Annotated in this window: 57 protein-coding genes and 8 pseudogenes (1 of these 65 only partly in view); 35 read left to right on the plus strand and 30 right to left on the minus strand. The window is 57.3% G+C overall.

The window, feature by feature from the left end:
- Positions 1–176: 176 nt before the first annotated feature.
- Positions 177–2639: a hypothetical protein gene (locus C489_RS12735; protein WP_006431694.1), complete on the minus strand. Its 2463-nt coding sequence runs from the start codon at positions 2637–2639 to the stop codon at positions 177–179.
- Positions 2640–2907: 268 nt separating this feature from the next.
- Positions 2908–3147 (minus strand): hypothetical protein, encoded by a 240-nt coding sequence (locus C489_RS22620; RefSeq protein ID WP_006431695.1) that lies wholly within the window; start codon positions 3145–3147, stop codon positions 2908–2910.
- A gap of 623 nt (positions 3148–3770) precedes the next feature.
- Between C489_RS22620 and C489_RS23055 the strand changes: the two are divergent.
- Positions 3771–3932, plus strand: a pseudogene (locus tag C489_RS23055) (TFIIB-type zinc ribbon-containing protein); the annotation flags it as partial.
- A gap of 147 nt (positions 3933–4079) precedes the next feature.
- Positions 4080–4694, plus strand: a complete 615-nt coding sequence (locus C489_RS12745) for a transcription initiation factor IIB (protein WP_006431696.1) — start codon at positions 4080–4082, stop codon at positions 4692–4694.
- 117 nt (positions 4695–4811) lie between these two features.
- Here C489_RS12745 and C489_RS12750 read toward each other — a convergent pair whose 3' ends face one another.
- The gene (locus tag C489_RS12750; RefSeq protein ID WP_006431697.1) at positions 4812–5099 is read right to left on the minus strand and encodes an amphi-Trp domain-containing protein; all 288 of its coding nucleotides are present in this window, start codon (positions 5097–5099) and stop codon (positions 4812–4814) included.
- A 251-nt stretch (positions 5100–5350) separates the two neighbouring features.
- Here C489_RS12750 and C489_RS12755 point away from each other — a divergent pair, with 251 nt between their 5' ends.
- Positions 5351–6289, plus strand: a complete 939-nt coding sequence (locus C489_RS12755) for a SprT family zinc-dependent metalloprotease (RefSeq protein WP_049890831.1) — start codon at positions 5351–5353, stop codon at positions 6287–6289.
- Positions 6282–6500 (plus strand): hypothetical protein, encoded by a 219-nt coding sequence (locus C489_RS12760; RefSeq protein ID WP_006431699.1) that lies wholly within the window; start codon positions 6282–6284, stop codon positions 6498–6500. The genes C489_RS12755 and C489_RS12760 overlap by 8 nt, the downstream gene beginning before the upstream one ends.
- 528 nt (positions 6501–7028) lie before the next feature.
- Here C489_RS12760 and C489_RS20880 read toward each other — a convergent pair.
- Positions 7029–7298: a hypothetical protein gene (locus C489_RS20880; protein ID WP_083902813.1), complete on the minus strand. Its 270-nt coding sequence runs from the start codon at positions 7296–7298 to the stop codon at positions 7029–7031.
- A gap of 787 nt (positions 7299–8085) precedes the next feature.
- On the minus strand, positions 8086–8499 hold the full coding sequence (locus tag C489_RS12770) for a response regulator (RefSeq protein WP_006431701.1): 414 nt from the start codon (positions 8497–8499) through the stop codon (positions 8086–8088).
- Between the two features lie 209 nt (positions 8500–8708).
- Here C489_RS12770 and C489_RS12775 point away from each other — a divergent pair, with 209 nt between their 5' ends.
- Positions 8709–9023 carry an ArsR family transcriptional regulator gene (locus C489_RS12775; RefSeq protein WP_239642056.1) on the plus strand — a complete coding sequence of 105 codons (315 nt, stop codon included), beginning with the start codon at positions 8709–8711 and terminating at the stop codon, positions 9021–9023.
- A gap of 119 nt (positions 9024–9142) precedes the next feature.
- Here C489_RS12775 and C489_RS23235 read toward each other — a convergent pair whose 3' ends face one another.
- The gene (locus C489_RS23235) at positions 9143–9340 is read right to left on the minus strand and encodes a DUF7511 domain-containing protein (RefSeq protein ID WP_449289384.1); all 198 of its coding nucleotides are present in this window, start codon (positions 9338–9340) and stop codon (positions 9143–9145) included.
- Positions 9341–9353: 13 nt separating this feature from the next.
- A complete protein-coding gene (locus C489_RS20885) occupies positions 9354–9590 on the minus strand; it encodes a UPF0058 family protein (RefSeq protein WP_083902814.1) in 237 nt (78 codons plus the stop codon).
- 68 nt (positions 9591–9658) lie between these two features.
- Here C489_RS20885 and C489_RS22625 point away from each other — a divergent pair.
- Positions 9659–10207 (plus strand): annotated as a pseudogene (locus C489_RS22625) (hypothetical protein).
- Positions 10208–10546: 339 nt separating this feature from the next.
- Here the strand turns inward: C489_RS22625 and C489_RS23060 are convergent.
- A complete protein-coding gene (locus C489_RS23060) occupies positions 10547–10699 on the minus strand; it encodes a hypothetical protein (RefSeq protein ID WP_006431703.1) in 153 nt (50 codons plus the stop codon).
- A gap of 162 nt (positions 10700–10861) precedes the next feature.
- Here C489_RS23060 and lrp point away from each other — a divergent pair, with 162 nt between their 5' ends.
- A complete protein-coding gene (lrp, locus tag C489_RS12785) occupies positions 10862–11326 on the plus strand; it encodes an HTH-type transcriptional regulator Lrp (RefSeq protein ID WP_006431704.1) in 465 nt (154 codons plus the stop codon).
- Between the two features lie 21 nt (positions 11327–11347).
- On the opposite strand, the gene C489_RS12790 is transcribed toward lrp, so the two are convergent.
- Entirely contained in the window at positions 11348–12196 is an 849-nt protein-coding gene (locus C489_RS12790; protein ID WP_006431705.1) for a MarR family transcriptional regulator, read from the minus strand.
- Positions 12197–12437: 241 nt separating this feature from the next.
- Between C489_RS12790 and C489_RS12795 the strand changes: the two genes are divergently transcribed.
- Entirely contained in the window at positions 12438–12761 is a 324-nt protein-coding gene (locus tag C489_RS12795; protein WP_006431706.1) for a hypothetical protein, read from the plus strand.
- 362 nt (positions 12762–13123) lie between these two features.
- Here the strand turns inward: C489_RS12795 and C489_RS12800 are convergent, their stop codons facing one another.
- Positions 13124–14524 carry a Cdc6/Cdc18 family protein gene (locus tag C489_RS12800; protein WP_049890834.1) on the minus strand — a complete coding sequence of 467 codons (1401 nt, stop codon included), beginning with the start codon at positions 14522–14524 and terminating at the stop codon, positions 13124–13126.
- A gap of 1251 nt (positions 14525–15775) precedes the next feature.
- Positions 15776–16099, minus strand: a pseudogene (locus C489_RS23065) (type B DNA-directed DNA polymerase); the annotation flags it as partial.
- Positions 16100–16405: 306 nt separating this feature from the next.
- Between C489_RS23065 and C489_RS12810 the strand changes: the two are divergent.
- The 9 genes and pseudogenes from C489_RS12810 to C489_RS12845 all read left to right on the plus strand — a co-directional run.
- Positions 16406–16967 (plus strand): annotated as a pseudogene (locus tag C489_RS12810) (SOS response-associated peptidase); the annotation flags it as partial.
- A gap of 397 nt (positions 16968–17364) precedes the next feature.
- Positions 17365–17652 carry a hypothetical protein gene (locus C489_RS12815; protein ID WP_152423162.1) on the plus strand — a complete coding sequence of 96 codons (288 nt, stop codon included), beginning with the start codon at positions 17365–17367 and terminating at the stop codon, positions 17650–17652.
- Between the two features lie 55 nt (positions 17653–17707).
- A complete protein-coding gene (locus C489_RS21605) occupies positions 17708–17908 on the plus strand; it encodes a hypothetical protein (protein WP_006431713.1) in 201 nt (66 codons plus the stop codon).
- Positions 17909–18451: 543 nt separating this feature from the next.
- Positions 18452–19444 (plus strand): ParA family protein, encoded by a 993-nt coding sequence (locus tag C489_RS12820; protein ID WP_006431715.1) that lies wholly within the window; start codon positions 18452–18454, stop codon positions 19442–19444.
- Positions 19444–19869 carry a hypothetical protein gene (locus C489_RS12825; protein ID WP_006431716.1) on the plus strand — a complete coding sequence of 142 codons (426 nt, stop codon included), beginning with the start codon at positions 19444–19446 and terminating at the stop codon, positions 19867–19869. The genes C489_RS12820 and C489_RS12825 overlap by 1 nt, the downstream gene beginning before the upstream one ends.
- A 985-nt stretch (positions 19870–20854) precedes the next feature.
- Positions 20855–21157, plus strand: a complete 303-nt coding sequence (locus C489_RS12830) for a DUF7508 domain-containing protein (protein WP_006431717.1) — start codon at positions 20855–20857, stop codon at positions 21155–21157.
- A complete protein-coding gene (locus tag C489_RS12835) occupies positions 21124–21441 on the plus strand; it encodes a hypothetical protein (RefSeq protein WP_006431718.1) in 318 nt (105 codons plus the stop codon). The genes C489_RS12830 and C489_RS12835 overlap by 34 nt, the downstream gene beginning before the upstream one ends.
- Positions 21442–21497: 56 nt before the next feature.
- The gene (locus tag C489_RS12840) at positions 21498–22133 is read left to right on the plus strand and encodes a hypothetical protein (protein WP_006431719.1); all 636 of its coding nucleotides are present in this window, start codon (positions 21498–21500) and stop codon (positions 22131–22133) included.
- A 454-nt stretch (positions 22134–22587) separates the two neighbouring features.
- The gene (locus tag C489_RS12845; protein WP_006431720.1) at positions 22588–22971 is read left to right on the plus strand and encodes a hypothetical protein; all 384 of its coding nucleotides are present in this window, start codon (positions 22588–22590) and stop codon (positions 22969–22971) included.
- A gap of 37 nt (positions 22972–23008) precedes the next feature.
- On the opposite strand, the gene C489_RS21610 is transcribed toward C489_RS12845, so the two are convergent.
- Positions 23009–23446, minus strand: coding sequence for a hypothetical protein (locus C489_RS21610; protein WP_006431721.1), 438 nt, complete (start codon positions 23444–23446; stop codon positions 23009–23011).
- A gap of 288 nt (positions 23447–23734) precedes the next feature.
- On the opposite strand from C489_RS21610, the gene C489_RS12850 reads away from it, so the two are divergent.
- A complete protein-coding gene (locus C489_RS12850; protein ID WP_006431722.1) occupies positions 23735–24844 on the plus strand; it encodes a tyrosine-type recombinase/integrase in 1110 nt (369 codons plus the stop codon).
- A 258-nt stretch (positions 24845–25102) separates the two neighbouring features.
- Positions 25103–25399 (plus strand): annotated as a pseudogene (locus tag C489_RS22635) (site-specific integrase); the annotation flags it as partial.
- Between the two features lie 192 nt (positions 25400–25591).
- On the opposite strand, the pseudogene C489_RS12855 reads toward C489_RS22635, so the two are convergent.
- From C489_RS12855 to C489_RS12880, 6 genes and pseudogenes are all read right to left on the minus strand, one after another.
- Positions 25592–27152 (minus strand): annotated as a pseudogene (locus C489_RS12855) (transposase).
- 182 nt (positions 27153–27334) lie between these two features.
- Positions 27335–27854 (minus strand): annotated as a pseudogene (locus tag C489_RS20905) (transposase); the annotation flags it as partial.
- A 38-nt stretch (positions 27855–27892) separates the two neighbouring features.
- The gene (locus tag C489_RS12865) at positions 27893–28912 is read right to left on the minus strand and encodes an NAD(P)/FAD-dependent oxidoreductase (protein WP_193364781.1); all 1020 of its coding nucleotides are present in this window, start codon (positions 28910–28912) and stop codon (positions 27893–27895) included.
- Positions 28913–29073: 161 nt separating this feature from the next.
- On the minus strand, positions 29074–30117 hold the full coding sequence (locus C489_RS12870; protein WP_006431725.1) for an NAD(P)/FAD-dependent oxidoreductase: 1044 nt from the start codon (positions 30115–30117) through the stop codon (positions 29074–29076).
- On the minus strand, positions 30114–30470 hold the full coding sequence (trxA, locus tag C489_RS12875) for a thioredoxin (protein ID WP_006431726.1): 357 nt from the start codon (positions 30468–30470) through the stop codon (positions 30114–30116). The genes C489_RS12870 and trxA overlap by 4 nt, the downstream gene beginning before the upstream one ends.
- A gap of 220 nt (positions 30471–30690) precedes the next feature.
- The gene (locus C489_RS12880; protein ID WP_049890838.1) at positions 30691–31353 is read right to left on the minus strand and encodes a class I SAM-dependent methyltransferase; all 663 of its coding nucleotides are present in this window, start codon (positions 31351–31353) and stop codon (positions 30691–30693) included.
- A 109-nt stretch (positions 31354–31462) separates the two neighbouring features.
- On the opposite strand from C489_RS12880, the gene C489_RS12885 reads away from it, so the two are divergent.
- Positions 31463–31846, plus strand: coding sequence for a DUF302 domain-containing protein (locus tag C489_RS12885; RefSeq protein ID WP_006431728.1), 384 nt, complete (start codon positions 31463–31465; stop codon positions 31844–31846).
- 93 nt (positions 31847–31939) lie between these two features.
- Positions 31940–32682, plus strand: a pseudogene (locus C489_RS12890) (DUF2270 domain-containing protein).
- 139 nt (positions 32683–32821) lie between these two features.
- On the opposite strand, the gene C489_RS12895 reads toward C489_RS12890, so the two are convergent.
- The 4 genes from C489_RS12895 to C489_RS12910 all read right to left on the minus strand — a co-directional run bounded on the left by C489_RS12895 (position 32822) and on the right by C489_RS12910 (position 38108).
- Complete coding sequence (locus tag C489_RS12895) at positions 32822–33718, minus strand: sulfurtransferase (RefSeq protein WP_006431729.1); 897 nt, start codon at positions 33716–33718, stop codon at positions 32822–32824.
- A gap of 178 nt (positions 33719–33896) precedes the next feature.
- Positions 33897–35045 carry an MBL fold metallo-hydrolase gene (locus C489_RS12900; protein ID WP_006431730.1) on the minus strand — a complete coding sequence of 383 codons (1149 nt, stop codon included), beginning with the start codon at positions 35043–35045 and terminating at the stop codon, positions 33897–33899.
- Between the two features lie 70 nt (positions 35046–35115).
- Positions 35116–36909 carry a bifunctional metallophosphatase/5'-nucleotidase gene (locus tag C489_RS12905; RefSeq protein ID WP_006431731.1) on the minus strand — a complete coding sequence of 598 codons (1794 nt, stop codon included), beginning with the start codon at positions 36907–36909 and terminating at the stop codon, positions 35116–35118.
- 41 nt (positions 36910–36950) lie between these two features.
- Positions 36951–38108 (minus strand): aminotransferase class V-fold PLP-dependent enzyme, encoded by a 1158-nt coding sequence (locus C489_RS12910; RefSeq protein ID WP_083902815.1) that lies wholly within the window; start codon positions 38106–38108, stop codon positions 36951–36953.
- A gap of 254 nt (positions 38109–38362) precedes the next feature.
- Here C489_RS12910 and C489_RS12915 point away from each other — a divergent pair, with 254 nt between their 5' ends.
- Positions 38363–38716 (plus strand): DsrE family protein, encoded by a 354-nt coding sequence (locus C489_RS12915; protein WP_193364782.1) that lies wholly within the window; start codon positions 38363–38365, stop codon positions 38714–38716.
- A gap of 49 nt (positions 38717–38765) precedes the next feature.
- Here C489_RS12915 and C489_RS12920 read toward each other — a convergent pair whose 3' ends face one another.
- The 3 genes from C489_RS12920 to C489_RS12930 all read right to left on the minus strand — a co-directional run bounded on the left by C489_RS12920 (position 38766) and on the right by C489_RS12930 (position 41836).
- A complete protein-coding gene (locus C489_RS12920) occupies positions 38766–40040 on the minus strand; it encodes a M20 family metallopeptidase (protein WP_006431733.1) in 1275 nt (424 codons plus the stop codon).
- 7 nt (positions 40041–40047) lie between these two features.
- Positions 40048–41394, minus strand: a complete 1347-nt coding sequence (locus C489_RS12925) for an FAD-dependent oxidoreductase (RefSeq protein ID WP_006431734.1) — start codon at positions 41392–41394, stop codon at positions 40048–40050.
- Between the two features lie 175 nt (positions 41395–41569).
- Positions 41570–41836 carry a hypothetical protein gene (locus tag C489_RS12930; RefSeq protein WP_006431735.1) on the minus strand — a complete coding sequence of 89 codons (267 nt, stop codon included), beginning with the start codon at positions 41834–41836 and terminating at the stop codon, positions 41570–41572.
- A 270-nt stretch (positions 41837–42106) separates the two neighbouring features.
- On the opposite strand from C489_RS12930, the gene C489_RS12935 reads away from it, so the two are divergent.
- Together C489_RS12935 and C489_RS12940 are read left to right on the plus strand one after the other, a co-directional pair.
- Positions 42107–42547, plus strand: coding sequence for a DUF302 domain-containing protein (locus tag C489_RS12935; protein ID WP_006431736.1), 441 nt, complete (start codon positions 42107–42109; stop codon positions 42545–42547).
- Between the two features lie 2 nt (positions 42548–42549).
- Complete coding sequence (locus tag C489_RS12940; RefSeq protein ID WP_006431737.1) at positions 42550–43110, plus strand: class I SAM-dependent methyltransferase; 561 nt, start codon at positions 42550–42552, stop codon at positions 43108–43110.
- A gap of 57 nt (positions 43111–43167) precedes the next feature.
- On the opposite strand, the gene C489_RS12945 is transcribed toward C489_RS12940, so the two are convergent.
- Both C489_RS12945 and C489_RS12950 read right to left on the minus strand, forming a co-directional pair.
- Positions 43168–43893, minus strand: coding sequence for a DsbA family protein (locus tag C489_RS12945; protein ID WP_006431738.1), 726 nt, complete (start codon positions 43891–43893; stop codon positions 43168–43170).
- A 200-nt stretch (positions 43894–44093) separates the two neighbouring features.
- Entirely contained in the window at positions 44094–45665 is a 1572-nt protein-coding gene (locus tag C489_RS12950) for a polysaccharide deacetylase family protein (RefSeq protein WP_006431739.1), read from the minus strand.
- Positions 45666–46091: 426 nt separating this feature from the next.
- Here C489_RS12950 and C489_RS12955 point away from each other — a divergent pair, with 426 nt between their 5' ends.
- From C489_RS12955 to C489_RS12985, 7 genes are all read left to right on the plus strand, one after another.
- A complete protein-coding gene (locus C489_RS12955) occupies positions 46092–46640 on the plus strand; it encodes a hypothetical protein (protein ID WP_006431741.1) in 549 nt (182 codons plus the stop codon).
- Positions 46637–47131 carry a hypothetical protein gene (locus tag C489_RS12960; RefSeq protein ID WP_006431742.1) on the plus strand — a complete coding sequence of 165 codons (495 nt, stop codon included), beginning with the start codon at positions 46637–46639 and terminating at the stop codon, positions 47129–47131. The genes C489_RS12955 and C489_RS12960 overlap by 4 nt, the downstream gene beginning before the upstream one ends.
- A gap of 192 nt (positions 47132–47323) precedes the next feature.
- Positions 47324–47683 carry an ArsR/SmtB family transcription factor gene (locus tag C489_RS12965; protein ID WP_049890840.1) on the plus strand — a complete coding sequence of 120 codons (360 nt, stop codon included), beginning with the start codon at positions 47324–47326 and terminating at the stop codon, positions 47681–47683.
- Positions 47683–47946 carry a DUF7521 family protein gene (locus C489_RS12970; RefSeq protein ID WP_006111121.1) on the plus strand — a complete coding sequence of 88 codons (264 nt, stop codon included), beginning with the start codon at positions 47683–47685 and terminating at the stop codon, positions 47944–47946. Before C489_RS12965 ends, C489_RS12970 begins: the two co-directional genes overlap by 1 nt.
- A 114-nt stretch (positions 47947–48060) precedes the next feature.
- Positions 48061–48783, plus strand: a complete 723-nt coding sequence (locus tag C489_RS12975; RefSeq protein WP_006431744.1) for an SCO family protein — start codon at positions 48061–48063, stop codon at positions 48781–48783.
- A gap of 1 nt (position 48784) precedes the next feature.
- Positions 48785–49372 (plus strand): TlpA family protein disulfide reductase, encoded by a 588-nt coding sequence (locus C489_RS12980; protein ID WP_006431745.1) that lies wholly within the window; start codon positions 48785–48787, stop codon positions 49370–49372.
- Positions 49369–50034, plus strand: a complete 666-nt coding sequence (locus tag C489_RS12985) for a cytochrome c biogenesis CcdA family protein (RefSeq protein WP_006431746.1) — start codon at positions 49369–49371, stop codon at positions 50032–50034. Before C489_RS12980 ends, C489_RS12985 begins: the two co-directional genes overlap by 4 nt.
- Here C489_RS12985 and C489_RS12990 read toward each other — a convergent pair.
- Positions 50031–50954 carry a sulfite exporter TauE/SafE family protein gene (locus C489_RS12990; protein WP_006431747.1) on the minus strand — a complete coding sequence of 308 codons (924 nt, stop codon included), beginning with the start codon at positions 50952–50954 and terminating at the stop codon, positions 50031–50033. The two genes, C489_RS12985 and C489_RS12990, sit on opposite strands and share 4 nt — an antisense overlap.
- Before the next feature lie 327 nt (positions 50955–51281).
- On the opposite strand from C489_RS12990, the gene C489_RS12995 reads away from it, so the two are divergent.
- The 4 genes from C489_RS12995 to C489_RS13010 all read left to right on the plus strand — a co-directional run bounded on the left by C489_RS12995 (position 51282) and on the right by C489_RS13010 (position 54936).
- Entirely contained in the window at positions 51282–51653 is a 372-nt protein-coding gene (locus C489_RS12995) for a thioredoxin family protein (RefSeq protein WP_006431748.1), read from the plus strand.
- A gap of 111 nt (positions 51654–51764) precedes the next feature.
- Entirely contained in the window at positions 51765–52304 is a 540-nt protein-coding gene (locus C489_RS13000) for a DUF2243 domain-containing protein (protein ID WP_049890841.1), read from the plus strand.
- Positions 52305–52707: 403 nt separating this feature from the next.
- Entirely contained in the window at positions 52708–52899 is a 192-nt protein-coding gene (locus C489_RS23070; RefSeq protein ID WP_152423163.1) for a hypothetical protein, read from the plus strand.
- A gap of 189 nt (positions 52900–53088) precedes the next feature.
- Positions 53089–54936, plus strand: coding sequence for a multicopper oxidase family protein (locus C489_RS13010; RefSeq protein WP_083902816.1), 1848 nt, complete (start codon positions 53089–53091; stop codon positions 54934–54936).
- Between the two features lie 105 nt (positions 54937–55041).
- Here C489_RS13010 and C489_RS13015 read toward each other — a convergent pair whose 3' ends face one another.
- Together C489_RS13015 and C489_RS13020 are read right to left on the minus strand one after the other, a co-directional pair.
- Positions 55042–55449 carry a helix-turn-helix domain-containing protein gene (locus tag C489_RS13015; protein WP_049890843.1) on the minus strand — a complete coding sequence of 136 codons (408 nt, stop codon included), beginning with the start codon at positions 55447–55449 and terminating at the stop codon, positions 55042–55044.
- Positions 55450–55551: 102 nt separating this feature from the next.
- Positions 55552–56520: the 3' portion of a sulfite exporter TauE/SafE family protein gene (locus tag C489_RS13020; protein ID WP_006431755.1), read on the minus strand. It continues 69 nt past the right edge of the window; the window shows 969 of its 1038 coding nt (coding positions 70–1038); its start codon lies off the right edge, out of view; it ends in the stop codon at positions 55552–55554.

The raw sequence follows: 56520 nt of genomic DNA on the forward strand, positions 1-56520 counted from the left end.
GATGGAACAGCAGCAAAAATTCTTCCGGGATACGATCAATTCCGATCTGCTGTTTTTCACCGATCACGACCGATAGCTGGTATCAATCATCGGCATAGGTTCTTGAGGAAACCGCCGCTTTTCATGTAAAATACTCCCGGTAGCTATTTTCAATGAGGCGCACTTGTGGATACCACTTAGGTCTCACGACCCGCAGGTGAGTAGGGCCGTAATCGATCATCACCCAGTTCGCTCGCTATGCGTGTGACTTTCCGGTCGATCTCGTCAATCTGCTCTGTTGTGATCAGCGCGTAATTTTCCCGGTCCTCTGTTATCGTCGCGGCTTCGTAGAAGAACCGGTTAAAGTCAGTTACCAAGTCCCCTTTTCCTTGGTACTCGTACAGTTCTCTCTTCAGCTTAAATAGCTCAACCAGCGCTTCCAGAGTCATAAACCCGATTGTCGTCGTCACCTTGTCATCGGTGAAGACATCAAAGTGTGATCGGATACTGTCCGCCATGGAGCGGAACTTATCCTCGTCAAAATTCTGAGAGAGAAGGATATGGGCATCCAACTGATTATCACCTGTTTTGACTTTTAGCCGCTCCCAATCGTTATCGTGCAGGATATATCTCGTTGCCTGGTCTTCTTCGCTGGGAGTGAAATTGTAGCCGTCCTCTTCATACGATAGCTTTGCGTCAAATGAGAGAACGCGGTCCTTGTCTCGGTTCTGTTGAGGGAAGATCACCGCGCCATCCGATTCCCGCTTGTTTTGCTTACCCCACCGCTCAGATCGTTTAAACACATACTTAGCCAGATAAAATACCTGTTTCTCGAAGTAGTTCCCAGATCCGAAATATTCCTTGAGACGGTCTTTATTGTTGCTGACTGAATCGATTTCGTCGGTGATCGCCAGATACTTTTCCGCAATCTTGTTCGCTTCGCGTGACTGCGCAGCGATCCGATCTTGCACACCGGTCACTGCGCTATATACGGCATTCCCAACGAGTTTATCGGTGTCGGCTTGCTCGTTGAAGAGCAGATCGTATAAGGTTAGGCTCCCGTATCCCGTGAACTGTCGCCCCGCAGACTTGCCATACGTGACGTAAACACCTTCCAACATGTAATCATTGAACCGCTGGAGCCGTGCACCGCTCCCGGTTGGGGCAAAAAACACTTGGCGTCTGCTGATCAGATCCGCATCACCTCTATCACGATGAATCTTCACATCTGCCTCGGAAACGCGTTCTTTGGTAAGTTCTCGAGTAGTGGTCTCAAACGAGAGGAAGTCGACGCGATCGTGGCTCGGTGAAATGTTTTTCAGCGCGTAGTTGATCTTTGTCGCAATCGCATTGTCCGTGACTTTGGTCTTTGTGGCACGAACATCCGTGAACTGTTCCTCGCCACAGTCGTTGCACTCCTCTGCGTCTGGATCAGCTTCATAGCCACATTCTTGGCATTTCTTCTCCTCGACAAGTTCCAGTTCATCGTCGTCGTCTGTTTTCAGCACGTCGTCGACAAACTCCTGAAGCTCGTCGGGCAACTTATCATAGAACAATTGATAGGCGTCGTAGTCCTCACTGAGGATCTGATTCAATAAGTAGCGCTTATCCGCAGAACCGTACTCATAGATGGTGTCGAACTCGATATCGGCAATGGTCGCAAACCGGCGTTCAAACCGTTCCCGTTCCTCATCCGTCTTCCGAGTGGCCTCGGAATTGAAGAGGAACCCGTCGCGACGATGGGTCAGTTCGATTTTGTGGCGCCCCCCATAGACGACGTCTTCGACACGAAACGAGCTGAGACCGGACATCCCACCGGCCGGTAAATACCCGGACTCATGGAGTTCATATAAGTCATCTTCCAGCCCCTTGCTATTTTTAAGGCTCAAGTTGGGCCGTGACGGGAGTGCTGAATCCGTGTAATTTGTCTCGATGATTTTGAAATGTTCCCGGAAGGTGCTTTCTTGTTCGGTCAGTGCTTCATGGACGCGATCAGATACGGACTCTTGCTTCCGGTTCGGTTCCACAGACTCGGCGGTCGTGTTCGCCCGTACTCGGTCAACGATCTTTGACCGGCTTTTATTAGCACCCCTCACGACAAAACGGCCGTCATCGCTCTTTTTGACGATGACCGGCTCGGTTTTCAGGAGTTTTCGAGCGGTTACTTCGCTGTCCCGGACCTCTTTATCAATCGCACTGTTCCCGGGCCAAAGGATATCATAGTCGCCATTGACCTCTTCCCGTACTACCGTCCCATCTGAGGAAAGCTGTGACAGAACGGACTCAATCTGGTCACAGTCGAATTTATCCTGTTTTTGCTTGAGCGACCATTGATGGTCCACGTAGAGAGACCGCATCGCCTGGCGGACCTCGGTATCAGCCTTGGCCTGCACCGTGGACACAAATATCGAGACAGTCTCGTGCTCTGCCTCAATAGTCTTCTTCTTTCCTTTGGCAAATTCGTACAACAACGCTTCAGCGATCGTCTCGGGCCCATCGGCCGCATCATCGTCTTCCTCGCTATCCGTGTCATCGTCTGACTGCTCTGATTCAAATTCTTCTTTCACTTCCTCCCAGTCAACATCTAACTTGTACCAAAATTCATCATCAGAAAAGATCTCGCCCCTCTTATCGCTTTCCTCAGAAACATCTGTAGCCATGGGTTACCGAAACATGATATTGGGAGATAATAAACCTGCGTGAGGATTATATCGGTATGACGGCGGAAAGAAAGTAAACGATACGTGCGCACATCAGATATTGTAGAGATACTGTCTTTTTCCATTTTCTCCCGCTTGGTCCGTCGATCGTAGTGTTTGTCAAGCATACCTTCGGGAACATTCGCCCGGTTTCTCACGGTTTTCGTTGGCCACTCTTGGTTCAATGCATATGTGATGCTACCTCGCTGAAGCGCGTGCGGGCTCACGCTCAAGGGGCACTGTGATGCCCTCTCGTGGTCAAGTGCCGTAAGGCCAGCACGTGGGGACGAGTCGCGTATTCGTACGTGTCCAGGTACTCCAAGATTCTCTCGGCGCGGTCCTGCCCCAGCATCACGCCCCGGACGTTGTCCTTCCCGGTCAGCAACGGTGACTGCACCTTGATGTGCAGATTCTCCTTGACAACATCGATCGATTCCAGCCATTTCACGAACACCCGGACGGTATCCATCTGGGTCTTCTCGGACGCCGATGACAGGTTGCCCTCTTCATGCCGCCGGAGCCGATACTCCTACAGAGACTGACCGGTCAAGTCGTTCAGGTTGTCGATGCCTCGTTAGTCGCACCAGCGCACGAAGTGACTTAACCAGGAACTGTGGGAGTACAGTGTTGCTTGTGTGACCTCGCTGTCGCGATGGGTCAGATACAGGTCCAGTGCGGTTTCGGGGTCGATCGGTTCCAAACTCATTGATCTGACACACGGAACCAGGCTGACATCTGTCCACAAAGCCGTCAACGGACCACGGCGATTCCTCGTGCCGCAAGGAGAATCGCTCCAGGGGGTGGACAAGCCTGCAGGACCCTTGAGGGTTGAAGCGATGAGGAATCGGACGACGACCGCGGGAAGTAGGGAGGTTTTAGCAGGATCTTTGTAGGGTTGGTCTGCCTAAATATTTGAAATTTATAATCGGTTATGTAATCTAACTCGAACGGTTATTCGCTGGTCTATAGTAAACCAACTCTTGCGAGCATGCCGCTCTCGATTTCTTCCGAGAAGGTCTAAAATAAACTAGTAGTGTTTATCGCCCCAGAAGCGGCGAAGGGGCTGATCAGTTGTCCTCTTCGGAGTTATCGATGGCAACGAGAGAGATCTACACGACCACGATTGACGAAGACGTCCAGACGACTGCAACTGACTGCCCGGACTGTGGCGGCAGCGTTCGAACGACTGACCGCGAGACGATCTGTGAGGACTGTGGACGTATCCTCGAGGAAACCCACTTAGACCGAGGACCAGACTGGGGTCGATATGACGAGCAGGGATCCAAGAGACGGACTGGCGCCCCGCTGACACCGACACGTCACGATCGAGGCCTCTCGACTGAGATTGGATACAAGCGAGATGGAAACGGAAATACCCTCTCGAGTAGGAAGCGCCGACAATTGAATCGACTGCGTCGCGAACAGTCCCGTGCTCGGTGGCAGTCAAAAGCCGAACGGAACCTCGCCTACGGTCTCAGTGAAATCCGGCGGATCGTCGCGAGTCTCGGCCTCGCACAGAGTATCCGGAATCAGGCGTGTTCGCTGTTCCGAACGGCACAGTCCGAACAGCTCTGTCGCGGACGATCACTCGAGGCGGTGGCTGCAGCCAGTGTCTACGCCACGTCTCGGTGTAACGGACTCGGACGATCACGGGCCGAAGTCACAGCCTGTGCACGCTGTGATCAGCAGAGACTCACCACTGCCTACAACGCGATGAACGTCGAACTCGAGTTACCGACACAGCCGATTGCAGCAACGGATCGGATTCCGAGGCTTGCGACAGAACTCGAGGTTCCAGACCACGTGCGTCGACGAGCGCTCGAGCTCGCACAGAGGGCACGCGAACGCGGACTGACGATCGGCTGCCGGCCGAGTGGCATCGCAGCGGGCTGTCTCTATCTCGCTGCCCAGCGCGTTGGCTTGTGTCTCTCGCAACAGCGGATCGCCGATATCGCAGGCACATCACCGAACACGCTCCGCAACCGGCGAGACGAGTTACTCGAGATTGATACCTGAGCCAGATATAGCAAACCAGAGGAACGCTTGCAACCAGTAGTTGATAGTGCGGCTTCTTTATTCAGATATCTGTGTGAGAATGAATTGGGTGATTCGGTAACTACAGATGCGGAGTGACTACTCGATTTCTAACTGACCACTTTTGTTGCCCTCTCCACCATCGTTCTCGTCCCATTCGAGTTCGAATTCGATACTGCGTTCAGTCATGTTGCCAGCCGGACCTTCGCGTTCAGCTTTGACCTCGAAGGTCGGCCGGGCAGGGGGGTTCAGTGTTACAGACTCGGAGCCTGCTTTCAGGTTGATGGGGTCTCCGCTTTCGAGATTGTCCGCGACTTTCCGGAGGTACGATGCAATCTCTTCTCGACTCTGGTCTCTCTCTGATTTGAACAGGACTTCTTCAGGCATACAGGAGAACGTACACAGCCTGCACCGATAAATGCGCCCGCTATACTGAGCGGTCACAACCTTCGCAATTCGAGCCGAATCTCGTGCTACATCCGCGCCCTGTACGTAACGCGATCTTCATTGGACCTTCTGAATAAGAAAAATAGCTACCATCTACTGTAGCGGAGTTGCTCGAGCGCTCCTCGAGTGTGTTTTTCTTCCCCCGAAGGGGTGAGGGGCGTTCCAGAATGGAGCGTCCGTCGTCACAAACGATGGCTCCAAGTGACTGTTTGCAGGTGTCCTTCGATGATTCGGACACCAGACGTGAGGAGATGCAGAGTACGATGGAAGCGTGGGTCGAAGACCTCGTCGACGAGGTCGACGACGCAGTCTCGAGCGACGAATTTCAGCGGTGGCTCGATGTACAGAGCCGCTTTCACGACTATTCGCATCGAAATACACTGCTGATCAATCGCCAGTATCCCAATGCGACCCGCGTCGCCGGCTATCGGACGTGGCAAAGCAAATTCGACCGTCATGTGAAAGAAGGTGAAAGTGCAATCTGGATCTGGGCGCCGATCATCGCGAAGCAGTGCCCCGAGTGTGAGAACTCACCGTCGTACCACGATCGAAGCGATTGCGAATACGATGAGACACCGCCCGAGGAGTGGTCGAAAGGGCTTGTCGGCTTTCGACCAGCACCAGTCTTCGATATTTCCCAAACTGAGGGGGAGCCACTACCCAACCTCGAGACCGAAGCGACTGGAACCGCCGATGAGCTACTGCCAGCGCTGCTCGAGGCAGCCTCGTCACTCACTGTGGATGTGGAGGTCGTCTCCCGAGACGACTGGCCTCACGGTGATGCCAAGGGCGTCTGTCAGTACCGATCGCCTGCAGAACGACCACTCATCGAAGCACGTGACCGTGAGAACAGCGCCGATCTCGCTGTGACGCTCGTCCACGAGTACGCTCACGCGCTGTTACACAGTGGCGTCGATGACGAAATTGAACGGTCGAAACGCGAACTCGAGGCGGAAGCAGTCGGCTACATCGTTGGACGGTACTTCGGGCTGGATACGAGCGGCTCGGCGTTCTATCTGGCCGCATGGCAGGGCGAAGACCCGGAAGTGATCTTCGACCGACTCGAGCGGATCAGTTCGACCGCTGGAGAGATCATCGATGTCGTCGACGAGGTGATCCCAAATGAGTGAGCAGGAACTCCTCTTCGAAATCGTCGACACGCTCGAAACGGCAGGTCTTGATCGTGACGAGTACCAACTTCACCGAGTGATCCATGTCGAAGCACTTGAGCAACTCGTGAACTCGGCCGGTCCGCACACTGAACTCGAGATCAGATTCTCAGTTGGTGAGTTTCGGCTCTGCGTGACGCATTCCGATGTGCAGGTCCTTCGTTCAGAGTAAGAAGACAGTTGAGGCCCCTTTCTCTGTGTCATTGGAACGGACCGTTAGCGATCAGTGGCAGGTGACCCGCGACCACTATAGATGCGTATCGATCAGCGTCGGATAACGGAATAACCACCACTTCTATATATTCACTTCGTCTCGTTCACTCTATCGACGATGAAGGATCAGGGTAGTACAGAGGAGGTTTCCATCCGCTGTACAGAATGCGGAGCCGTCTATCCCGCGTTTCGGCTTCCTGATGGGACATTGACGCGGGCCAGTAACAGGCCATCTTGTCGGTGTGGAAGCAATTCATTCGTTGAATTGCAAAGTGAGGACTGACTAGGCTACTACCTGTATTCCTGGATTTCCGTACCCAATTATGAGCCATCGGCTTCCATTCTCAGTTATACGCTTGACCAAGGCGGGTTGTTTTTTACTGCCAGAACCAACACCGGCTGAGTACTATCGGACTTGAACAACCGATGTGCGATATCAGACATTACCCATCTTCTGAAGTGGGCGGTCACCTCCCGAATTGTGTACTCACACGTCTGTCTCTGGTGTCGTCACACGGAGTTCCCCATCAACCGCATAGACGTACCCTCGCTCAAGTAACCGAGTGAGTGCGTGGCTTGCGTTTTCGGGTTCGAAAGATAGAGTCTCAGCAGTGAGAAGCACCGTGAGCGCTTTCTCTCGAGGGACCGACTGGACGCCTTCTTCGTCGGCTGAAGTGAAACAAGACGTACAGAGGACATCGTACGTGTCCATGATCCACTCCGGCAGCGGCGACCGCGGATCAATACGATCGTTCATATCGCTTTTCACAATCGTCGGTAGTGAACGGCTTAAAAATATCCCCTATAGCAACTAGGACCGTTACCGCTGTGAGATGCCTCTCAAATTTGAGACGGGATCGATAGACTGTACATGAGGGTGTCACAGAACAATTCGAATGACGTTCCTTTCGATCTCTTTGGACTAAACTATCCGTTCACTATACATGCGAACTGAACAGTATACTATCCAGTCAAAGATACAGTGGAAGCCAATCACTGTCTCTCCCCTCTTTTATACAGGGTGATGCTGGTAACAGGGTTAATACGCATGGATATGCTACCTCCGCAAAATGGGGGTACTCAAAACAATTCGTGAATGCGTGGGCGGTGAGAGTAGAACCCTGCATGAGTGCCGAAATTGTGGGGAGAAAATAGGGAAAGACACTGAGAGATGTCCCTGCTGTGGAACGACTGAGATTGCTCACTACGAGTTCTGACTAACGGAGTCATGTTGCTGCCGCTGTTACATAGACCTCCTATACTGATCGGTAACTACAAATGCGGCTGAACACCCCATTCACTCTAAAACGAGGCGGAAATATTCATACAGCAATGCTCTATGCAGAGGCGGTACTGAACACTCGAGAGAAATCAAAGAAGTACGCGACGAGAAGGAATTGCACCCTCGGCACACCCGTGGCACGGGCGTGTGTTACGCTACACCACCGTCGCACTGGCTGCAACGGTACTATCGCACGTATCAGGAAAGGTTATTTACCCGATACCGATGCGTAAACCGCTATCATCTCGTTGTCAACTTCACATCAGTCAAAAATGCTTGAGCGAACGAGAGCCATAAATTCTTCAGGATCAGCAGGTTTGGTGAGAAAATCGTTTTTATCAAGAATATCCTGTTCGAGATTGGTGTATTCCTCTTGTGCGCTGCTTATGATGATAACTCGAAGGTCTTCCAATTCGGAACTACTTCGGATTTCATCGAAGACCTGAACCCCATCTACTTTTGGCAGGTTCAGGTCGAGAAGAACGATGTCGGGGCAGGGGGCACCGGTAAACTCGTTACGTCGATGGAGGAAGTCGAGTGCTTGCTTACCATCATTTGTGATATGAAGTGTACTATTTGTCTCGTGAAGGGTTTCCTCAAATAACCGAACGTCTCCGGGGTTATCCTCGACCAAGAGAATTTCTATGCCAGTTTCACCCCCTCCCCCCTCATCCATGTCACCCATCTTTGAGTCACAGTGCAAAAAGAATACGCATCGGTTCCGCTTGAGTCTTTATTGACGAATCCTCTTAGTGGTGATAGTAACTCCTGTACTTACCGCTGATATACGTCTGCGGACAGATCGAGTGTTTATTCACCTACAGTATCACACCTACCTTTCTTTTTTGGAGTGACGCATTTGGCTACTCCAATCATAGAGAAACCATGACCAATATTGATGAAGTTTTTGACACATTCGCTAATGCGCAACGACGACGGTTGCTAATACATATGTTGGAACACAATCCAGAAGATGACACAAAAGCCTATATCGGAGATATGGACGTTGATGACGGCGAGTTAGAGGAATTACTCATGCAGATGACCCACATTCACCTTCCAAAATTAGAAGCGGATGGATTCATAAACTGGGATAAAGAAGAACATGTAGTCACAAAAGGACCGAATTTTGACGAAATTAGACCACTTGTTGAATTGTTAAATAATCACGAGGATGAACTGCCTAACGGATGGTTGTAACTGTATTGCTTCTATATCCAGATCCTCTTACATGAATAATCAGTGATATATGTCGGCGATCAACTCTCCGATGTCAATTTTGTGCCTCGCCGACTCTTCTGCCCCTCTATGCTGGTCCTTCATTGACTATCCTTCAGTGGGGTATAATCACCCTCCTTGGCGAGAATCCACATCGTTTCGAGTTCTTCGTCAGTCGCGACCGATGGGTAAAAAAGGCATTCGTCGACAGAACTTGGATTACCTATTACAACAGCGTTCAATTCACCACGTCCAGATGCCCCTTCAATAGTAGGTGTCATATTATAGCAGTATAGCATATTCAGAGAAGTGTTACGTGGCTGGTGGAGGGTGCGTCTGAAGGGATTGGTCGAACCCGTCCAATAGTAGGTGAATTGCGTTCATGTGTGCGTCTTTCTGGCGATGAATATGGGACGGACGAATCGGTTGTGCATCGTAGGAAACAAATGCACCGTATGGCACGTTGCCCTCCCGTTCAAGGTACTCACGTGTTTCGAAGAGCAACGAATGAAGGTGGATGAGTTCTTGGGTTTTCACGCTATAATGCACTTGCCGAGTTACACGGTGTTTTTCGCGCCTGAGGGCTGAGGCGCTTTCACCTGCGCCTCGAAACCCCCATAAGTACAGATCAACCGATCCACCAAGAAAAGCACCACGAGCGTCACGAGTACAGCGGTAGCAGTGACCGAGAGCAACACTACTCCGGAGACACTAAACGAACTCATCGTGATCGACAAGTGGGTCCCAGGCACGAAGCCAACACCCTCTGACCTCGATCTCACTGACAGTCACGAGTATCGAACCCGCTACTAGCGCTGTCGGGAAACTATAGCTAGGAACGAAATCATCGCGACGAGTTCCGGGACCAATGCAAGACGCCAGCACTACCGACCCCACTCGAGGAAGGTGGCTACTCGATCAATGACCCACGAACTCGCCGTGCATTGAGTGAGGACATGGACGTCCGCTTTGCCACGGCGGGCGCTCTCTATGAGGTCGTGAGTGAGAGTGGACATACCTACGAGGTCGACATCGAGAAAGAGACGTGTAGCTGTCCAGATTTCGAGCAGCGCCAGCCAGATGACGGCTGCAAGCATCTTCGGCGTGTCGATCTCGAGATTCGAACTGGGCTCGTTCCTGCTCCGGATGGAACATTCGTTCGATAAGAGAGGTATTCGCTCATTCGAGGGAGTTTATCTCCCCCAGAGGGGTGTAGGGGACGCGAACAAAGTCCACTGTACAATGCATGAAATCAAGATTCACAGCAACAGCGCCCGGCAGCGCTGAAACGATTCGATTCCTGAAACGAGGTATCAGGAGATGACTGACCGCGACGAGTGCCGAGTACCAACCTGTACAAGACTTGCCCGTGATCAGGCAGGGTACGCTGGCCGCTTCTGTTCAAACAGGTGTGAGATCCGCTATGAGCACCTCCAAGCAGACGCTCGAGACGCCGCTCAGGAGGATGCATACTAATGCTCGAACCTAATGCTCGAACAACGCGATCACCGGGCAAGCGTTTCACGAGCAGTGACGACGATGTCGTTGCCGACGAGAGAATCAACCGCTGCCGTCGAGCAGTTGCCCTCGAACGGCAGGCCCACGAGGAACTTCACGAACTTGAGCGTGCGAAAGCGGTTGCTGGTCCAACGGTACAAATCCCGACGTCAAGGTGCTCAAATGGCAACCTTTGAATAGACCCTGCTATATGCATCACTTGCCGCCAGTTGTCTAGAATAAATCCCTGTAGAGGATACGCTATTCAGGTGCGAACTATCTATTCGAAAACTCCTAGTATAAGGAACGGTTCAAATCCTACAATGACGTACGAATACCTCGACGAAGACCTAGTAAATGAACTGCTCAAAGACGGACGATCCAGCCTCCGCAGCCTCGCCGAAGAACTCGACGTCTCCGTCACCACCATCTCCAACCACCTCTCCGACCTCGAGGAAGACGGAGTGATCGAAGGCTACACACCGATTATCGACTACGACAAAGCTGGATACGATGTCACCGCCATCATGCAACTCAAAGGAGAAGGGAACGCACTGCTCGAGATCACGGAGACGCTGAAGGATCACCGCCAGATGATATCGGTCTACGAGGTCACGGGCGACTACGACATCATCGCCATCGGGAAGTTCAAAGACACGGACGACATGAACGACCAGATCAAACAGCTGATCACCGATCCCGACATCAACCAGTCGAACACGAGCATCGTCCTCAACGTCGTCTCAGAGAACGAGCAGTTCGAGCTCGAGACCGACGGCGACAGCTAGAAAGTTCGCATCTATATCTGGCTATCTTAGCTCGTCGTACTTCTCGAGGTAGCGGAGCAAGGCGTCGATTTCGTCTTCAAGGTCATACTTCACCGCCTGCTCTCGAAGATCCTCCTCGTCGACATCGACGTGGCTGAGCAGGAGGAGACAGTACGAGCGGTGGCGGCTTCCGTCGTCGATCAAGAGGGTGTGACAGCAGAGCTCCGCCGGCGAGACTGCGTCGAGTTCCTCGGAGTAGAAGTAGTATCGGTGGCCGGTGAGCAGGAACTGGAGGTCGAAGGCCGCGAACCGAGCGAGGCCAGTTTCGTGGAATTCCCCCGCGTCGATCTCCGTCTCGGCCTGGGCAAGGAATTCGTCGTAGTCCTCCCAGAGAATCGTGCCCTTCGGGGCGACGGCTTCGAGGCGTTGGCGATGCAGATGGTGTGCGAGTTCACGTGCGAACTCGTGGAGGCGGTCGAAGTCGGCGTTGAACTCGTAGTGGCCGTCGGCCGTCCCGACGAGACCACGGTCACAAAACCGCTTGAGGACGCGGTTAACCGTGTTGCGGTAGTTGTCGCTCCAGTCGGCGATCTCGGAGACGGTTCGCGGCTGGTCGAGGTAGTACAGCACCTCAAGTGCCTTGCCGGTCAGCAGCTCGGGGAAGTCAATGTGGGAGTGCTGGCGGACGAGATCTTGGTAGAGTTCGATGGCGCGAGCATCCGACGGGACGACTCGTTTTCGCCGCCCGTCGCGTTCTGTGTAGACGAGCCTCTTCTCAACAAGGTCGCCGACGGCACGGGAGAGGTAGCTCTCGCTGTGGTCAAGCTTCGTCGCGAGCTCGGAAATCGTGTCGCCGCGGTCGACCGTGGCGAGGACCTCGAGTTCNGGCACGGGAGAGGTAGCTCTCGCTGTGGTCAAGCTTCGTCGCGAGCTCGGAAATCGTGTCGCCGCGGTCGACCGTGGCGAGGACCTCGAGTTCGATGCGCCGGAGCACGGTGTAACATAGTACGAAACTTGTATATAAAGAAGTTTCGAGTAGTGTTACAGTCAGCAGACACAAGAACCGCTCAAGTCATTTTAACCAACAAAACTATGGATTAGCGGGTCGTGTTGGTTAACACGAGAGTAGCTGATGTCCTACGAACCCCCGACCCCACCGGCGAACCTCCCGACTGAGATCGTTAACACGCTCAACGAGTTGGACCCGGAACGGCTCCGAGATGTTGCTACGTACGCCGAAGCGCTAGCCGAGCACAAGGAACGCGAGGCTCGTCTCGAGGAGGCAGCAGACCAGGACGAGGTAGAGGAGCGACCGGGCGACCTCCCGGACGATGTTCCCTCAAAAGCGACTATCACGATCAAGGAAATCAACGATAATCGCTACTACTACTGGCAGTGGCGGGACGGGGACAAAGTCCGCTCCCAGTACAAAGGCCCGGTCAATTCGGACGAATAGAACTCGGGGAGAGACGACACCCACCCCACGTTTCCGTTGTAATTGGTTGGTGGGGTGATACTGAGATTACGGAGACCACACCTCCCGCGTTTCTGTCGTTTCTCTACGACATCCCCATCATTGATGGCACTAACAACGATAAAATCGTAGGACACACCCCCCGTTTTCGAGCTGTAAATGGGAAAGGGCGAAAAGAAAGCATATCACATCCAATAACACGTCGAATTTCTTAGCTCCCACCCCCCGTTTTCGAGTAGTAACGAGAAATTCCGACGAATGACACCCCCCATTTTCGAGTTGTAACACATCTCCTATAGCCCAAACACCCCCCGTTTTCGAGTAGTAAGTATACGGAGCTGAGACTAGTCCTTGTTTCGGAACTGCTTCAGCCGTTCGCGTACAACCGCGCTGATAGTCGCATCTTCATGAGCTAGGTCTCCGAACCGTGAATCCTCACGAATCGTCTCCATGATCGTTTCCGGATCCTCAGACAGGGAGAAATACATATGCACTCCTCTACCTCGACCCTTGCCTCGGCGCTCGAAGTCTAACACTCCGTACGTGCTCTGCTCAGTGACGTGGTTTACGAAAGTCTCGCGACTGTACTGATCCGTATCCATCGTATCAGCAATAAATTGGTACGTCTTGAACGCAGGTCCAGCTGGTATCCACTCAGGATATTCTCTTGCATAATGGGCAGTGGCCGACACAGCGTAGATTGAGAGTTTCTTTTGGGTCGAGATTCCGCTGATATGGCGGAGTTTACGATTTTCAGTGTATTTCTCTTGAGCCTCACGGACATCAGTCTCGGTGACCGTGTCAGCACCACGCCGTTCCGCTAATTCGCCAGCCCATCTGAGGAGATCAATCGCTTTCCGCGCGTCCCCATGCGTTTGGGACCCGAACGCAGCAACAAGCGGAATGACATCATCCGCAAGTGATTCCGGTTTGAAAGCGTCCCGCCGGTTTTTGAGAATACTACGGAGCTGCGTCGCGTCGTAATCGTCGAAGAAGATATCGTCAGGATTGTAGGAACTCTGTGCACGGCTGTTGAGATCCTTCATGAAATCGGCATAGTTCGTGATGGTCGTAAGTGAAATCGGACCATCAAAGTCAGCGAGTTTTCGAGCCCGAGAAAGCTGGTAGATGAGAGAATTGTATTCTGCCTCCTGGTACGGTCCCTCGAGCGTATCGATCTCATCGAGGATGAAGATGACACCGTCGTAATGCTCACGCATTAGTTCGTACAGTCGCTCGAGCTTTTGATCCGTTGAGACCCCGGTTTGAGGAACACCAGGATCAACACCGAGGTCGTCGGCAGCAGCTTTAACTAACCGATAGACAGCACGATCTGCTGTCTTCGGCCCCTCGCAGTTGATAGAGAGGACTCCGAAGGTCTTACCTTGTGACTCACACAGTTCGACGATCTGTTTACAGACTGCATGAATGATGAGCGACTTCCCAGTTCCAGAGGGCCCACTCAAGAGCATATCAGGGATACCTTGATTCTGGAGCACCGGTTTGAGATTATCGACGACACGACCCAGTTGGTCATCACGACCGACGATACGGTCCTCGTCAATGATAGTATCTGATCGAACGAGATCTTTGCTCGCGAAGACTCCGCCGGACGACTCAGTTTGTAGCCGATCGCGGATTGAGATGCCACCACCGTCGTTGTTTGTTGCCTTTTGAGATGAATCAGTAGGATCCGATTCATTCTCGAACGTCGTTTGTGACGTATCGGGAGACTCTACATCCATCGACTCGGAATTTTCAGGATTAGCAGAGGAGGACTCATGATCCTCTTCACCTGCTGGATGATCCGATCCTGTTCTACGTCCCTCTCGTCCCATTATGAACCACCTCGAACTCTGGGTATAAAAATATGGACCCTTGTGGAGTTGTAACCAGGCGAAAACAGGCTATTTAACAACTATATCCGCCCATTCTCGGAATGAGGCTGATACCGTCTTCGGAATCTATCACCCACCATTATCGAGTTGTAACGCATCCTCAAGGATCTTCATCATCGAAATCCTTGCATGACCCAGACCCCCCGTTTTCGAGTTGTAAGAGGTTGAGTGATGGTGTCATATCTATCACAGTTTTCCTACCACCCCATTTTCGAGTTGTAAGTACAAGTGAGTCGAATTGACCACAGAAGTAAAATCCAAACTATATGGATTTCGTGAATAAAGTCCTATGTGAGATAGCTCGTTCCACACACCCCGTTTTCGGGTAGTAAGCACCAGAATCGTCGCAAAAGGACGACGCTCGCAGGTTCAGTTCACGGATGCCAATAATATCAGCCTACATATATCATGACTACTGGATCCGATTTGGGTATCTTGAACACACTACCCCCTCCCCCCTTTTTCGAGTTGTAAGTCGTTGAGCACAGATCACTCAAAACGCCGATCTGGGAGAAGTTAGGTTATTAGAGTGGATAGAGAGGCCCTGAAATCCCATTATTTACGGAGAAGAGCGTGTGCTCTTTGAAATTCTAATCATCTAGCTTTAGCTAGATGATTTGTTTTCTCGTCCTCTAGTGCGGTTGTGGTTAGAAGTTCTTTATGATAAACTTTTCGCATCACTAGTTGCAATCTGGTAAATCACCTTTTCAAACCTCCTATTGCGTGTATCTGCTATAATCGACTGTTTCACTGCCCCTTCTACTTCTCACCCCACCCCTTCGTCACGAGTTTACAACTCGAAAAAGGGGGGGGGGGGGTTCGCCAGAACCAGTCTGTTATAACGACTACACGTGTATCATCAAGTCCGCGTCGAATGAGGTTCCGATCCCAACCTAATCCCATTGAGTAGCTTGAGACACGATTCTGCTCGACGAGTCGCTCCATAGCAACGTCACCAGAATGGAGCGCTTTGATCGCTCTCTCAAGGTGACCGAACACCACTTCTGGGGATTGCGTTGCATCAAGACGCTCGAGATAGTCTCGTTGGATGTCTTCAATGAACTCCGGGGTCGACCGCTGACGATCCTCAATGCTTCTGATCTTGAACTCGTCGACGCCGGCGGTCGCGGCCATCTCGTACAGTGTCGGGATGATCTCGCACGTTGAACAGACCAGGATATCTAGGTTCTGATCTTCGAGGCAGTACCGAAACTCCCCCGAGAAGTTGACGTTGAAGCACGCGAGGTTCCTGACTGGATATGCGTTTAGCTGCCGTGCCTGCCGCACAAGTGGGGTGATGCGATTGATGTGTACGACGTCGACGGCGAGGACCGACTCCTCGTCGCGACGGAATCCGGTTCGTCGGGTCACCAGTCTCTGAGTGATGAGGATTTCCGACGCATCAGGATGTTCTCCCATGATGTAAGGTGGAAGAACCCATCTCTCAGGGTGCGACAGTACGTCAAAGGGCCACTCGATGTCGTGGCGGCTCAGATGCCTAGTAGAAACGGGAGGTCGAATCCACCATTCCAGAATCCAGGCTGAGTTGCCCGATTTCTCTCACCGCTCGCTTGTTCCGAGAATGTTTCCAGAATGTATTGGTCTGGACTGACAGCGTTAACCAACAGATCCGCTCCTCATGTGACGAATGTTGGTTAAGGCCCGAAATGTCGCCGACTACGATTCTGCGCGACCACGTTGAAGATGCTCTCCACCGAACCCGACGGTATGTGTGGACGTAATTTGCTCTTCACCGAGCAGGACGACCTCGAGGCCCGGTTCGATGCGGAGGTTGTCGCGGAGGCGGCTATACACCCCGATACAACATTGCGCCAGGTGAGGACCTACACATCATCACAAACGAGGCTTCCGACGAGATCGACGTATACCATTGGGGCCTGATACCGTTCTGGGAAGGGAAGATGAGTCGGAGGAGGGAATCACCAACGCATGCTCGGCGACAGCCGACGAGAAACGTGTTCTCGAGCGGGCGTGGGAATCCTGTCTCTGCCTCGTCCTCTCGTCAGGGTTCTACGAGTGGAAAGCACCGCATGGCGGGACGAAACAGCCCTATCGGATTCACCGCGAGAATGATCCGGCGGTCGCGATGGTTGGCCTCTAGGACATCTGGGAGGGCGACGACGAGACGATCTCGTGCGTAACGATTCACACGACGGATCCGAACGACGTGATGAAGCCTATCCACGACCAGATGACAGTCGTCCTTCCGAAGGATGCTGAGTCAGACTGGCTCACCGCAGACCCGGATACCTGCTACGTCAAATGCAAGGATTGTGATTCCGAGTTGAACGTAGAGCAAGAGAAGCTCACTACCTGTCCTCACTGCTACGGCGAACTGAAAGAGATCTATGAGGAGGAATCTGACCCATGACTTCTGAAACGTCCGACACGGAACTCTATCTCGGATACTCGAAAGGTGAGCTTCGCCATTACGACAGTACAGTTCGAGATCTTCTCCGATCAGAGGTTGAGATCGATGTCCTTGGTGATACGCTTCCGTTGCCAGACTCAGACCAAGACAGTCGGGGACTTATTGAATACGATCTGGCTGATCTTGGTCCCAAATCCGATCTCGAGGAGATCCAGTCCGCTCGAGGTGGTCCGAGTATCTGGTGAACCGTCTGAACACAGATAGAACAATATTCCTGAAGTACACACCAAGCACTATGATCGGTTCAATCCCTCACCCACTGACCCCAGAGATCGCCGAGAAGATCGAAAGTTCGCCGAAGGTTCTCGAGTTGCACCCAGAAGTGATGTCTCAGCGTATGTCAACGGGTTCGATTATCCCGGCGTTTTTCTTGATGACCGAAAACAGCGCATGCGCTGTCGTCGAAAACGAATCTCAAGACGGCTATCGACTGTTGACCAAAGGCGAGATTGAAGATGAAGATATGGTCTACTCAGATCTCCAAGAATGGTGCGAACAGAATGGATACCAGGAAACACACTGACGAGTCCTGAGCGGACCTATCATCTTTATATTGGCCATCTGTGTCTACTTTGTCCATGGAAGAAATAGAGGTCGAACTACCAGACGAGAAAGTAGAGCAGATAGAAAAGTACGCGGATAAATATGATGTTGACCCTTCAGTCGTCTTTTCTGCTATAGTCGAAGATGGTATGGATGAAGTTGATAGGATTGCTGAGGAGTACGATATGACCCCTGGTGAGGTTTTGGTGGAGCATTCTCCCGAAGATTTCGATTAATAGCCCGGACGGATTGTGCAGCCAAAAACGACTCCCTGAGCTCGGCGTAGCGTGGGCAACGACCGCGCCGAGCTGATCTGAGACGATGATTGTCTGTCGCGTACGAGGACGCGACATGAGACGCTATCACACGCGCCGTTATCAATCTCGTGGCCCGCTTCACTCGCAACGTGGTGTGTCCCAAGCGCCTGTCACCACAATGGCTATACCTCGCTAGTCGAAAGTCGGGCATGGCCGTCACGTCTGCCGATTGCTCGAGGTCGACACTCGTGTTGCTACTTCGGGAACCATCACGGTGGGGTCGTTTGTCAGAGGCGCGTTGCGTGGGGTCTGCCCGATCGGCATCTATTGCCGTATTACTGGCGTCGGAACTATCTTACTCGTAAGTAATATCGTTTTATTTGGATATAACCGCAAGATGGCGTCGTTACAGACGACTGTAACAGATACTTGCAACAGACACCTGTACCAGATGACTGTACCAGAAACCTGTACCGACTGTCTGAAACAGATTTATGTATGTCTTGACTGTACGCTCTGTTGATGATAACTGCCGTCGTCTACTCCGAATCAGGCGGGACGTTCAAAACGACCACCACGGCGAATCTCGCGGTCGCCCTGGAGCGGATGGGGCTCGACGTATGCGTAATCGACTTAGATCCCCAAGAAGGCAACCTGACGAGCCTCTTCGACGTGGGGGAACATCGCAGCGACCCCGAGGCCGATAACCTCGTCAAACACATTCTCGAAATGCCCGACGGCGACTTCGAGGACCTAATTGAGACCTCCGAAGAGGGTGTCGACGTAATCCCGAGCCACGACATGCTTGGGGACTTCACGTCGAACCTCGAGCAAAAGATCGCCTACGAGACGGGCATGAAGAATATGAACCGCGACGAGTTCCCGCGGTTCGAACTGCTTTATGACTTACTCTGGAACGAACAGCAACTCCAGGACCAGTACGACGCCGTCCTCATCGACCCGAACGCTCGCGCGGAGGACCTGCTGTATAACGCGATCTACGCGCTACGAACGCTCGTTGCGCCAGTCAAACCCGCAGGGAAGGGTAACCTCAGTCTCGATGGACTCGAGGAAATGGTTGCGAACATGAGTGACGAATTGGATATCGAGGTTGGCCTGTCGTGTGTCATCCCGACGGCGATCGGGCAGACGAACGCACACACCCAGTACACCAAGCAATTCAAAAATAACGAGATGTATTCGACGCCGGTTGCGATCCCCGCTCGTGAAAGTCTTATGGACGCGATGTGGGAAGCTCGCGGCTCGGCGTACAAGGTGGTCGAAGAGCGGTGGAAGACCTTCGAGCAAGACGATGAAATGGTCAGTGAACCAGGTACGCGTCGGGTCCGCGATCGCGAACTCGAGACGCTTCGGGATATCTACGAGCTGGCTGCGTTCATCGCGACCGAAACCTTCGATACTGAGATTGACCCACAGCTCACCCTCGAGATCGACGACCACGGCGAGCGGACGTTCACCGTCGGTGACGACGCCGAACGCGAGGTGACGGCCTAATGCCGATGAAAAAGGGCTCGGGAAGCCTCGATTTCGGTAGTGATAACGACGACTCGAGCGAGGAGACCTCCGACGACGAACCTCAACAATCCGAGCCGAGCGAGGGCGGACGTGGCGATTACGACGTCGATCAGACCGATCCAACGCCGACCGAAACGGAATCCGAACCCGACGACGGCCACGAGTATCCGTACTTCGTCCGCCGGAGCAAGGTCGGCGATGAACGCGACGAGCGAATCGAAGTCCATCTTCGGACCGACGTGAGTAATCAGGAGTCAGCGTTTCGCAACGATCTCGCCGATGCGCTTGAAACAGCCGACGTATCGAAAACAGACGCACGGGAGTTCGCACTGAAATACGCCTTCGAGAATCCCGAGGGCGTCGCCGAGTTGATGCGTGAGGAAGGGTACGGTGCGACGGACTAACCCGACTACAACTCTCCTAAAAGCTGGCTCGCTAGCCTCTAACTGTCCTACGTTTTCAGACTGGTTCAACGGTTACTATCTCTCCCTGAGGACGATGCACGCTTTATCCACCGACGGATGGTATCCGAGTGCTTGTAACCGAACGAACCGCCAACTCCGAATACGATACCGAGGATGGTTGCCCACACAATCACTCCTTGCATATCTTCAGACATGACCGTCCCCGTATTCAATTGTCAGGGTGAGGGTAGGGTGCCAAAAATCGGACTGCCAGAGCGTGCCGCTCACGTTTCTAATTTCCTTTATTACAAAGCCGGCCCGCTGGCCGACTGAGCGCGCCAGCCTCGAACTTGCTGCTATTGTGTAGACAGACAGAAAAATTCTATCGTATATGTCAAATATTTAGTAAATACCACCGATCCTGTGGCGAGAGACAACGGTAGTGTTTGCGAGAGCGGTCTAAATCCCATCTGGGAATTAAATACAAATGTCTATAGAAGCAATAAAATATAACTCCTTGCAAGGGCAAGCACTATCATATAGCTACGGACGAAGAATACGCCCATCCTATTCCAATCTCCGTTGCAAACCGAGCCGCGAGATACTATTCTATGCCGAAAGGTGATCTTCATGAACTGCTCGAAAAGATCGACGATAGGGACGATTTGAGAAACGATCTACAGGCCCGTTCCGAGCGGTCAGAGAAATTTGAAGTTCTTAAACGTGGCTGGAATGCAACGTACTATCGAGTTGCTAGAGGGTGGACTCGTAGATTCGACACAACACATTTCAATGCGACTAACGCACTCAATCAGTGCTACGATAGAGCTGTAACCGAGAAAACGAATGCCCATATCGAAAATGGAGAGGGATTCGTCCTCTCAAACATTCGCGAATAGGACGAATAACCCCCACGCCGTACTCTCTTTTCTACATTCACCACGGTACCAGTAATTTAAATACTACCACATATCAATAGCGGTGTATGCCAATCGCGAAGAATTGGAGTGAGGCGAAGAAGTCGCATATCAAGGAGAAGGCTCCGTCGAAGAGCGGGGTTTACGAACTGAAGTGCTTCGGTGAACTGACGTACATCGGCCATTCGAGTGACATTCAGAGTCGGTTACTCGAGCATCTCTCTGAGAAAGATCCGAACTACTACCGCTTCGAGACGGCGGGCTGGCTCTCGAGTTCGAAGAAAATGGAGGACAAACACCTCACGCGATACGAACGCAAACACGGCTCGTTGCCAGCGTGGAACGACAACGATACGCGGGCGAAGCGATAAGGGCACGTCATGTCTGCCTCCAGAACCGCTCGCTGCCGTGGCCGATCGCCCCCGATCGCGACGACGAGTGGACCGTCTCGACTGTCGCTTGCCGGACGACCAACCATGACGGTGCGGCCGTCTGTGCGGCGACCGGCGAGACCGTCTCGCTGTCCGAGACGCATTTCTACGTGACGTTGCGCCGCGAGAGCGAGCATCGGTTCGAGCCCGCGGAGTACGACGAATTGAGCGTTCGCGAGGGGGCGCTCGACGAACTGGACGACTGGCTCGAAGACGGAGAGTAGACCAGTTCCACCCTGCTACACGAACTCTTTTTACAACTGAACCGAATGACTCGACAATGAACCGAGACTTCTGGATTGGCGAATTAGGGCGTCTATATCAGCGTAGCTCGGAGGCGATCAATGACGACGATACAAAAGCAGTCCGACCCCTTACAAGCCAATTTAACGAGAATCTCGAGGAGCTAAAGGATGCTTTCCAAGACAATACGATCATTCAGGGGACCGATAAGGTAGAACCGGTAACAGAAGGTGGCAGCAGTTCTAGTCGGGGAATGGTAACCTTTTCACCATCCCGAATACGGGAAGAAGCTCTCCACGAGATCCGATCACGCTGCGAGAGGATGGCGAACAGTATTGGATACGATCTGCCAGAACAACGCAAAGAGACAGCACGTCAAAATAACATGGTCATGGTGTCTGTGGAGTCTAACCAAACGACTTCCCAAGAGGTGAATCAGGAGGTCACAGTTGAATCGATCCAGAACACTATCTCGGCACTTCCCCGGCCGCCTGAGCAAAAGGAGCAACTTGAGGAGATCTTTTCTGAGTTCGAATCAGAACTTGACGACGAACAAGATGAATCACGGCTTCGTGGACTAATTGACTCGGCGAAAAATATCAGCGAAGATGTCGCCAGCCAAATGGCGATCATTGCGATGAAACATGGGCTGACTGGGGTTTTGTTCGCGTAAGCCCCATCTATCCATCCATCGACAGTCACTCGATACAGGTGCCCGCTGCCCATCGCGCCGTTCAACTCCGCGATCGCCGCCCCCAGTAACCGACCGCCGAATGGGCGGTCGCAACCGACGGCGGAGAAACTGACTAGCGCGACCCGCTCTATTTCTCTACCCGTTCTGGATAGCAGTCGGGACAGGGTTTGTAGCCCTGTTCCTCGAGTTCATCGAGCGATTCAGTCCGCCGCTCTGCTTTGTCACCGATCATTTGCATGAGATCGGAGTTACAATTCGACCGATGGTACAGGTCTCCAGTCGTATATGTCATGGCCTGCCATTGGTTCCGCACAATTGCATAAAAGGTTCCGTGCGGATGTCCCGGGTGTTCTCTGGTGGCGAGATGGCCTGGCGTTCACTTTCACTTCGGTACAGGAACCCTTATTCACGGCCGCCAACAAGTCCGGCTTGCATGGCAGACAATACAGTTGAGGTACGCATCGAGAGCGTCACTGCGACACACGACCGAAGCGGTGCGATTGAGCACGTCGATATCGAACTTACGCACGACGGATCGGTTATGAACGATACTCGGCACCGTGCCCCTATTCCTGCTGTCGAATACCGGTTCGTCGTCGATGACCGTACTGCGAAACTCGTGGAGATCAACACCGTAGACGAAGATAGCGAACACAACTACGACGGCGTCCCCGGAGTATCGCTTGACGACCTTCAGACCATCTCGGCAGCCTACGAGGTGCTCGAGGGCTTCGATGCGATCGACGACGTAGAGTCAGTCGATGAAACAGTCGCCGAAGTTGCTGGGTTCGCAGACGAGATTTCTTACAAAGACTAAGCCCGAACCGTCGCGTACGTTCTCGAGCGGTTGATTTTCAGAAATCGCCTGGGTCTGGAACGTCTTTCCCATCGTCTCTGAGCGTATGGTTCGCAACAGAAATACCAGAACAAACCGAGCTGTATAGGAACACAGCACTGGCGATAATGAAAATACGCGTTTCGACACCTGCGAGTGCGTCTGTCGGTGTTCCAACTACCGATACCACGGCTGCACCGCCGAGAATCGACGCCCCGAGTGCGCTCAACTCGAGTTTGAATAGGTCTGCCACAATATCAAACTCGACTCGCCAGTGTGTCCAGAGGAGCAGTCCAAGCGCAGGGAAATTCGCGAGGGTCAATTGCCCCGGGACTTCTTGTCCATTCGCGAGATATGAGGCTTGTTGGAAATTGAGCAACAGAACGACGATCACGGATGCTACCACGAGCGCGACGTCCCTTGTGAGGAAGTCTTTCGGATCTGAATATAGTTCCATATCACTACTTCACACTGAATGACTGTATTTCTAACCCCTCTATTTCCTGTAGCCGATCGTGAACGCGTCAGACGTTCGTTTTCGACGGATTCGTTTCTAGCGATAGAGGCGACGATTCCATATAGCGATATACAGTTTAACGCTACACTCACCAACCCCGATTCGTTCGATTTCTGTACGCTCACAGCCTGCAACTACAACCGAGTCAACAACAATACCACATAGTACATTAGACCAATAATGTACGGTGCTATTTTGTAGGTCCACGCCCTTGGGTAAGCCGAGTCGATGTCTCAGGACAACTCCGGGGGTTCCGGCGGGGAAATCGCCCTCGAAGACGCGAAAGACGAATTCCTGCGAGAACAGAAGGGGAACTACAGTAGCAACCTCAAGTACAACCTCAAGAAGTGGCTCGACGAGTGGATTGACGGCCGCCACGAGGAGACGCTGGCCGACGTGACGCCGTTGACCATGCGTCACTACGCGAACTACCTCGAGCGGCGGTCACGGGGTGACACAGGGATCGCAGAGTCGTCGGCCCGTACCTACTACAACTACGTCTCGGCGTTCCTCTCGTGGGCTGTGAAAGTCGAGTACCTGCCGGAGAACCCAGCAGAGAAAGAACGGGCAAAAGACCCGCTCCCGAACGGCGACACGAGTAGCAGCGAGCAACAGTTCTGGCAACCCGAACAGCGAGCGGCACTCACCGACTACGTCGACGAGCGTGCTCGTGAGGCGATCGCCGCTGACGGGACCGACGCCTTCGAGGAGGTACGGGACCGCGCGCTGATCTACGTGCTGGCCTACACCGGCGTTCGTGGGTCGGAGGTCCTGGCCGACGCGAGACACGACGACCGAAACGGCCTCCGGTGGGACGATGTCTACCTCGAGAACGGTATGATCGAAGTCTTCGGCAAGAGCCAGGATCCAAACGAGGAGGTCGGGCTCACCGGTCAAACAATCGAACCGCTGCGGCGGCTCCGAACCCTCATTGATCCGCCTGCCGAGTCGTGGCCAGTCTTTCCGTCCCGGCATCCACCGTCGCTGTACGACCGGATCGACGAGTCGGAGTACGATCGTCCGGAGGGAAACCCGTGGGAGTTCTGCCTTGAGAACAGTATCGAACCACCGTCGATGAGTACCTCCGGTGCTCGGACGCTGCTGAAACGTCTCTCGAAAGAGGCCGAAGTGCCGGGACTGGATTTCGAGGACGGCGAGTATCTAACGCTGCATGGTGCCCGGCGAGGCGTCGGAGAGACGCTGTATAAGGAACACGGCGCGCAACGCGCCCAACGGACGCTTCGCCACGCCGATCCGAAGACGACCTCCGAGATGTATTCGCACATAGAAGCGAGCGAGCTGGGCGAGGACAATACGGCGGTGTTCGAAAACGAATGAGTTCTCCGACAAAAGAGTCCGAAAACATTGCGGTGGCTGCGATGAATATTGTGGGGACTTTAGCGCAATTGCAATTCCAATCCGGCTTCTCGGCGGTGGAATAGGGGATTTTGCGGCTGTGTTAGCTACGGTTCTTGTCCTAGTGGGCGGACTCAAGACTATTCGGCACCTTGCTCGATCTGGCCTACGAACTTATCGGAGAAGAAGACCAGTCGAGTGAGTTCGCAGGATCATGGAGGGCCGCCGATGCCCTGATCAGCACTCTCGACGCCACTTGACGACAGATTCGAGCGGTACCTCCAGGACAAGGGAAAAGGCCGCGTGGCGACGGCAGGAACTACCGACGCAACGCAGGGCGTGAGCTCAAGCGGTTCGCCGAGTGGGCCATCGGCAACCGCAGTGACGACTGGACCGGGATCGTTCCCGACGATATCGACCGTGAATCCACCTTTGAGGACCTCGACGAACGCGTGTTCTACGAGTATCCGGCATCTCGCCGGTGACCGAGGGCTCAAACAGACCACTATACAAACCTATTACCGCTATATATTTGCGTAGTGTGGCTGGTGCCAGAGTTTCGGAGGATAGGTCAGTTTTAGATTGAGTTTCCCCAATCATCGAGATGATTCGACAATATGAGGCAGTCTTGAATGCATATGGGCGAATTGGCAAGATGTAGCTCGAATTTTGGAGTTGCTGAATAGCGTTTCCACTCCCATACAGCTACCTCGGTGAGAATGCAGCCGATTAGTTAGGCGGAATCAACGCCGAGACGATTAGCTACACACTCGCCAGCGGTCAAGATCGGTACGTAGTCCATCTCTCCGTCAACACCGGCTTTCAGCAGGAAGTCGGTGAGCCGCCAGATATTGTACAGCAGCACGGCAAACACGAAGTAGAACAGCCGTACCCGATAGTCCTTCGACGAGGTCTTCGCGAGGAAGTCGTGCTTGATACTCTTGTATTCGTTCTCGATCTGCTAGCGGCGGCTGTACCGTCGACAGAACGTCTCTGCCTCGTCCGGTTCAACCTTAAGATTCGTCGCGAAGACAGCTGTTCCATCGCCTTTCGTCGACGGTACATACACGAACCGCATCGAGTGGCTTCCTGTTTCGACGCTGACGGAGGCCGATTCCACGGCGACTTCTTGTTCGTCGTCCATCGTCTCAATGACCTCCCGCTCCGTGCTGTTGATCCGTTTCGGGATCAGGTAGTTCACTCCGAGATTCGGACACGTCTGTAAGACCTGCTGGGAATCGAACTCGCGGTCACAGAGTACCGTCTCGATGGGGACGTGTTCCTGTGCTCGCTTCACCAGGCGTCGGACGACACGGTGAATCTTGTTCGGATTTCTGTCCCATTCCGAACTCTCTCGAACCGGTTCTACACCGAGTACCAGCGGGATGTTCTGCCCAACGATCGACAAAGTCGCGAATTTGAACGCCCGACGCTCCTGCTCTTTCGTCCCGCTAACCATCGACATCCCCTCAACGTCGCCGTAGTATGGAATGGTCGTGATGTCGATCGCGGCTGCTACCGGCCGGCGAAACGACGCTTCAGATGCGATGACCGAAACCAGCCGGTCAGTCGCCTCATCGAGTCCGTCGATGAGTGTCTCCAAATCAAATTGCTTGATTGCTCGGTGGTGAGTATCCCTGTGTGGACCGTAGTCGGTCCCACGCCGATATTGGAAGCGTGCTGCGCCCTGTGATGTCCCACAGCCGACCATCCCCATGAACGTTTGCAACTCGAAGAACTGCGTGTCCCCATACGTAGCATTCGCGGCGCGACCCGAGTCGAACTCGTTGAAGCCGTGGTCCCGTGCGAGGCGCGTGGTTCGATGGATTTGTTTGTCAGTGAATCCTCGACCAGCTGCCTCATCGTCCTTGGGAGAACGATTTTGCTCGTCGACAACCTCACTTTTCGGTCGAGCAGCAGGAGCTGAGAACTCCCGGTCGTGGACCTCTTTGACGACGAAGTGGGAAGCACTCCGAACGAACTCTCGGACACCGTCGTTGAAGCGATTGCGCCATGTTCGAGACAGCACAGATTCATCAGGGATGTGATCCAGCCCGAATAGTTCGGCAAGTTCTTGATACCGAGCCAGCGCTCGATAGCTCTCACCCGTGATTTCCCGGTAGATGAGGAGTCGAACCATCCCGAGAAACGAGTCCGGGGAGGGGTGCCACTCTGGATAACTGTCATTGAGATATTCGGTTCGAATCGTACTCTCAGCGATGCTCGATGGCAGCGAGTTGCCTGCTTGAAGCTGTTCAGTAATTTCGATTCCCGTACAGGTATCAGTCATTCGGCAGGCATGGTTCGAGAGCTGATCCAGCGAGTCAGCCATCGATTCATAATTGTATCGGGGTGGTAGAAGTAGTTGAGGATCCTACCTGTCGTGTCGCGTTCCTCATGAATTTGTTGATTCAAGACGTATTCTGGAAATGGAACGACGGGTTCTGGTGAATCGCCATGCGATGCTTGATTTCACTGTGTCACCGCTCGCTTGATGTTGTTGACGATATACTTCATGACGAGTTCTCGAAATTCTTGATACCAGGTTTGCGCACGCACAGCGATGCCGTGCGTGCGCTTGATCGCCGAGAGGGGGCCTCACACATCGATCGCTGGCGGTAACGAGGCCCATCGACCACGCGCACAATGCGCGGGTCGATGGGCCGGAAGATTCAATGCTTAATCAGTGGTCTTATACCCTCGTCTCTGAGTTTTCGCGTAATTGCATCCAGTCGTAGCCTTTGGCGAGGCTGTGCAGATCGCCTGTGTTGCGGCAGGCGACCCGCCAGCCGAACTGTGTATCATGCGGTTTCCCGGTCGTACAGTGAACGTCGAGGACAGCTTGCATCGCCGTGTCAACGAGAGCGGTCGCTTTCAGTGTTTGAACGCGATAGTTTGTCCGGCGGTAGTAGTGCTTGCTGCCGTTCTCACGATGGAATAGCATGGCGTCGTGCCCAGCCACCAAATATGTAAGTGTATTTAATACATCCCAATCCGACAATAGTGCTTATAGAACAATTCTACAGTCATTCAGTCATATGTGTGGAAGTCGACTTCTTGCTCGAGAAGTTCGTCGGGAATCCCAGGAACTTCATCGGAACGGACTGGACCCTGTTCCTCGATGACGTCGAGATCGCGGGGAAATTCACGTAACGCGAAATGCAATGAAATACCAGCCTTTGCTCCTTCGCCCAATGCAATCGGGAGTTGATTATGCCCAGGTGTCAGGTCTCCCACTGCATAGACGCGATCGACTGTTGTCTGCCCGTGATCATCGACGACGACCGTCCCATCATCATTGATATCACAGCCGAGGTTGCGGGCTAGACCGTTGTTGTACTCGGCACCGTACATGGCAAAACCACCCTTGTACTCGCGAACCATGCCGTCTTCGAACTCGAGGGCTGCTAACCAGCCATCTTTGTCGTTTTGAACGCCAGTGATGTCCTCGTGAATGATATCGATCGGATGGTTCGAGAGCATCGTTGCCGTCTCGTCGCTCCATTCAGGGCTATCATTGCGGGTGAGTATATCAACATCGTCGGTGAAGTTTAGCATGATCGCAGCTACGTGTGCAGCGCTCTCCCCGTATCCCATGACGTAGACGGGTTCATTGACGAACATGTAGGCATCACAGTGCAAGCAGTAGTGAAGTCCACGACCAGTCCGCGGTAGTGGCGGTTCCGGGCGGACATCGTTGAATCCCGTCGCGAGAACAACGTACTCTGTGCGATAGTCAGCATTATTCCCGCAGAGACGGATCGAACCGTCCTCAGTACTGTCGCAGGAGACGAGTAGATCATTGTGGATATCGCACCCATACTCTCGAAGTTGGTCTCTACCGACCGAGAGAAATTCATTCCCAGATGTCTCCTCCGTGACACCCAGCAGATTGTGGACGTCTTGCATCATCGCTGCACGTCCACCGCCTCGGTCAACAACGGCAGTCCGATGGCCAAGTCGCGTCGTATACAGCGCCGCAGTCATTCCAGCCGGACCGCCTCCAACGACGAGAACTTCGTAATCGTGAACAGTTGAATTAGTAGCCATCGTCTCTTCGTCCGATATCGACACATAAAATGGTCGTTCGAAATTAGCGTGATATTGTGGATACAGTGACAAAGCCAGCGAGTGAGCTCTAGTTCTTGAATTCTATATACTTACTGAGAAATCATCTCTAATCTAATAATTCATAGAATCCATGTTTTCAGCTACAGAGGAATCTCAAGTGTGGTCTCTGCCGTCCGCTCGAGCGTCTCGAGGTAGGCTTCGGCGTCGAGGGCGGCCATACTGCCGGTTCCGGCGGCGGTGATCGCCTGTTGATAGTGCGGATCGGCGACGTCGCCGGCGGCGAAGACGCCCTCGACCGCCGTCTCGGTCGTCGCGCGGCCGGCGTCGTCGGTTCGAGTGTGGAGATAGCCGCTCTCGTCGCGGTCGACGGTGGTCCCCTCGAGGAACTCGGTGTTCGGCGTGTGACCGATCGCGTAGAACACGCCGCCGACGTCGACGGTCTCTCGGTCGACGTCGACGCCGGTCGCGGCCTTCTCCGCGGGATAGCCGTCGGGATGGGAGACGAGCGTCGCGCCGGTGATACCCTCCTCCTGCGAGCCGTGAAGCGCCTCGAGTTCGGTGTTCCAGCGGAATTCGATATCCTCGTGATCACGAGCGCGGTCGGCCATGATCTCGGAGGCGCGCAGTTCCTCGCGACGGTGGACGACCGTCACGCTGTCGGCGAACTTCGCGAGGAAGAGCGCCTCTTCCATCGCCGAATCGCCGCCGCCGATCACGAGGACGTCGTCACCGCGGTGGAACGCGCCGTCGCAGGTCGCACACGTCGAGAGGCCGTAGCCCATCAGTTCGTCCTCGTTATCGGCGCCGACCCAGCGAGCGCTCGCGCCGCTCGCCACGATCAGCGCGCGCGTTCGCAGGACGTCGCCGTTCGAGAGTTCGAGTTCGTACGGGCGCTCCTCGAGAGTCGCGTTCTCGACGGTGCCGTGGGTGAACTCGGCGCCGAAGCGCGTCGCCTGTTCCTTGCCGTTCTGGATCAGTTCCATTCCGCCGACGCCCTCGGGGAAGCCGAGGTAGTTCTCGACGTCGGTCGTCAGCGTCAGCTGGCCGCCCGGTTCGGGGCCCTCGAGCACCAGCGGCTCGAGGTCGGCCCGCGCGGCATAGACGGCCGCGGAGAGGCCAGCGACGCCGGAACCGACGATCACTACGTTGCGAACATCCGTGGTCGTGTCTGTTTCCTTGTTCATTCGGTGTATCTCTCGATCAGGCTACGAAGTCGGTCTTCCGGCAGCGCGCCGGACTGCTGTTCGACCTGTTCGCCGTCCGCGAAGAGGGCCAGCGTCGGCACGCCGCGAACGCCGAACGAGCCCGCGAGTTGCTGGTGTTCGTCGACGTCGACCTTCGCGATCACGGCCTCGGTCGTGTCCGCGAGCTGCTCAAGGACGGGATTGAGCATCTGACAGGGGCCACACCAGTCGGCGTAGAAGTCCACGAGGACGACATCGTTCGCCGTCGTGACGTTCTCGAGGTGGCTTCTGCCGTCGATGTAGATCGGTTCGTCGAGCGATTCTCCGGAGGCGTCGCGTGCATCAGTTGCCATCACCACTACGTATGGACTGATAGCGTTTAAAGGTTTTGTGAGATTTGTACAATATGGGAACGGAGGGACTTGGATTACCCTCGTACAGCGTACATGGTGATGAACGGAAAAATAAGCGGATAGCGCCAGATGGGCGGACGTACAGGATATTTCGGAGAGACATGGAGACGTTGACGATCGAATCGTCTCGGTCAGTTTTGCACATCTAACTAACAACCAGTTATTCGACGGAGTCGGTCGGCTCCCCTGAGGGACTCACGTCAAAGCGCACGAAATACCCGGCTCGCGTTCCGACGCGTGCGTCGAACGCCAGTCCCCGCCGTTCGACACGGCGTCGTAGCCCTTCGAATCCGACGAAGTGCGGGTCGGGGAGAGACTCGCCGACGACGAGTCGACCGTCCGGTTTCAGGACTCGCTCGAGTTCGTCGAGGGCTCGCTCCTGGTCGGGAATCTCGCCGAGGACTAAGACCAGATACGCGGCGTCGAACGCGTCGTCCGGATACGGAAGCGATCGTGCGTCGCCGCGGATCGGTTCGACGTTCTGGGTTCCCTCTCGCCGCATTCGCGTTCGGAGGTGTTCGACCATCTCCGATTGGACGTCCACGGCGTGCAGTGTCCCCGACGGTTCGATCGCCTGTGCGGCCATCCCAGTGTAGTAGCCGGTTCCCGGGCCGACCTCGAGAAGACGTTCACCGGACCGGGGCTGGAGCACGTCGCGCAGCCGGGAGCGAGTGATGACCGGGCGCGGGAAGTTGATCGCGTGGCGCTGGGCGTACGGGCACGGTGATGGGTTCGATCGCCACCGGAGGGCGTATCCGAGTCCAGCGAGCAGTGCGAGGCCGAGCAGGCCAGCGATCACTCGCACCCTCCGACGAGAAACCATGGGGATACCGTCACCGCGGGCGGTCTACAGTCTTTCCCAAGCGACGCGGATGCCACGGGCTTGCCGTTGCTGCCCCAACCACAATCCCCCTCGAAATCGATCGTACAGTATGTCCTATACGCTTCGTACACAAGTCGACGGCGAGTTCGACGACGTCGTCGCGGAAACGATCGACGCCCTCGAGGAAGAGGGGTTCGGCGTGCTCTGCGATATCGACGTCCAGGAAACGCTGAAAAAGAAACTCGACGAGGACTTTCGACAGTACAGAATTCTGGGTGCATGCAATCCACAGTTGGCCCACCAGGGACTCGAGAACGATCTCGAACTCGGGACGTTGCTCCCGTGCAACGTCGTCGTGTACGACGATGACGACGGCGTGGTCGTCAGCGCGGTCGATCCGCAGCGTCTGATCGCCGTCGCCGAGAACGACGACGTCGACCCGATCGGCGACGATGCGTACGAGCGCTTCGAACGGGTTCTCGAGTCGTTATAATTCGGGTCCGGTGCAGCCGTTCGGGCTCGCTCCCGTCGCACATTTCACACTGACGCCGCATTCGCTTATGGAGCGGAGTGGTGTCCGTCGTGTATGACGAATTCGAACAACGACGAGTTCGACCCGACGGCGCCCGAACAGCGGGAGATCGGCCGCGAAATGGTCGACGAGAGCACGGGCCTCGGTTCGGTGATGGCCCACGCGTACCGGGGCGAGCTCAGCCGGGTAGACACGTGGCGACAGCGCCTCGACCAGACGACGACGTGGGCGGTGACCGTGATGGCGGCGATCCTGACGTGGGCGTTCTCGAGTCCCGACAACCCCCACTACATCCTGCTGATCGGCATCGTGATCGTCGCGGTCTTCCTCGGCATCGAGGCGCGATGGTACCGCGACTACGATGTCTTCCGGTCGCGCGTTCGGATTCTCAGGAGAACCTGCTCGCGACCGCTCTCGATCCGTCCCAGGGGGTCGAGCACGTCGACTGGCGAGCGGAACTGAGTCGGGACTACCGCGACCCACAGTGAAGGTACCGATGCGGTAAGCCCTCGCGAATCGTCTGCAACGCGTGTATCTCGCGCTGCTTGGGGTCCTCCTCGTCGCGTGGATTTTCAGAGTGACCGCGTTTGCGGGACGCGAAGACTGGATCGAAACCGCTGCGATCGCTCGAATCCCGGGGCCGATCGTGATCGCGGTCGTCGTCGCGTTCTACGTCGCGCTGCTCGCGATCGCGCTGTGGCCGCGAGAACGCCAGGCGAAGGGTGAATTCCATAAAGGAAAAAACGGAGGGTGACTGGAAAGATACGGATGCAGCGGACGAATCGCGTAATCGATGAGCAACTGCACGGAACCATGCGAGTCCGACTGCGCGTAACTATGCTCCGCGGTCGTTCGGTTCCAGCTCGAGATCTGTCATCTCAGACTCGTCGTTCGGATCGAACGGGATGTTCTCAACGCGCTATGGATCCAATTTGACTATCCCTCAGTTGCCAACGTTGCGGGATCGTCAGTCTCTACCTCGACAGGGGAGCGAATGAGGTTCCCCCACTCGGTCCACGAACCATCGTAATTACGGACGTCCTCGTATCCGAGGAGTTCGTGGAGTGTGACCCAGGTAATCGACGAGCGCTCGCCGATTCGACAGTAAGTGATGACTTCGCTATCACCGGTGATACCGTAGTCTGCGTAGAGGTCTTCCAGTTCCGCTCGACTCTTGAATCGACCATTCTCTTTGAGGTTCTCACTCCAGGTAATGTTCTGAGCACCCGGAATGTGACCTGCTCGCTGAGCGGTTTCCCGACTTCCTTCGGGAGCGATTTTCTCACCGCGGTACTCCGCAACGCTACGAACGTCTACGAGCGGAACGTCCACCTCTAATGCATCCTCAACGCCCTCCCGATAAATACGGATATTGTCGAACGGGCCGCTGACGTCGTACTCACGTTCGGGGAAATTCGGTTCGTCGGTCGTCATTGGGTAGTCGTTTTCTTCCCAGTAGACCCGTCCACCGTCCAGCAGATGGACGTCCTCGTGACCGTAGTACTTGAACTGCCAGTAGGTGTACGCGGCCCACTGATTCCACTCGTCACCGTAGAGGACAACTGTCGAGTCCTCCGTAATTCCTGCTTCCCCCATGATTTCCGCGAACTGATCCTTTTTCAGGATGTCGCGCTGCGTCGAATCCTGGAGGTGTGTCCCCCAACCGAATCCGATCGCGTTCGGAATATGTCCTTCGGCGTACGACTCCTCATACTCGATATCGGCCTCGACCAACCGATACTCCGGGTCGTCGTCTCCGAACTCGTCGAGGTGTTCTTCGAGCCAGTCCGGCGAAACGAGTGCGTCGGTCGCGTATTCACTGGTGTCGGCCATACGAGTTCGATTACTCGAATAAGCCACTTAGAGCTGTTTCTAATAATTCCATAGTCATACAATATTCTGTGTTTCCACTGTGCTGAAGTAGCACTCAGAACCGATACGGCTGGCGAATCCGAGGCGGCGTTACTCCATAGTACATCTCGAGCGGGACCGGAGACGATGAATGCCCGGGTTAGGCTGCGCAGTTGTTCGGCCCTAACTCGAGTTCCGTCGCCTCGGACTCGTCCTCGGGCGGCTCCGAACCCGTGTTGATCTCGATCACGCGCTCGTAGTTCGGTGGCTTGTCTGGCGCATTGTCGACCAATCGGTCCACGAACTCGTCCTCGTCCAGTCCCAGCAGGTCGAGGTCGTCGCGGAGGTCACCCAGTCGAGCGCTGATCAGTTCGCCGGGCGAGCCGACCTCGTATCGGTTGTCCTCCGTGACCGACACGTGGCCCGGAAGGATCCGCGTCTCCTCCGGTAACTCGAGGATGGTGTCGTGAATCGATTCGTATAGCAGTTCGGCGCCGCGTGCCGCATCCTCGTCACCGAATTGAAGCTCTGTCCGGCCGACGGACTCGACGAACAGCGTGTCGCCGGTCAGCAGCGCCTCGTCGTCGACGAGGTAGTTGACCATCTCGGTCGTGTGCCCCGGCGTGTGCAGCGCTTCGATCTCGATCTCGCCGAGTTCGATCGTCTCGCCGTCGGCGAGGGGTTCGTAGTCGTATTCGACGCCCCGATCGCTCGCGTGTTCTCCGAGATGGTAGGGGACGTCCAGCTCCGCCGCCAGTTTCGGTCCGCCCGAGATGTGGTCGGCGTGGACGTGAGTGTCGAGGACGCGCTCGATCGTGAGTCCGGCCTCCTCGGCGACGATCTTGAACTGGTCCGTCTGTCGCGTCGGATCGACGACGACGGCCGACTCGGCGTCTCTCGAGCCGATGACGTAGCCGAGACAGCCCTTCGCCCGTCGCTGCAGTTGCAGGACGACGAGGTCGTCGTTTTCGGTCTCGACGGGAACGACCTCGTAGACTTTGCTCCAATCCTCCATACCGCCCTTCACGACGGACACGTCGTCGTAGCCGTGTTGCTCGAGTTCGAAGCTGAATGGCGTCGACGTAAGCCCCTTTCCACAGATCGCGACTACTGTCTCTCCGTCTTTGGCCTCCTCAACGCGCTCGAGTTCTTCGTCCCCGATCTCGTTGTCTGGACCGAACGGGATGTTCTCGGCGCCGTGAATACGCCAGCCCTCGTAACTATCTTCAGGGCGCGTATCGACGAGCGTGAACGACTCGTTTGAGTCAATCATATCCGCGAGCCGTTCCGGGGAAATTTGGTTCACCATTGGAATCTCCTTACAATACTATCTGGTGCGAGGCCGCCGATAGTTCTCATCCCTGCATAGGCATCCTCGGCTACCGGTACGGATTTCGCCCGCTCTCGGGGAAGCGGGTCCCGGTTGGGATTAACCGCGTCTCGCAGTACTCATCTCCGCCCGCGTAATCAACCCCCGGTTGGACGTACGGGTACGGTCCGTCAGCGGGCGTATTCTGGACCCATCCGCCGTTGTCGGGCGTCTGGACGAGCGTCGTCTCCTCGTAATCGATCGGCGAGTAGTCATCGAGGTAGTCGACGACGACGTCAACCGGAACGACGCCGTCTTCAATGTCGATGTCTTGGAACGGGAAGCCGCAGTTTCCGAGATCACGTTTGGGATCACCGGGACGGGTAAACGTCGCGATCGAGTAGCGCGCTTCGGGATCGACCGGTTCCCCGTCGACGACGAGATCGACGAGTCTGCGTTCGCGTTTCGCGGTCGGATCGATGATTACCTCCACGTTCGAAGAGTAGTTCCGGACACGACCGTCCTCTTGCTCGTAAACGTACGGTGTGAAGTTGTCAGTGAGGAACGCTTCCATGTGGTTCAGCAGCTGCTGACCGTACGCTTCGCCGCGGGCCACTGGTGCGGTCATCGGAAACGCTTGATAGAGGTGCTCGAGCGTTATCTCGCCGGCGGGAACTGCTGGACCGTAACGGAAGCCGTGGGTGACCGCTAATTCGGTGCCGAAGTACGTTCGTAGTGCGTCGGCGAACAGCGCGTTCCAGTCGCTCTCGAGGAACGATTGTCGATCGAGCGACGCCTCCGTCCTACCGACGACTGTGTCCAGCGGCCGCTCGAGGGTTCCGTCTCCTCGCTCGTAGGAAGTTTCGTCGTCGAAGAACGGCGATCGAATATCCGCAACCGTCCGTTCGGCCATCGGTGCCGGGTCGGATGTGTAGTCGTGGTCTTCGGCGAGACAATAGAGGATGTGGCGAAATGCGACGCCGTCGTCATCGATGTGGAGGTCCACACGGCCGAGTCCGTCGCCCGTTCCTGATTCGACGACGAGCGTCTCCGTCTTATCGATCAGGATCGGATCGTGAGTGTACTCGTGAGTATGCGCACTGAACAGAACATCGATACTCTCGATGTCCTTCGCCGCTTGGACGGCCCACGGCAGTCCGATCTCGGTGACCGCGAGGACGACATCGGCACCCTCGTTGCGTACGGATTCTGCGGCTTCCTCGAGCAACGCTGGGTGTTTTCCGAACCGGTACTTTCCCTCATGGAACGCCGGCGCCATACGGTCGACGTAGACGTTCGTCATCCCGACGATTCCGACGTCGACGCCGTTCGCACGTTCAATCGTGTAGGGTTCGAACAGCAACCCGTCCGCATCTGGCCCGTAGAGGTTGTTCGCTAACACCTGCGCCTCGAGTTCGTCCATCAGGTCCCGCAGGTTCCCGTCCTCGGCGGCCTCGTTCCCAAAGTCCCAGTTCCCCGGAACGTACACGTCCGGATCGACGTGCTCGGTTATCGGTTCTAGCATCGCCCTGCCCTTCGTGTACGTCGTCACCGCGGTGCCGTGGAACGTGTCGCCGCTCATCAGCGTAAGCGTCTCATCGGTAGCCGAGCGGATCTCTTTGAGTTTGCCAGCCAACAGCGGGATCCCGCCGCCGCGCCGGAGGATCCGGTCGTCGCCACCGAAGTCGAAATCGGGGCTCAATTCGGGATTATCGTAGTAGACGTGATATTCGGGAACGAGCTGGCCGTGCAGGTCGCTGACGTGGAGACAGACTACGTCCGGTACTTGCCCCTGATCGCGGTCAGCCGCGTCCGATCCGTCGAGCCGTTTCCACTCCTCCATGTATTCCGTGTCGAGATCCATGCGATGCTCTTTCACGTCCTACGAGAGCATATATCAAGTCGTTACCCTGCATTGTGCTCCCGCGATTCCCACTCTTGCTCCAGTCCGTCGAGCAGTCGATCGATGTCGTTTGCAGTATTGACTGCGTGGACGGACGCTCGAACGGCGGTCGGAGATGGCAGTGCTCGAACGACTATCCCGTCGGCGGCCAGCCGTTCGACCGTCGTCGCCGGATCGTCGACATCGATGGTCACGAGCCCTGACTCCGGCACTGAGGGGCTGAGAAGACGGTCAGCGGGGACACCGTCTACTAGTCGACCGGCGAGACGCCGGACGCGGTCTTCGATCCGGTCGATCCCGACTTCATCGATCACGTTGATTGCTTCCCGGAGCGCGACGTGGGGTGCCGGGTTCGCTGACCCAACTTCGAACCGACGTGCGCCGGCTGCGTACTTGTAGGGATCGTCGGATGGCGTCTCGACGCTTCGATAGCCGACCGTTCGCGGATCGAAACCCTCAGCGACGTCACGGTCGACGTAGAGGAAGCCGCCGCCCCACAGCCCGAGCAGCCACTTATGGCCGGCAGCAGCGACCGCATCAGCACCCCACTCCGCGACGTTCATTGGTAGTTGTCCGGGGACCTGTACGGCGTCGACGAGCGCAAGCGCACCAGCGTCGTGGGCGATATCAACCAGTTTCCCTACCGGAAGCTGCGTCCCGTGAGTCCACGTGACCGCGCTGAAGCAGGCGACTCTGGCATCCGTGACGGCCTCGGCGAAACGCTCGAGATCGATGCGGCCGTCCTCGGTCTCGACGACTCGAACCTCGACGCCTTCCCGCTCGAGGCGTTGCCACGGGAGGATTCCGGCGGGATGCTCGAGGTCCGTCCGCACGACGACGTCGCCGGGCTGCCAGTCGATCGCGTTGGCGACGGCGTTGATCCCGGCTGTCGTACTCTCGGTGAGCGCGATCTCGTCCGGGTTGGCGCCGACAAACGACGCGACCCGCTCTCGAGTCCGGTCAAACGCTCGGAACGCCGTCTCGTAGGGGTGGTCGCCAACCGGTGACTCGTACTCGTGCTCGCGGACGAACTCGTCGGCGGCATCGACGACATATTTCGGACTTGGACCGTGAGCGCCGAAGTTGAGATAGGTTTCCTCCTGTAAGGCAGGGATATCCGCCCTGAACTCGGTCGGCGTCATCGTTGGTCTCGGTTGCATACGGTATCTTACGAACGCAGTAGATAATACTCTTGGGATCACTATAAAATACTGGGAGCAGTCGCCGTGAATAAGCAATTCACCGACGAGCAACGGGGGTTGCAAGAAACCGGTCTCCAGCCCCATCTCGAACACTTCGTTCATCCGAGAACCGTTCCTGGCGATTCAGCAACAACTATCGTGACCACTGAACGTTATTGCACACCTGATCGGAGGCGACAGTATTATATTATATTGGGGATATAGTACAATACATGTCTGAACCAGGAGGCGATGACACTGGGGAACAATTGGGAATCGTACTCGAAACCAGCGACCCCGAACGCGCGTGGAACGCCTTTCGTCTCGGAATCACCGCACTAGAGAACGGAAACGACGTGTCAGTATTCCTGCTCGGCGACGGCGTCGAAGCCGAGGAGATCACGGACGATCAGTTCGACGTACGGAATCGAATGGAGGAGTTTGACGAGGCCGGCGGGGAGTTACTGGCTTGTGGTACCTGTTTGGACATCCGAAACAGCGATGGGAGCGAGGTCTGCCCGATCTCGACGATGAACGATCTCCTTGAGGTCGTGACGACCGCCGATCGAGTGCTGACGATCGGATAGCGATCGGTTCCGGATACCCTGCACAGCGGAACGCTCAAGCGTCAGAGTGCTATCCGGATGGATCCGTCCTGTCGACTGCAGACGCCCATACTTCGGGCAGGCGCGCGTACACCATCGCGTTCCCGATGAGCGCGTCGACGGTCGTGTACTCGTCGACCGCGTGGACGGTGTCCGTTGCGAGTGCGAACTCTACCGTCGGAATGCCGGCGTTTCGAAGTGTCTTCGCGTCGCCGCCGCCGGTCGCGCTCCGGCGGTACACTCGCTTGCCGGTTGTCGCTTCGGCACTCGAGGCAACGGCCTCGACGAGCGGGCTGTCGATCGGTTCGGCGGTGCCGACGCTCCAGGAGATGTCGGCGACCGTGATCCCCTCGCAGTCGGCGATGCAGTCCCGGATCTCCGAGAGAAGGTCAGGAGTCCGTATGCCCGCAGTCAGTCGAATATCGATCTCCGTGCGGGCAGCCTGTGGGACGCTGTTGATCGCGTCCCCGCCCTCGAGGACGCCGAGGTTGATCGTCGGGGTTTCGAACAGTTCGCGGGCGGTCTCGGCACCCATCGTTGGTTCGTAGAAGCCGACCGATTCGTCGAGGATCGGCTCGATGGTGGGATCGATCTCGAGGCGTCGCGTCCCGAACCGTTGCCGCAGCGTCGTCACTGCATCGTAAAGTCGGTCGATCGCGTTCTTGCCGAGCACCGGCCGCGAGCCGTGTGCGGCCTCGCCGGTCGCCTCGAGCGTCAGCCAGATACTCCCTCGATCGGCGACCGTCACGGAGTGGCGCCCCACCTCGCAGGTCGGTTCGCCGATGACGCAGGCGTCGGCCTTGAGACGGCCGGTCTCAAGCAACGCGGGGAGGCCGGCGTCACCACCGACCTCCTCGTCGCTGACGAACGCGAACGCGAGGTCGACGGGCGGTTCGATGTCCGTCCCGGCGAACGCGCGGATCGCGAACAGCATCGCGGCGACGGCTCCCTTCATATCGGTCGCGCCGCGGCCGTAGATCCGGTCGTCGACGCGCTCGCCGAGCGGATCGGCCGACCACGCGTCGGCGGCGTACGGGACCGTATCGAGGTGGCCGTTGTACAGCAGCGTTCGATCGCTCGCGCCCGGAAGCGTCACGAGGAGGTTCGGTTTCGCCGGATCGACGGCGAACCGCTCGACGTTGATCGGAAGCGGCGACAGGTACTCCTCGAGCAGCGAGACGATCTCGCGCGTGCCGCCGGGCGGATTCGCCGTGTCGACCGCCAGCAGGTCGAGCGCGAACTCGATCAGGTCCGCGCGGTGGTCGGCGACGTACGCATCCAGTTCGCCGGGTTCGTCGGTCGTCATCGTGATCTCACTCGAGTTTGCCGGCGAGAACCTTCGCCGCGGTGAGGATCGGATCCCAGACGGGGCTGAACGGCGGCGCGTACGCCAGATCGGCGTTTTGCAGTTCAGTAACGGTCATGTCGGCCGTCAGCGCCGTCGCGACCGTGTCGATGCGCTTCGCGCCCTCGCGGCCGACGACGGTGCCACCGAGCAGTTCGCCGCTCTCGCGGTTGGCGACCAGCGTGACGGTGAGCTCCGCGCCGTCGGGGTAGTAGTGAGCGCGGGTCGACGCCGAAATCGTCACGGAAACGGGATCGAATCCAGCCTCGCGGGCCCGATCCTCGTCGATGATCCCTGTCCGGGCGGCCCCAAGGTCGAACGCCTTTACGATCGCAGTGCCGGCGGTGCCGCCGGTCGGCGTGGGAGCGCCGGTGATCGTCTGTCCGATCGCCCGCCCCGCACGGTTGGCCGTGAGGGCCAGCGGGACGTGGTCCGGCTCGCCGGTCACGACGTGGGTCGCCTCGGCGTTGTCGCCCGCCGCGTAGACGTTCTCGTCGTTCGTTTGCCCGTACTCGTCGGTTGCGATGGCCCCGGTCGGCCCCAGTTCGATGCCGGCTTCCTCGGCGAGGTCGGTATTGGGTGCGACGCCGACGCCGACGATCGCGATGTCGGCGGCGACGGTCTCGTCCTCGAGTTCGACGCCGTCGACCCGCTCGTCGCCGACGAATCCCGACACGGCGGTCTCGAGGTGGAGTTCGACCCCCTGCTCGCGCAGGTGCTCCTCGACGACCTCGGCAACGGCCTCACCGAACGGCTGGAGGACGTGGGGCAACATCTCGTAGAGGTGGACGTCGACGCCGTGGGCCGACAGCGCCTCGGCCATCTCGATGCCGACGTAGCCCCCGCCGACGATCGCGGCCGTCTCGGGGTCGCGATCGGTGACGTAGTTCTCGATGACGTCGGCCTCGTCCATGTCGTGAATCGTGAATACCCCCTCGAGTCCAAGTCCCTCGAACGGCGGTTCGATCGCGCTCGCACCGGTCGCGACGAGGAGGTCGTCGTAGGGCTGTTCGTCCGTCTCGTCGCCGGTCTCGACCGTCACCGTCTGCGCGTCGAGATCGATACCGACGACCTCCGCGCCCGTTCGCAGGTCAACGTCCCGTTCCTCCTGGAACTCCTCGGGCGTCACGGTAACGAGGTCGTTCAGGTCGTCCACCGCGCCCTTCACGTAGTAGGGCATCCCGCAGGCAGCGTAGGAGACCCACTCCCCTTTCTCGAAGACGATCACCTCTCGCTCGGGATCCTCGCGTTTCACCTTGCTCGCGGCGCTCATTCCCGCGGCGTCACCACCGATAACGACGAACGTCTCGCTCATACGTGAGGAGTAGGACGGCAGCGCCTAAAGTATTTCTGGGAATACCCAATACTACACAATCTAATACGGCTATCGCTCCGGAAGCATCTCTCGTCACGAGTCACTGCTCGACAGGTTCGGTACGGTCTACAGTGCCACGATCAGTGTGGAAGCGTCCGCCGCTTGCGTCGACGGATCACTCAAGGTCCGTGTTTCGCTCCACGCTCGGAGATCGCTGCGTCTCCCGGTCCGCGTCACGGGTCGAACACGACCAGTTCGAGCGCAGCCGGATCAGTAGCCCGATGACGGCGAGCACTGTGAAGATCACCGCTCCCTGTACGATCCCGGCGATTATCCCGACTGACGTCCCGCCGACGAGGGCGGCGGTCCCCGGTCCGATACAACAGAGGCTCGCGAGCCCTGCTAGCCCGAGCAGCGATTGATCCGAGATGTCTGAGCCCATACGTGAATTTGAGGATTGGGAAGGATATGTATTCGGTTGATTTTCCGAGTCAGCGATTGCGGTCTCGAACTGACCGCCCACCCGAGATCCCAGCCGCTACGTGCCCACTTGCCTGTCGAACGATGCAGGAGGATCCTACACGTGATTCGTCTGTCCGATTTTTGCTGGAGCAGCGCACGGTGGTGTACTCCCACAAATCGACGGTTGTCCCGTGACGGTCGACGGTGGATTCCAGAACTGATTTTGTGGTGGACCCAATACTATACATGAATGACGCTGCCAATCGACCCTAGTCAAATCGATCCGGACGACATCGGTGCGAAACAGACGACCCTCGAGATGGACCACGAAGACGCCATTGAACACGTCCGCGAGGTGTTCACCGACGCGGGATTCGGCGTTCCCGTTGAGTTCTCGCCGTCGGAACTACTCAACGAGAAGGTCGATGCCGACCGCGACCCCTACTACGTCCTCGGCGCGTGTAATCCATCAGTCGCCGACCGTGCACTTGAGGCGACCGACGGGAAACTCGGCACGCTGTTCCCGTGTAACGTCGTCGTCTGGGAGGAAGAACCCGGCCGACAGCGCGTCTACCACGTCTCGATCATGCGGATCGCACGGCTCGTCGGAATGGCACCAGACGACGACGAGATGGAAGACATCGTTGCCGAGACGGGCGAACTGGTCGATACTGCTTTCAAGAACCTGTAACAATGGGATACCACACGTTTGACGCCGAGCGAGCGGACAAGTTAGAGGTGGCCGGACGGCGCTATCGGTTCGTCTCAGCCGAGGAGCTGCTGTGGGCGCTCTCGCTCTCGCCGGACGACACAGTTGCCGACCTCGGCAGTGGGACCGGCTTTTTCACCGACGACGTCGCACCACACGCCGACGAGGTCTACGCGGTCGACGTTCAAGAGGAGATGCACGAGTACTACCGGGAGAAGGGCCTCCCGGAGAACGTCGATCTCGTGACCAGCGACGTGAGCGACCTGCCGTTCGACGACAGTGGCGTCGACGCCGCGTTCTCGACGATGACCTACCACGAGTTCGCGAGCGACGCGGCGCTGGCCGAAATTCGCCGGGTTCTCGCCGCCGACGGCCGACTCGTCGTCGTCGACTGGGCAGCCACCGGAACCGGCGAGGACGGGCCGCCGGTCGACGAGCGCTACAGCGCCGACGAGGCGGCGGACGCCCTCCGCGAGGTCGGGCTCGCCATCGAACACGAGGCCGTCCGACCGGAGACCTTCCTGCTGATTGCGACGCTCAAGTAAGGGTGGAATCGGTGCCCTGACCGGAACAGGGACGAGTATTCTTCCTTTGAAAGAGAATTACGCGTCTCTGATCCGTTCGATCGCCTCGTCGAAGCGCTCGATGGGCTGTGCGCCGACGAGCGTCCCGAAGGATTCGGAGTCCGGATCGAAGACGGCGAACGTCGGCGTCCCCCGAATGCCAAACGAGCGTGCTTGCTCGTTATCCGCGTCGATCTCGTCTTCGAGCGCCGACCGCCGATCGTCGAGACACGACTTGAGCGAGTCGGCGTCGATGCCGTCGACCGAGCGCGTGTACTCGACCAAGTTATCGGCCGCTGCCCAACCGGAGTTTTTCTCCCCCTGTTCCTCGAAGATCGCCGCATGCCAGTCCCAGTACGCCGATGGGTCGGCGTCGCGAACCTGATCCCACACGCACTTGCCGGCGACCGCGGCCGTCATCGAGTCCGCACCGAAGTACGGCAGCGAGATGAATACGATTCGAAGCTCACCCGGTTCGACGTACTTTCGAACGAGGTCGGGGAGCGTCTCTCGTTCGAACTGTTCGCAGAACGGACACTGGAAGTCCGTCCAGTAGTAGATCTCGAGCGGTGCATCGGACGCACCCATAATCGGCTTTCCCTGCAATTCGACGCCGAGGTTTGATGTCTCGTCGCTCGAGTGAAACGACGGGGAGAGGTCGTGACCGGTGCCGACGGATCGGGTGAGATAGTAAGCGCCGCCGACGCCGAGAGTTCCAACGAGACCTGTAACGAGAGCACGACGAGACGGCTGATCGAGCGACATCGATTGTTCGCGCTCACGTTTATGCTACCGGCCCTAAACGAATCTGCCGATTTGCTGGGTCAGCAAAATCGGATCGAGATCTCATCCGTCCCGCTCCGATTCGCCCATTCGATCGCTCCCGACGGTCCGACGATGAGCAGTGATCGAACAGCGGAAACGGTGTCGGGCGCAACGAGTGTTTCGAGCGATCGAATCCGGTACTACGAGTCCACGACCTCGAGCGTCCAGTCGCCGTTGGCCTCGACGTTGAGCCAGACGGGGCCGCCCGCCTTGTACGACCGTGAGTTATTGAACTCGCCGGTCCGGTGGACAAGTATCTCCCGACTGCCGTCCGCGTCGTAGCCGTCGACGATGAACGCACCGTCGCCGTCATGTGTCGCGACGACTCTAATGCCACCCTGGTTCCACAGCGGCCCGACGAACGCCGATCCCGTCCCGGTCGCCTCGAGCGGGAGGTCCTCGAGTTCGTCGGCGTCAACCGCCGGCTGTGAGAGGTCGATTGACCACGCGCCGTCGGCGTCGACCTCGAGTCTGTAGGTGTCGTCGTCGACGGCCATGATCGACTCGACGGTGGCATTCCCGGACGTGATCAGCAGATTCTCGTTGCGTCCGATACCGTCAGGTTTCGTCACGTTGACGGCGATCTCCCCGCCGTCGTAGGAGACGTTCGCCACGAGAACCCCCTCGTCGAGGTCGAACGTAGAGGTGTTGCCAGATCCGGATCCCTCGAACGTGTGGGACTGGTCTGCCTCGAGAATCGTTCCGCTCGGTCGCTCTCTGTTCTCGGTTTCGTCGTTGCCGTCGGCGCGCTCGAACGTCTCGTCGACGAGATCCGAGGGAGTAATGACGTTGAGGCCGCGGTGCTCGATGTGATCAAGAAGCAGTCCGAAGTCGTCCAGTGACATCCGATTTTCGTTGACACCCACGTCCGCTTCGTCGACGATCCGCGGAACGCGCACCACGGTGAGGTGATTGTACTGATCGGAGAGGTTGGTGTGGCGACGAACACCGGCGTGAAGGGCGGGACTCCAGATGAACGGAATCATGTGCATCTCGGTCGGTGGCACGCTCGTCGTTCCGGCGTTGGACAGGAACGTCGTCTCGTGGATCTCTCTCGTGAGCCCGTAGGTCGTCGTATCCATCCGGTCGTCGGGAACGAACAGGTGACTCGATCCGTCCTCGAAGCCCTCGTCTGCGAGCGCGTCTCGAGCGGTTTTGAGGATCTGTCGCTGCTGGTCCTCGGACTGTTCCAGCAGGGGCGTCGACACCTGCGGGAGCGAACAGACATCCCAGCCGCGGTCTCGGAGGTCGCGTAATTCGGTGCGCCCCATCCGACCGGCGGCTCCGATTTGCTCGGGGCTGACCGGAACCGCCGCGGTCCAGTCACGCTCCTCGAGCATCTCGGCCGCAATGTCGTAGTGCGAACCGTGGCCGCCGTAGAACGCGAGGATTGCGGTACCGTTGGCAGCCGATTCGGTTCGGCGGAGGTCGTCGACCAGCAATTTGGTCGGTCCGCCGTCCGGCCCGTCCGCGATGATATTGAGACCGGTGATGTTCGACAAATCCGGGTCTTCCCCCGGTTTCTGCTGGTAGCCACAGTCCATTCGGAACCAGCCGTCGTATCCATCCGGAACGATTCGAATACTGGTGAGGCGTTGGCTCTGCGTCGGTGCAAGGAATTCGACGATGATTCGATCAACGGATTCCGGTTTGACCGCCAGCGAGGTGTCCCAATCCTTGAAGTCGATTCCGTCGTCGAACCGAATCTCCATGCCAGCCGTCGCCTCGTCGCTTTCAATGACCGCCGCTTGCGATTCGAGTCGCGCCTCGTCGGAAGCAGCCGAGAGTTGTCCAGTTCAAGCGGACCACTCACCGAGATCCTCGAAGTCAGAGACTACTTGCCCTCTCTCGATAGCGGGCCAGTGCGTAGGACCGGACGCCATTTCACCCCTGCCGACTCCGTTACCGTCGTCGTCCGAGAGGATGTCCATACAGCCAGCGAGGGTCGTCGATGCGGCACCGAGTGCGGCGAGCATTCGCCGTCGGGACGACCCCCGTTTGCGTCGCGTTCGTGAGCCATTGTAGATAGGTTACTCGTCGTTACGTTCTCTCTCCGATGGCGTAAACGGAACTGCTGATTTGCTGACCCAGCAAATCGGAGTCGGTGATTTCAGTTGTCCCTGCATTGGTGCAACTAGATGTTTACGCGCGATTCGATCAGCGGGTACCTGACGAACCTCGCTGCAGCAGTCTCGTACCCGTTCGAGACGTGGCGAGGGACGATCGGACTGGTACTCGTGACGGTCGCCACCTACATCCTCCTGATCCTGAGTACGATGCCGGAGTTCTCGCTCCAGATGCTCGGCGACGGACTCCACTGGTTCGAATACGTCCTCGTCTCGCTCACGGAGACGGTCTACCGGACCGACGGCTGGTCGGGGCTCGCGGTCATCGTCCTCTACGCCCTGCTCTCGGGCGTCGCGGTCGTCAACATCGTTGCGCAACTACAGATCGTCGGTCTCTCGAGTCTCACCGACCTCTCCGGCGTCGTCCCGGGGCTTCTCGCATCGGGCTGTGCGAGCTGCGGTGCCGGCCTCCTCGGCTTTCTCGGGTTCGCCGGGGGACTGGCAGTACTCCCGTATGACGGCGCGTTGCTTCGCGTCGGCGGGCTCGCCCTCTTGGTGTTCTTCCTCGGACGAGCGGGCCATCCGGAACGCTGTGCGATCACGACGGAGGCGACGAAATGACGGCACACGACTTCGTCCGATCGATCCGGTCGGATCGGCGAGCGATGCTGTGGGGAACGGCCGCCGGAATCGGCGTGTTCCTGCTGTTCGGCCTTGTCACCGGCCTCGTCCCAAATCCGCTGTACGTTCGGATGGTCCCGCGGACGCCCGTCGATTACATGTTTCTGACGCTGACCGCACTGCTTGCGGGTGTCTACGCCGCACAGCGACTGGCGACCGAGGCGGCCGATCCCGACCTCGAGGGTAACGACGAGAGCGAGGCCGACGGCGCGAGTAGCGAGGACCGCTGGATGCTCGGCGGTCTCGTCGGCGGATTCCTGGCGGTCAGTTGTCCGATCTGTAACGTCGCCCTGCTCGCCCTGTTCAGTTCGTCCGCGCTCATGACGTACTTCGATCCGTTACGGCCGGCCCTCGGCGCGCTCTCCGTGACGATTCTGGCGGGACTGATCTACGCTCGCCATAGGCGGTCGTGTCCGGCCTGCACACCGTGATGCGTTCGTCGACGTGGTCCATGCGCTCGAGGCGTTCTGGTTCAACGTCGTCTGGTTACCGCCGGGAGACGAAGCGGACGACGACTGTCAGTAGTCACGAGTGCCACCCAAGTGTGGGTACAAGACAGTGACGACGATTTGCTGAGTCGGGGAATCGTGGCCTATTTGGCACTGAACGACGGGGTCTATCGTGTGCAACACGGAGGCTCCTCGGATCCAGCGGAAATCTTCCAGATCCTCGCGGACGAGTACGCACGGAAGATACTCCTCGCCGCGGACCACGGGCCGAAGACCGCGAAAACGCTCAGCGAGGAGTGCGACGCCTCGCTCACGACGATCTATCGTCGAGTGTCGACGCTGCAGGACCACGACCTCATCGAGGAACGGAACACCGTCGATTCGGACGGCTCCCATCGAAGCAAGTTCCAAACGTCGCTCGAGGAACTCCACGTCGATATCACCGACGGTCAGCTCTCGCTGACGCTGGATACCCGCGACGAACTCGCTGACAACTTCACGTCCCTCTGGAGCGATCTCCGGGGTGACGACTGATGGAAGCGTCGTTCGTGATCGCCAAACTATTCACGTTCGTGCTGAGTCTCGGCGTCGCGTATCTGGCGTATCACGGCTATCGGCGCAGCGGTCAGACGCCGATGCTGTACGTCTCCGGTGGATTCGTCTTCATCGGTGCCGGCGCGATCTGCGAGGGGCTCATCTACCACGTGTTCGGAACGACGATCGCGTCCGCCGCCCTCGTGCAGGCGGCCATCGTCTCGAGCGGGATGGTGCTCGTTCTCATTTCGTTGACGAAGTGATCTCGTGAATTCCCGAGCGGCATTCGCGCTCCTCGTTCATCCTCGCCGCTGTCCCTTTTTCCGACTCGGGGAATCGTCGTACTGGATTTACGATTCCCACCGAAACGTCGACGTATGAATCGGCGTCTCTGGCTCCGATCGATCGCCGCCTCGAGTGTCACTACCACCGCGGGCTGTCTGGATACCCTCTCGAGTGACGAGGGACAGGCAGACGATAGCGACGGTAGTGAACGGGAGCGTGCCGACGGAGCGGTTCTCGGCCCACCGGAGCAAGATCTGAGCGAGTCGTCGCATCCGAGCTACGGCGACGACGTTCCGTCGGTCGAACTCCCCAACCCACTGACCGGTGAAACCGTCTCGACGAACCAGTTCGAGAGCGACCGGGCCGTTTTGATGACCTTCTTTTATACGTCGTGTCCCGATGGGATGTGTCCGGCATTGATACTACGACTCCGCCGTGCACAGGAAGCCGCTGCTGCCAACGGGTACAGTGACGATGTCCAACTGCTCGCAATGACGTTCGACCCGGAACGGGACACGGAAGACGCGCTTCGAACGTTCGCCGGTCAGCAGGGAGTCGATCTCGAGGCCGGGAACTGGGACTTCCTCAGACCGGAGCGGTACGAAACAGCGAAGGAGATCTTAACAGACCAAATCGGGTTGCCGCTCAAAAAGATCGATGCCGAGAAGTACGATTCGCTCGAGTATCAGTTCCCCCATTATAATTTGATCCTGCTCGCGAACGAAGACGGGATCGTCGAGCGAGCGTATCCCCGGGGGGCAACGGTCGAGATTTCACGAGTAGTCGACGATCTCGAAACGGTGGTGTCAGCGTAAGATGCGCAGGCGAGATATCCTCGCTGGAGTCGGCAGTCTGGGTACGATCGGTGGCGCAGGAGCGCTGGCGATACGCGGTCCACCGTCGTTCGGAGATGGAAGAGACGAAACCCAGAGCGGCAATTCGGATGGAACAGGATCTCCGGACACCGAACCGCTCACGATCGAGACGATCGATGCCCCGGGAAGCGAAGCCGGCGAGGTCCGTGTTCCGGCGTCCGACCGACCCACGTTCATCGATTTCTTCGGCACGTGGTGTCCGCCGTGTATCGAGCAGATGCCCGCACTTGCGGCGGCGAACGATCGCATCGGTGACGACGTGCTGTTCATCTCGATCACGAGCGAAGCGATTGAGCGATCAGTGACGAAAGCAGAACTAGTCGACTGGTGGGAGAAACACGACGGGAACTGGTTGCTCGGCCTCGATCCGACCGCCGAACTGACCGCGCGGTACCTCGCCGGCGGCTATCCCTCCGCCGTCACGATCGACGCGGACGGGCGCGTCCAGTGGTCCGATTCCGGCGTCAAGACCGCCGACGAACTCGTGGCGGGGATCGAACGAGCGCTCGAGGCGAAGGCCGACGTATGATCGGGGCGACGGACCTGTCGACGGTCGGCTTCGCGCTCACCGCCGGCGTCGCGACCTTCTTCAGCCCCTGCGCGTATCCGCTGTTGCCGGGATACGTCGGGTTCTACGTGAGTCGAACGGACGGGGACGATGCGTCGCTTGGCGGTGCGACCCTCCGGGGCATCGTCGCCGGTATCGGCGTCCTGGGGACGTTCGCGGCCCTCATCGGCGCGACGTTTTGGCTCGGTCGGTCGACGCTGTCGAACCTCACGAGCTTCGAGTCGCTCGTCGGCGCACTGCTCGTTGTCTTCGGCGCTCTCGTCGTCGTCGGTCGCGCCCCCTCACTGTCGATTCCGCTTCCGAAGCGGCGCTCGAGCGTCCTCGGATTCGGGGTCTTCGGTGCGGGATACGCGCTCGCGGGAGCCGGGTGCGTCGCACCGGTCTTCCTCGCGGTCGTCGCCCATTCGCTGTCCCTGCCGACCGATGCCGCGGCGCTCGTCCTCGCCACCTACGTCGGCAGCGTCGTCGCCCTGATGATCGCGGTGACGGTCGCGACCGGGATGGGGCTGGTCGCGAGCGCGGGTCGGTTCGCGGCCTACTCGGAACACCTGAAGCGACTCGCCGGCGGCGTGATGCTCCTCGCGGGGATCGGACAGCTCTATCTGGCGCTAATCGTTTACTAGAAGAACAGCGCTGGCACGGTGTTTCGGAAGATGTTGACCGAGATCACGAACAGGAGTCCGACGACAAACCAGTTGAACGTCCGCTCGTCGAACTCGAGGCGCCGGAGGTACGTGCCGAGCAGCAGGCCGACGATAGTGACCACTGCGATGACCGAACCGAGCCAAAGCCGGTAGGTCGTCAGGAGGTCGGTGAACAGCGCCATCTGCACGATCCGGATCGTGAAGATCGTCCCGAGTACCATCGCCAATCCGCCGATGTATCGCTCCGTGTCCCGTTCGAAGGTGTGGAAGTACGCCGGAAGCAGCGGTCCGAGATTGGCGAACGCGAGAAGGAAGCCCTGAGAGAACCCGGCGGCACCGAGGGCGAACGGGTGATGTGCCTCCTCGACCGTGACGAAGTTCTGGACGAGTTGGAAGGCCACGTAGCCGAGGAGGACGAGGCCGATCACGAACGCGACGATCGGACCAGCGCTGAACGTCGCCAGCGCCGCGACGCCGATGACGGTCCCGACGACGGCGAGCAACAGGAGCGTCCACTCCTCGCGAACAAACGCCCGTCCCGTCCCGGTTTCGGCGATCTGGAACATGTTGAGCATCCACGGCGGGATCGCCAGGACGACGACGGCGACGGTCGGATCGATTACCGTAGCGAAGATCGGCGTCATGATGAGCGAGTAGCCGAAGCCGGTCATCCCCTTCACGACGCCGGCAACGATCGCGACCAGGCTCAGCACGGCGAGCAAGCTGATCGAGAGATCTGACTGGACGCCGTCCCCGACGTTCTCGAACCCGGGGAAGAAGATGATCGAGGCGACGAGAACAGCCAGCGTCGCGCCGACCATCGTCACTTCTCGGTATCGGAACTCGAGGAGGTTGGTGAGGAACTGTTCAACGTCGACTCTGGATTCGGAGGCACTCATGCTAGGTAGATAGAGACGGCACGACGCCGTCGTTTTCAGGCTATCAGCACTCTCGACGTATTCCACTGTGCGATACGGCGAGATTTATCGCGGCTCGAGTCACCGTCAGTCGCAGAAAGTAGCGAGTCGGGCCCCGTTCGGAGACGTTTACGAGGTTTTCTCGGACGCCACCCCGTCATAGATGGAGGTGATATTCACTGCTATTTCAGTGGATCGGCGGTAGTAACCGGTGAACGGCTCTCACCTGTGGCTCGCGCTACCAGCCGGGAGTCAGTATTGTCCCCTTTCCACAAAACACTGAAATGCGTCCGCGCCCTACTACCAGTGATGACTGACACAACGCCCTCGGAGCCGACCGACGATGGCCGCCCGGCTGAAAAACCCGTCCAGTTGAACGACGTAGCCGACTACGACGAACTGCTCGCGACACACGACCTCGTCTTGCTCGAGTTCGTCACGTCCGGCTGTGGCATCTGCGCGTCGATGGAGCCGGTACTCGGCGCGGTCGCACGCAGCGCACCGGGAATCGTAGCGACGGTCAACGCCGGTCTCGTTCCCGATCTTGCCGCCGAGTTCGGCATCCAGAGCGTCCCGACTCTCGTCGTCCTGCGTGACGGTGAGGAGGTTGCCCGCCTCGACGACGGCTTCCAGCAGGCCGAAACGCTCGTCGATACGCTCGAGACACACGCAGTGCAGTAACGCGGTCCAAGGGAAAGAGATCCGATTATTCGGTAGAACGCGTTTCAGCAGTAGTGATATTCCATCAATCACTGAACAGAAACCTTCCGTAAAGGACGCGAACACCACTTCATGAGCAGCCAACCGGATACCGCATCCGATCGGACGCAGAAGACGGTGACTCGACGCGCTCTCGTCTCGGCAGGAGTGTTCGGATTCGGCTTCAGCGGTTTAATCGACGTTATCGTTCTGCATCAGATCCTTCAGTGGCATCATCTCGTCTCTGGCCTTTATCCGATGTACACGTTGGACGGTCTCGAGATGAATATCCTCGCAGACGGGTTGTTCTCGCTCGGAATGCTGATCATTATGGGAATCGGGGCGGGCCTCGTCTGGCAGTCGGAGCGACGAACTATTGTCCCGTTAGCTGTGCGACCGCTGGCCGGTGCTGCTCTGATCGGTCTCGGTGTGTTCGACGTATATGACGCCCTCATTGATCATGCCCTCTTGGGCCTTCATCAACCCGTGGGCCCTGGCGGTCAGCCCCTGTCCCCGGGCGGGCAATACAATCCCCACTGGATAGCGGTCAGCCTCCTCTTCGTCGCCGCGGGATATTACGTCTATAGAACAGGGATACAGAACCGTAGCGGCAGCCCAGACGATCGGACGTAATCGATCCATCTACGGCTGCTCACCCATGATAACGGTAACTCTCCAACTCCTATCGAAAGCCGGCCTCCTCCTCCAAAGGAGTCCGTTACATGGTCCTCCGCAAGCGCCACCGACACCGGTCCCACACTGGGTAGTGCTACTTGTCATCGTCCCGGCTCTCTGGGTCATTATCGGTGGTATCGTCATCCTCATCGATCAGATTTTGCAACGGATCTGAAAATCCGGCACGTAGATCGAGCGACTCTCGGCCTCGAACAACGGGTGACGATTTGACGTCCGCCACCCGGATCAGTGCGCCGTCCTCGAGCGGCGTGGTGGTCCCGAGGGCACCGTGACCGCTTCGTACACAAACATCGACTTCGCCCGCGAGACAGCGGCCAACTGAGACGTGGTCAGTGCGGGCGTGAGTGTCTTCGACGCCGACGATATCCAAGTCGCGCTGGTCAGTCGTGCTCGGGTACTGATCGACGTACTGACCTGGTTTGACGACGATCGCCTCATTGCCGTCGTGGACGAGGGAGGTGACCGTTCCCGTCCCGAGTCGGACGATCTGAACGGCGCCATCGGTCGCATCGGCAGGTATGGCGGTAGGTGACTTCTCCTTCAGTTCTCCGATCTACCACCTCGTTGTTTTCGTATTTGGCATCGTGAGGGCACAGACGGACATCTCAAATCAGAAGCTAGTTACGTAATCATCCGTTCGACAATGTCCTTGTTCCGATTCCGGTGTGGTAGGAATCGACCGACCCCGCATATACGGGGAGTTCATACGAACCGTCGTACCATGGGAGATCACACTGAGCCGTCCGTATCGGGGATATCACGCCGCAAGCTCTGCATCGCGGCCGGTGCCACGGGTATCTCGACTCTCGCAGGCTGTTCGGCGCCTACGAATCCGTCCCGAGCGGAGAGCGCGACGACGATAACGGACCACTCGTCGCCGGAGCTCGAGAAGTGGGTCAACGAAGTCCCCCGTCCGAGCATTGCGGAACCGTCTGGTACGAAGGACGGACACCCCCGATATGAAATCGAGATGCGCGAGGTCGAACAGAAGCTCCACCGCGACCTCCCGTCGACGACCGTCTGGGGCTACGATGGACAGTTCCCGGGCCCGACGATCGAAGCCGAGCAGGGGGAACCCATCTACGTTCGCTGGACAAACGACCTCCCGAACAAGCACCTCCTGCCTGAAGACACGACAATTCATAGCGACCTCATTCCGTACGATACGCCGGGCGTACGGACCGTAACGCATCTTCACGGCGGAAACGTCGAGTCCGAGAGCGACGGTCATGCACAGGCGTGGTTCACTCGAGACTTTCAGGAGACGGGCCTCGAGTTCGAGAAGAAAGACTACTACTACGTAAACGACCAGCCACCGGCGACGCTGTGGTATCACGACCACTCGCTCGGTATTACGCGATTAAACGTCTACGCGGGGCTCGCGGGATTCTATCTCCTGCGGAACGACCACGAACGGAGCCTCGATCTGCCCGAGGGGGAGTACGAAATCCCGCTCGTCCTCCAGGATCGGAGTTTCGAGGAGGACGGATCGTTGTTCTATCCAACAGCCATCTCGGACGAGAAAGGCGGCAGCGACGAGTCATACCCCGATCCGAGTATCGTTCCGCAGTTCTATGGCGACACGTCGGTCGTCAATGGGAAGGCCTGGCCTCAGCTCTCCGTCGAACCCAGATCGTATCGGTTCCGGCTCCTCAACGGGTCGAACAGTCGATATTATTCTCTCAAATTCCGCCGGTACGACGAATCGTCGGGCGAGACTGGTGGAGATGGACCGTCGTTCGTCCAGATCGGGAACGACGGCGGCCTCCTCTCGACGCCGGTCGAGATCAGCGATCGCCTCGAGCTCGGCGTTGGCCAGCGCGCCGATGTCGTCGTTGACTTCTCCGAATACGCCGGCGAGACGCTGCTGCTCCACAACAACGCGCCCGCTCAGTATCGCGGCAGGACGGGTTTGGAGGACGACGACATTGTTTCGCTCCCCGAGATCATGCTCGTGGACGTGAACGAGCCCGGAGATTCACAGGATGCTACTGAGCTCCCCGACGAACTCACTCGTGTTCCGGACATCCCCGTCAATTCGGTCGACAACGAGCGATATCTCACGCTCAACGGCGGCACGGCCGACGACTACGGCCGACTGCTCCACTTGCTCGGAACGGCAGACGAGCGGGACGGCCTCAAGATCGACGCCCCCATGACCGAGGAACCGGCGCTCGGTGACACCGAGATCTGGAGTTTTGCCAACCGAAGTGGGATGTCCCATCCGATGCATCTCCACCTCGTGCACTTCCAGATGCTGGGCCGACAGCCGATTGGGGATTACGATCCGGACGAAGACGAGATCGACCTTGAGGCGCTCGAAGCACCCGAGCCGTACGAACGAGGATGGAACGATGTGATCACCGTCGATCCCGGTGAAATAGTCCACGTTATCGTCCACTTCGGGAGGCACGACGGACTATTCAACGATCAGACGGGAACGTACATGTGGCACTGTCACATGCTCGAACACGAGGACCACGACATGATGCGGCCGTTCACCGTCCTGCCGAACAGTGACGAGGACGCCGATAGCGCCGACGTCGACGATTCGACTATCCAGCGCTGAAGCGGTGGGCTCGTCGGGGGACTCCCGTCAGTGAAACGACCCAAAAGCGGTTCGAGGGGAGTGAGAGTACGGACGAGATCGAGGAGAGTAGCGGCCGAAAGACGACTAGCTCTGTGCGGGGATCTCGATGTCGGCCTCGGCGTGTTCGTACTTGTCCTCGAACTCTTGGATGAGCTGCCCCATCTTCGCGTACCAGTCATTGAGCTTTCGCTGCATGTCGTTCGCGATCTGGGTCGGGTCCGTCGGGTAGTAGACGTGGTAGTAGCCGCCCTGAGCGTAGTTGATCTGCTCCTTCTGGATGAATCCACTCTGGAGAAGTCGCTGGATCGATCGGTACGCGGTCGAGCGCTCGCGGTCGACCCGCTCGGCGACCTCGTCGATCGTCAGCGCTTCCTCGCTCTCAACCATCACGCGGAAACAGTCCTTATCGAGTTGCTTGAGTCCGTGAATACACTCCAAGAGCCCTTCGCACTCCATGTCCTGCTGCAGTTGTTCCGCCATTGAATTAGCCATTGTACTACTAGCCGGTAGGGACCGCGTCGGTATAAGGGTTGTGTGAATATTGTACAATCTCGATGAGCCGATATCCAAACGGGACGAGTAACGTCTACGGCGTCAGTCTGCGGACGTCGCGGACGCGTTCGACTGCGCACGCATCGTCGTGATCGTGCTGACGATCACGGCCCCACTGACCATGAACGCCGAGAGTAGGATCAAGGCAAAGCTGAGCGTATTCAGCACGTCCATCCCGAAGTAGTCGCCGGCCTGCCGGAATGCGACAGCGATCGAACCACCGACCAGCATTAGTCCGAAATAGATCTTGATGTCGTCTTCGTCAACGATGCCGGTCGCGGCCGAGCCGATCCGGGCGCCGAGCGCGCTCCCCGCAAGTAGCGGCGCGACGATTGAGAGGTCGACGCCGCCGTTGAGCCCGTAGGTGAACGCGCCGAACCCGCCCGAGAAGACGATCTCGAAGAGGTCGGTCCCGACCGCGACGGGAACCGGGACGCCGATGAGGTAGACCATCGCGGGCATCTTGACGAAACCGCCACCGACACCCAGGAAGCCCGACAACAGGCCCGTGGCGAACGCGACGGCCAAAATCAACCAGAGCGAGACCTGGATTCCGCCGGCGACCGTCATCATCGGCGGGATGCGATAGGACTGAATCCGCTTCGCGAGGGGTGGAATCGCGTCCGGGTCGAACTCCTCGTCGGCCTCGTGGTGGCCGCCACCCGAATCGCCTCCGCCGTCGTTTACGAGCGCATTTCGGGTGACGAACAGCCCGACCGCGCCCAACAGGACGACGTACGTGACGCCGATGGCACCGCTGGCGAGCCCCAGCTCCTCGAGGTAGTATACGATCCGGCTTCCTACCTCGATGCCGCTCGTCGTCCCGACGATCATCAACCCGCCGAGCTTGTAGTCGACTTGGCCGAGGTCGCGGTGTTTTAGCGTCGCGATCATTGCCGTCCCGAAAACGAAGGCCATACCGCTCCCGACGGCGACTCTGGCGGGATATCCCATCACGAGCAACGCCGGCGTGACGAGGAACGACCCGCCCATGCCGAAGAAGCCGAACAG

Origin of the sequence: Natrinema versiforme JCM 10478, assembly GCF_000337195.1 — an archaeon.
GTDB classification, from domain to species: Archaea; Halobacteriota; Halobacteria; order Halobacteriales; family Natrialbaceae; genus Natrinema; species Natrinema versiforme.

Bases quoted from the DNA above. Each gene is read 5' to 3' on its own strand.
- C489_RS12735 (WP_006431694.1), bottom strand. From the start codon at position 2,639: ATGGCTACAGATGTTTCTGAGGAAAGCGATAAGAGGGGCGAGATCTTT.
- C489_RS22620 (WP_006431695.1), bottom strand. From the start codon at position 3,147: ATGGATACCGTCCGGGTGTTCGTGAAATGGCTGGAATCGATCGATGTT.
- C489_RS12750 (WP_006431697.1), bottom strand. From the start codon at position 5,099: ATGCCTGAAGAAGTCCTGTTCAAATCAGAGAGAGACCAGAGTCGAGAA.
- C489_RS12755 (WP_049890831.1), top strand. From the start codon at position 5,351: ATGGCTCCAAGTGACTGTTTGCAGGTGTCCTTCGATGATTCGGACACC.
- C489_RS12760 (WP_006431699.1), top strand. From the start codon at position 6,282: ATGAGTGAGCAGGAACTCCTCTTCGAAATCGTCGACACGCTCGAAACG.
- C489_RS20880 (WP_083902813.1), bottom strand. From the start codon at position 7,298: ATGAACGATCGTATTGATCCGCGGTCGCCGCTGCCGGAGTGGATCATG.
- C489_RS12770 (WP_006431701.1), bottom strand. From the start codon at position 8,499: ATGGATGAGGGGGGAGGGGGTGAAACTGGCATAGAAATTCTCTTGGTC.
- C489_RS12775 (WP_239642056.1), top strand. From the start codon at position 8,709: ATGACCAATATTGATGAAGTTTTTGACACATTCGCTAATGCGCAACGA.
- C489_RS23235 (WP_449289384.1), bottom strand. From the start codon at position 9,340: ATGCTATACTGCTATAATATGACACCTACTATTGAAGGGGCATCTGGA.
- lrp (WP_006431704.1), top strand. From the start codon at position 10,862: ATGACGTACGAATACCTCGACGAAGACCTAGTAAATGAACTGCTCAAA.
- C489_RS12795 (WP_006431706.1), top strand. From the start codon at position 12,438: ATGTCCTACGAACCCCCGACCCCACCGGCGAACCTCCCGACTGAGATC.
- C489_RS12800 (WP_049890834.1), bottom strand. From the start codon at position 14,524: ATGGATGTAGAGTCTCCCGATACGTCACAAACGACGTTCGAGAATGAA.
- C489_RS12815 (WP_152423162.1), top strand. From the start codon at position 17,365: ATGATCGGTTCAATCCCTCACCCACTGACCCCAGAGATCGCCGAGAAG.
- C489_RS21605 (WP_006431713.1), top strand. From the start codon at position 17,708: ATGGAAGAAATAGAGGTCGAACTACCAGACGAGAAAGTAGAGCAGATA.
- C489_RS12820 (WP_006431715.1), top strand. From the start codon at position 18,452: ATGATAACTGCCGTCGTCTACTCCGAATCAGGCGGGACGTTCAAAACG.
- C489_RS12825 (WP_006431716.1), top strand. From the start codon at position 19,444: ATGCCGATGAAAAAGGGCTCGGGAAGCCTCGATTTCGGTAGTGATAAC.
- C489_RS12830 (WP_006431717.1), top strand. From the start codon at position 20,855: ATGCCAATCGCGAAGAATTGGAGTGAGGCGAAGAAGTCGCATATCAAG.
- C489_RS12840 (WP_006431719.1), top strand. From the start codon at position 21,498: ATGAACCGAGACTTCTGGATTGGCGAATTAGGGCGTCTATATCAGCGT.
- C489_RS12845 (WP_006431720.1), top strand. From the start codon at position 22,588: ATGGCAGACAATACAGTTGAGGTACGCATCGAGAGCGTCACTGCGACA.
- C489_RS21610 (WP_006431721.1), bottom strand. From the start codon at position 23,446: ATGGAACTATATTCAGATCCGAAAGACTTCCTCACAAGGGACGTCGCG.
- C489_RS12850 (WP_006431722.1), top strand. From the start codon at position 23,735: ATGTCTCAGGACAACTCCGGGGGTTCCGGCGGGGAAATCGCCCTCGAA.
- C489_RS12865 (WP_193364781.1), bottom strand. From the start codon at position 28,912: ATGGCTACTAATTCAACTGTTCACGATTACGAAGTTCTCGTCGTTGGA.
- C489_RS12870 (WP_006431725.1), bottom strand. From the start codon at position 30,117: ATGAACAAGGAAACAGACACGACCACGGATGTTCGCAACGTAGTGATC.
- trxA (WP_006431726.1), bottom strand. From the start codon at position 30,470: ATGGCAACTGATGCACGCGACGCCTCCGGAGAATCGCTCGACGAACCG.
- C489_RS12880 (WP_049890838.1), bottom strand. From the start codon at position 31,353: ATGGTTTCTCGTCGGAGGGTGCGAGTGATCGCTGGCCTGCTCGGCCTC.
- C489_RS12885 (WP_006431728.1), top strand. From the start codon at position 31,463: ATGTCCTATACGCTTCGTACACAAGTCGACGGCGAGTTCGACGACGTC.
- C489_RS12895 (WP_006431729.1), bottom strand. From the start codon at position 33,718: ATGGCCGACACCAGTGAATACGCGACCGACGCACTCGTTTCGCCGGAC.
- C489_RS12900 (WP_006431730.1), bottom strand. From the start codon at position 35,045: ATGGTGAACCAAATTTCCCCGGAACGGCTCGCGGATATGATTGACTCA.
- C489_RS12905 (WP_006431731.1), bottom strand. From the start codon at position 36,909: ATGGATCTCGACACGGAATACATGGAGGAGTGGAAACGGCTCGACGGA.
- C489_RS12910 (WP_083902815.1), bottom strand. From the start codon at position 38,108: ATGCAACCGAGACCAACGATGACGCCGACCGAGTTCAGGGCGGATATC.
- C489_RS12915 (WP_193364782.1), top strand. From the start codon at position 38,363: ATGTCTGAACCAGGAGGCGATGACACTGGGGAACAATTGGGAATCGTA.
- C489_RS12920 (WP_006431733.1), bottom strand. From the start codon at position 40,040: ATGACGACCGACGAACCCGGCGAACTGGATGCGTACGTCGCCGACCAC.
- C489_RS12925 (WP_006431734.1), bottom strand. From the start codon at position 41,394: ATGAGCGAGACGTTCGTCGTTATCGGTGGTGACGCCGCGGGAATGAGC.
- C489_RS12930 (WP_006431735.1), bottom strand. From the start codon at position 41,836: ATGGGCTCAGACATCTCGGATCAATCGCTGCTCGGGCTAGCAGGGCTC.
- C489_RS12935 (WP_006431736.1), top strand. From the start codon at position 42,107: ATGACGCTGCCAATCGACCCTAGTCAAATCGATCCGGACGACATCGGT.
- C489_RS12940 (WP_006431737.1), top strand. From the start codon at position 42,550: ATGGGATACCACACGTTTGACGCCGAGCGAGCGGACAAGTTAGAGGTG.
- C489_RS12945 (WP_006431738.1), bottom strand. From the start codon at position 43,893: ATGTCGCTCGATCAGCCGTCTCGTCGTGCTCTCGTTACAGGTCTCGTT.
- C489_RS12950 (WP_006431739.1), bottom strand. From the start codon at position 45,665: ATGGAGATTCGGTTCGACGACGGAATCGACTTCAAGGATTGGGACACC.
- C489_RS12955 (WP_006431741.1), top strand. From the start codon at position 46,092: ATGTTTACGCGCGATTCGATCAGCGGGTACCTGACGAACCTCGCTGCA.
- C489_RS12960 (WP_006431742.1), top strand. From the start codon at position 46,637: ATGACGGCACACGACTTCGTCCGATCGATCCGGTCGGATCGGCGAGCG.
- C489_RS12970 (WP_006111121.1), top strand. From the start codon at position 47,683: ATGGAAGCGTCGTTCGTGATCGCCAAACTATTCACGTTCGTGCTGAGT.
- C489_RS12975 (WP_006431744.1), top strand. From the start codon at position 48,061: ATGAATCGGCGTCTCTGGCTCCGATCGATCGCCGCCTCGAGTGTCACT.
- C489_RS12980 (WP_006431745.1), top strand. From the start codon at position 48,785: ATGCGCAGGCGAGATATCCTCGCTGGAGTCGGCAGTCTGGGTACGATC.
- C489_RS12985 (WP_006431746.1), top strand. From the start codon at position 49,369: ATGATCGGGGCGACGGACCTGTCGACGGTCGGCTTCGCGCTCACCGCC.
- C489_RS12990 (WP_006431747.1), bottom strand. From the start codon at position 50,954: ATGAGTGCCTCCGAATCCAGAGTCGACGTTGAACAGTTCCTCACCAAC.
- C489_RS12995 (WP_006431748.1), top strand. From the start codon at position 51,282: ATGACTGACACAACGCCCTCGGAGCCGACCGACGATGGCCGCCCGGCT.
- C489_RS13000 (WP_049890841.1), top strand. From the start codon at position 51,765: ATGAGCAGCCAACCGGATACCGCATCCGATCGGACGCAGAAGACGGTG.
- C489_RS13010 (WP_083902816.1), top strand. From the start codon at position 53,089: ATGGGAGATCACACTGAGCCGTCCGTATCGGGGATATCACGCCGCAAG.
- C489_RS13015 (WP_049890843.1), bottom strand. From the start codon at position 55,449: ATGGCTAATTCAATGGCGGAACAACTGCAGCAGGACATGGAGTGCGAA.